The sequence below is a fragment of the Sinorhizobium sp. 7-81 genome (assembly GCF_030124405.1).
Taxonomy (GTDB): domain Bacteria; phylum Pseudomonadota; class Alphaproteobacteria; order Rhizobiales; family Rhizobiaceae; genus Sinorhizobium; species Sinorhizobium psoraleae.
The window spans coordinates 339,453-397,123 of sequence record NZ_JASKLT010000005.1; the positions used below are offsets into that span (position 1 = coordinate 339,453).

The 57,671-nt window shown below is 62.1% G+C and carries 54 protein-coding genes (2 of these 54 cut by a window edge); 33 read left to right on the forward strand and 21 right to left on the reverse strand.

All coding sequences use genetic code 11. The features are described from left to right. The 15 genes from msrA to QN224_RS19590 form a co-directional block, all read left to right on the forward strand. Positions 1-296 carry the end of a peptide-methionine (S)-S-oxide reductase MsrA gene (gene msrA / locus QN224_RS19520; protein ID WP_173508821.1) on the forward strand. It extends 301 nt beyond the left edge of the window, so the window shows 296 of its 597 coding nt (coding positions 302-597); its start codon lies beyond the left edge, outside the window; it ends in the stop codon at positions 294-296. A 185-nt stretch (positions 297-481) separates the two neighbouring features. Further along, the gene (locus tag QN224_RS19525; protein WP_173508822.1) at positions 482-1,021 is read left to right on the forward strand and encodes a protease inhibitor Inh/omp19 family protein; all 540 of its coding nucleotides are present in this window, start codon (positions 482-484) and stop codon (positions 1,019-1,021) included. 116 nt (positions 1,022-1,137) lie between these two features. Next, a complete protein-coding gene (gene zapE / locus QN224_RS19530) occupies positions 1,138-2,289 on the forward strand; it encodes a cell division protein ZapE (protein ID WP_283978002.1) in 1,152 nt (383 codons plus the stop codon). A 185-nt stretch (positions 2,290-2,474) separates the two neighbouring features. Continuing rightward, complete coding sequence (gene mdh, locus QN224_RS19535; RefSeq protein ID WP_269280701.1) at positions 2,475-3,437, forward strand: malate dehydrogenase; 963 nt, start codon at positions 2,475-2,477, stop codon at positions 3,435-3,437. 33 nt (positions 3,438-3,470) lie between these two features. After that, the gene (gene sucC, locus QN224_RS19540; protein WP_225109844.1) at positions 3,471-4,667 is read left to right on the forward strand and encodes an ADP-forming succinate--CoA ligase subunit beta; all 1,197 of its coding nucleotides are present in this window, start codon (positions 3,471-3,473) and stop codon (positions 4,665-4,667) included. A gap of 5 nt (positions 4,668-4,672) precedes the next feature. Next, entirely contained in the window at positions 4,673-5,575 is a 903-nt protein-coding gene (gene sucD, locus QN224_RS19545) for a succinate--CoA ligase subunit alpha (RefSeq protein WP_225109845.1), read from the forward strand. Between the two features lie 163 nt (positions 5,576-5,738). Then, a complete protein-coding gene (locus tag QN224_RS19550; RefSeq protein ID WP_173508827.1) occupies positions 5,739-8,735 on the forward strand; it encodes a 2-oxoglutarate dehydrogenase E1 component in 2,997 nt (998 codons plus the stop codon). 122 nt (positions 8,736-8,857) lie between these two features. After that, a complete protein-coding gene (gene odhB, locus QN224_RS19555; RefSeq protein WP_173508828.1) occupies positions 8,858-10,108 on the forward strand; it encodes a 2-oxoglutarate dehydrogenase complex dihydrolipoyllysine-residue succinyltransferase in 1,251 nt (416 codons plus the stop codon). A 50-nt stretch (positions 10,109-10,158) separates the two neighbouring features. Beyond that, a complete protein-coding gene (locus QN224_RS19560; RefSeq protein ID WP_283978003.1) occupies positions 10,159-10,548 on the forward strand; it encodes an MAPEG family protein in 390 nt (129 codons plus the stop codon). A gap of 15 nt (positions 10,549-10,563) precedes the next feature. Beyond that, positions 10,564-10,989, forward strand: a complete 426-nt coding sequence (locus QN224_RS19565) for a VOC family protein (protein WP_283978004.1) — start codon at positions 10,564-10,566, stop codon at positions 10,987-10,989. Then, complete coding sequence (locus tag QN224_RS19570; RefSeq protein ID WP_283978005.1) at positions 10,986-11,627, forward strand: LysE family transporter; 642 nt, start codon at positions 10,986-10,988, stop codon at positions 11,625-11,627. Before QN224_RS19565 ends, QN224_RS19570 begins: the two co-directional genes overlap by 4 nt. Further along, on the forward strand, positions 11,624-12,130 hold the full coding sequence (locus tag QN224_RS19575) for a hypothetical protein (protein ID WP_283978055.1): 507 nt from the start codon (positions 11,624-11,626) through the stop codon (positions 12,128-12,130). Before QN224_RS19570 ends, QN224_RS19575 begins: the two co-directional genes overlap by 4 nt. Beyond that, complete coding sequence (locus tag QN224_RS19580; RefSeq protein ID WP_283978006.1) at positions 12,127-12,879, forward strand: SDR family oxidoreductase; 753 nt, start codon at positions 12,127-12,129, stop codon at positions 12,877-12,879. Before QN224_RS19575 ends, QN224_RS19580 begins: the two co-directional genes overlap by 4 nt. Before the next feature lie 25 nt (positions 12,880-12,904). Further along, the gene (gene lpdA, locus QN224_RS19585) at positions 12,905-14,311 is read left to right on the forward strand and encodes a dihydrolipoyl dehydrogenase (protein ID WP_283978007.1); all 1,407 of its coding nucleotides are present in this window, start codon (positions 12,905-12,907) and stop codon (positions 14,309-14,311) included. Positions 14,312-14,493: 182 nt separating this feature from the next. After that, on the forward strand, positions 14,494-14,967 hold the full coding sequence (locus QN224_RS19590) for a DUF2867 domain-containing protein (protein WP_283978008.1): 474 nt from the start codon (positions 14,494-14,496) through the stop codon (positions 14,965-14,967). Between the two features lie 62 nt (positions 14,968-15,029). On the opposite strand, the gene QN224_RS19595 is transcribed toward QN224_RS19590, so the two are convergent. Beyond that, positions 15,030-16,115, reverse strand: coding sequence for a TraB/GumN family protein (locus tag QN224_RS19595; protein WP_283978009.1), 1,086 nt, complete (start codon positions 16,113-16,115; stop codon positions 15,030-15,032). Positions 16,116-16,381: 266 nt separating this feature from the next. After that, the gene (locus QN224_RS19600; RefSeq protein ID WP_283978010.1) at positions 16,382-17,317 is read right to left on the reverse strand and encodes a tyrosine recombinase XerC; all 936 of its coding nucleotides are present in this window, start codon (positions 17,315-17,317) and stop codon (positions 16,382-16,384) included. A gap of 135 nt (positions 17,318-17,452) precedes the next feature. Between QN224_RS19600 and QN224_RS19605 the strand changes: the two genes are divergently transcribed. Continuing rightward, complete coding sequence (locus QN224_RS19605) at positions 17,453-18,379, forward strand: GNAT family N-acetyltransferase (protein WP_283978011.1); 927 nt, start codon at positions 17,453-17,455, stop codon at positions 18,377-18,379. Between the two features lie 199 nt (positions 18,380-18,578). Here the strand turns inward: QN224_RS19605 and fsa are convergent, their stop codons facing one another. After that, the gene (gene fsa, locus QN224_RS19610) at positions 18,579-19,232 is read right to left on the reverse strand and encodes a fructose-6-phosphate aldolase (protein ID WP_136508991.1); all 654 of its coding nucleotides are present in this window, start codon (positions 19,230-19,232) and stop codon (positions 18,579-18,581) included. A 181-nt stretch (positions 19,233-19,413) separates the two neighbouring features. Here fsa and QN224_RS19615 point away from each other — a divergent pair, with 181 nt between their 5' ends. From QN224_RS19615 to QN224_RS19645, 7 genes are all read left to right on the forward strand, one after another. Next, positions 19,414-21,618, forward strand: a complete 2,205-nt coding sequence (locus QN224_RS19615; protein WP_283978012.1) for a primosomal protein N' — start codon at positions 19,414-19,416, stop codon at positions 21,616-21,618. A gap of 141 nt (positions 21,619-21,759) precedes the next feature. Continuing rightward, a complete protein-coding gene (locus QN224_RS19620; RefSeq protein WP_173508839.1) occupies positions 21,760-22,146 on the forward strand; it encodes a DUF4345 domain-containing protein in 387 nt (128 codons plus the stop codon). A 250-nt stretch (positions 22,147-22,396) separates the two neighbouring features. Next, positions 22,397-22,963, forward strand: coding sequence for a F0F1 ATP synthase subunit delta (locus QN224_RS19625; RefSeq protein ID WP_283978013.1), 567 nt, complete (start codon positions 22,397-22,399; stop codon positions 22,961-22,963). After that, a complete protein-coding gene (atpA, locus tag QN224_RS19630; protein WP_283978014.1) occupies positions 22,963-24,492 on the forward strand; it encodes a F0F1 ATP synthase subunit alpha in 1,530 nt (509 codons plus the stop codon). The genes QN224_RS19625 and atpA overlap by 1 nt, the downstream gene beginning before the upstream one ends. 27 nt (positions 24,493-24,519) lie before the next feature. Continuing rightward, on the forward strand, positions 24,520-25,404 hold the full coding sequence (locus QN224_RS19635; RefSeq protein WP_283978015.1) for a F0F1 ATP synthase subunit gamma: 885 nt from the start codon (positions 24,520-24,522) through the stop codon (positions 25,402-25,404). A 23-nt stretch (positions 25,405-25,427) separates the two neighbouring features. Then, positions 25,428-26,942, forward strand: a complete 1,515-nt coding sequence (atpD, locus tag QN224_RS19640) for a F0F1 ATP synthase subunit beta (RefSeq protein ID WP_173508843.1) — start codon at positions 25,428-25,430, stop codon at positions 26,940-26,942. A gap of 122 nt (positions 26,943-27,064) precedes the next feature. After that, a complete protein-coding gene (locus QN224_RS19645) occupies positions 27,065-27,469 on the forward strand; it encodes a F0F1 ATP synthase subunit epsilon (RefSeq protein ID WP_173508844.1) in 405 nt (134 codons plus the stop codon). Between the two features lie 469 nt (positions 27,470-27,938). Here QN224_RS19645 and QN224_RS19650 read toward each other — a convergent pair whose 3' ends face one another. Continuing rightward, a complete protein-coding gene (locus QN224_RS19650) occupies positions 27,939-29,042 on the reverse strand; it encodes a saccharopine dehydrogenase family protein (RefSeq protein WP_283978016.1) in 1,104 nt (367 codons plus the stop codon). A gap of 119 nt (positions 29,043-29,161) precedes the next feature. Between QN224_RS19650 and QN224_RS19655 the strand changes: the two genes are divergently transcribed. Continuing rightward, positions 29,162-29,593 carry an Lrp/AsnC family transcriptional regulator gene (locus QN224_RS19655; protein WP_173508846.1) on the forward strand — a complete coding sequence of 144 codons (432 nt, stop codon included), beginning with the start codon at positions 29,162-29,164 and terminating at the stop codon, positions 29,591-29,593. Positions 29,594-29,604: 11 nt separating this feature from the next. Here the strand turns inward: QN224_RS19655 and QN224_RS19660 are convergent, their stop codons facing one another. Together QN224_RS19660 and QN224_RS19665 are read right to left on the reverse strand one after the other, a co-directional pair. Continuing rightward, on the reverse strand, positions 29,605-30,492 hold the full coding sequence (locus QN224_RS19660; protein WP_283978017.1) for a DUF6030 family protein: 888 nt from the start codon (positions 30,490-30,492) through the stop codon (positions 29,605-29,607). A gap of 116 nt (positions 30,493-30,608) precedes the next feature. After that, complete coding sequence (locus QN224_RS19665; protein ID WP_283978018.1) at positions 30,609-31,520, reverse strand: LysR substrate-binding domain-containing protein; 912 nt, start codon at positions 31,518-31,520, stop codon at positions 30,609-30,611. A 101-nt stretch (positions 31,521-31,621) separates the two neighbouring features. Between QN224_RS19665 and QN224_RS19670 the strand changes: the two genes are divergently transcribed. From QN224_RS19670 to QN224_RS19685, 4 genes are all read left to right on the forward strand, one after another. Beyond that, positions 31,622-32,764: an iron-containing alcohol dehydrogenase gene (locus QN224_RS19670; protein WP_283978019.1), complete on the forward strand. Its 1,143-nt coding sequence runs from the start codon at positions 31,622-31,624 to the stop codon at positions 32,762-32,764. 1 nt (position 32,765) lies between these two features. After that, a complete protein-coding gene (locus QN224_RS19675; protein ID WP_283978020.1) occupies positions 32,766-34,271 on the forward strand; it encodes an aldehyde dehydrogenase family protein in 1,506 nt (501 codons plus the stop codon). Between the two features lie 139 nt (positions 34,272-34,410). Next, complete coding sequence (locus QN224_RS19680) at positions 34,411-35,535, forward strand: mandelate racemase/muconate lactonizing enzyme family protein (protein WP_283978021.1); 1,125 nt, start codon at positions 34,411-34,413, stop codon at positions 35,533-35,535. 478 nt (positions 35,536-36,013) lie between these two features. Next, on the forward strand, positions 36,014-37,978 hold the full coding sequence (locus QN224_RS19685) for an acyltransferase family protein (RefSeq protein ID WP_336621119.1): 1,965 nt from the start codon (positions 36,014-36,016) through the stop codon (positions 37,976-37,978). A 95-nt stretch (positions 37,979-38,073) separates the two neighbouring features. Here the strand turns inward: QN224_RS19685 and QN224_RS19690 are convergent, their stop codons facing one another. From QN224_RS19690 to QN224_RS19705, 4 genes are read right to left on the reverse strand one after another with little or no spacing between them, the layout of a single operon-like run. Continuing rightward, a complete protein-coding gene (locus QN224_RS19690; RefSeq protein ID WP_283978023.1) occupies positions 38,074-38,940 on the reverse strand; it encodes a metal ABC transporter permease in 867 nt (288 codons plus the stop codon). Further along, on the reverse strand, positions 38,937-39,797 hold the full coding sequence (locus tag QN224_RS19695; protein ID WP_283978024.1) for a metal ABC transporter permease: 861 nt from the start codon (positions 39,795-39,797) through the stop codon (positions 38,937-38,939). The genes QN224_RS19690 and QN224_RS19695 overlap by 4 nt, the downstream gene beginning before the upstream one ends. Next, positions 39,794-40,729: a manganese/iron ABC transporter ATP-binding protein gene (locus QN224_RS19700; RefSeq protein ID WP_283978025.1), complete on the reverse strand. Its 936-nt coding sequence runs from the start codon at positions 40,727-40,729 to the stop codon at positions 39,794-39,796. Before QN224_RS19700 ends, QN224_RS19695 begins: the two co-directional genes overlap by 4 nt. Then, positions 40,726-41,631 (reverse strand): metal ABC transporter substrate-binding protein, encoded by a 906-nt coding sequence (locus QN224_RS19705; protein WP_283978026.1) that lies wholly within the window; start codon positions 41,629-41,631, stop codon positions 40,726-40,728. Before QN224_RS19705 ends, QN224_RS19700 begins: the two co-directional genes overlap by 4 nt. Positions 41,632-41,752: 121 nt before the next feature. Here QN224_RS19705 and QN224_RS19710 point away from each other — a divergent pair, with 121 nt between their 5' ends. Next, entirely contained in the window at positions 41,753-42,181 is a 429-nt protein-coding gene (locus tag QN224_RS19710; protein WP_173508856.1) for a Fur family transcriptional regulator, read from the forward strand. A 6-nt stretch (positions 42,182-42,187) separates the two neighbouring features. On the opposite strand, the gene QN224_RS19715 is transcribed toward QN224_RS19710, so the two are convergent. From QN224_RS19715 to QN224_RS19765, 11 genes are all read right to left on the reverse strand, one after another. After that, positions 42,188-43,108, reverse strand: coding sequence for a DMT family transporter (locus tag QN224_RS19715; RefSeq protein ID WP_283978027.1), 921 nt, complete (start codon positions 43,106-43,108; stop codon positions 42,188-42,190). Between the two features lie 151 nt (positions 43,109-43,259). Beyond that, complete coding sequence (locus QN224_RS19720) at positions 43,260-43,865, reverse strand: nucleoside deaminase (RefSeq protein ID WP_283978028.1); 606 nt, start codon at positions 43,863-43,865, stop codon at positions 43,260-43,262. A gap of 99 nt (positions 43,866-43,964) precedes the next feature. Further along, entirely contained in the window at positions 43,965-45,437 is a 1,473-nt protein-coding gene (locus QN224_RS19725) for a nucleobase:cation symporter-2 family protein (protein ID WP_283978029.1), read from the reverse strand. 375 nt (positions 45,438-45,812) lie between these two features. After that, positions 45,813-47,537: an ABC transporter substrate-binding protein gene (locus tag QN224_RS19730; RefSeq protein ID WP_283978030.1), complete on the reverse strand. Its 1,725-nt coding sequence runs from the start codon at positions 47,535-47,537 to the stop codon at positions 45,813-45,815. A 78-nt stretch (positions 47,538-47,615) separates the two neighbouring features. Next, positions 47,616-48,035, reverse strand: coding sequence for a DUF2160 domain-containing protein (locus tag QN224_RS19735; protein ID WP_269280806.1), 420 nt, complete (start codon positions 48,033-48,035; stop codon positions 47,616-47,618). Further along, complete coding sequence (locus QN224_RS19740; protein ID WP_173508862.1) at positions 48,035-48,859, reverse strand: carbohydrate ABC transporter permease; 825 nt, start codon at positions 48,857-48,859, stop codon at positions 48,035-48,037. Before QN224_RS19740 ends, QN224_RS19735 begins: the two co-directional genes overlap by 1 nt. Before the next feature lie 18 nt (positions 48,860-48,877). Next, positions 48,878-49,744, reverse strand: a complete 867-nt coding sequence (locus tag QN224_RS19745; protein WP_173508863.1) for a carbohydrate ABC transporter permease — start codon at positions 49,742-49,744, stop codon at positions 48,878-48,880. A 3-nt stretch (positions 49,745-49,747) separates the two neighbouring features. Continuing rightward, positions 49,748-50,818 (reverse strand): ABC transporter ATP-binding protein, encoded by a 1,071-nt coding sequence (locus QN224_RS19750; protein WP_283978031.1) that lies wholly within the window; start codon positions 50,816-50,818, stop codon positions 49,748-49,750. A gap of 20 nt (positions 50,819-50,838) precedes the next feature. Next, positions 50,839-51,909 (reverse strand): ABC transporter ATP-binding protein, encoded by a 1,071-nt coding sequence (locus tag QN224_RS19755; RefSeq protein ID WP_283978032.1) that lies wholly within the window; start codon positions 51,907-51,909, stop codon positions 50,839-50,841. Between the two features lie 128 nt (positions 51,910-52,037). Continuing rightward, a complete protein-coding gene (gene glpD, locus QN224_RS19760; protein ID WP_283978033.1) occupies positions 52,038-53,555 on the reverse strand; it encodes a glycerol-3-phosphate dehydrogenase in 1,518 nt (505 codons plus the stop codon). Between the two features lie 112 nt (positions 53,556-53,667). Further along, positions 53,668-54,450 (reverse strand): DeoR/GlpR family DNA-binding transcription regulator, encoded by a 783-nt coding sequence (locus tag QN224_RS19765; RefSeq protein ID WP_173508867.1) that lies wholly within the window; start codon positions 54,448-54,450, stop codon positions 53,668-53,670. A 278-nt stretch (positions 54,451-54,728) separates the two neighbouring features. Between QN224_RS19765 and QN224_RS19770 the strand changes: the two genes are divergently transcribed. From QN224_RS19770 to QN224_RS19785, 4 genes are all read left to right on the forward strand, one after another. Next, a complete protein-coding gene (locus QN224_RS19770) occupies positions 54,729-55,499 on the forward strand; it encodes an SDR family oxidoreductase (protein WP_283978034.1) in 771 nt (256 codons plus the stop codon). Between the two features lie 165 nt (positions 55,500-55,664). After that, on the forward strand, positions 55,665-56,561 hold the full coding sequence (locus QN224_RS19775) for a LysR family transcriptional regulator (RefSeq protein WP_173508869.1): 897 nt from the start codon (positions 55,665-55,667) through the stop codon (positions 56,559-56,561). A gap of 191 nt (positions 56,562-56,752) precedes the next feature. Then, positions 56,753-57,232 carry a formate dehydrogenase subunit gamma gene (locus tag QN224_RS19780; protein WP_283978035.1) on the forward strand — a complete coding sequence of 160 codons (480 nt, stop codon included), beginning with the start codon at positions 56,753-56,755 and terminating at the stop codon, positions 57,230-57,232. Beyond that, positions 57,229-57,671: the 5' portion of an NADH-quinone oxidoreductase subunit NuoF gene (locus QN224_RS19785; protein ID WP_283978036.1), read on the forward strand. 1,114 nt of this gene lie beyond the right edge of the window; only the first 443 of its 1,557 coding nucleotides appear in the window; its start codon is at positions 57,229-57,231; the stop codon falls past the right edge of the window. The genes QN224_RS19780 and QN224_RS19785 overlap by 4 nt, the downstream gene beginning before the upstream one ends.

Below are 57,671 nucleotides of genomic sequence, written 5' to 3' on the forward strand. Positions count from 1 at the left end.
ATGGCGGGGGTCAGTTCTGCGATCGCGGCTTTGCCTATACGACGGCGATCTACGCGCTCGACGAGAGGCAGGCCATGGACGCGAAGGCCGGAAAGATCAGGGCCGAAGCCGAACTCGGCAAGCCGATCGTCACGCCGGTCGAAGGCACCGCAAAATTCTGGCCGGCCGAGGATTACCATCAGGACTTCGGCGCGCGAAACCCCATTCGCTACTGGTACTACAGGAACGGCTGCGGCAGGAACCGGGCGGTCGAGGCGCTCTGGGGTGACCGCGCCTATGCCGGGGTCAATCACTGATTGTGTTTACGCCGGCTGGAGTTTCGATGCTTCCCGAGTGTGCATTCCTCTTCGGACCAGCGTTTCAATCGTGCAACAGGTACTGCTGAAATGCCTTCCCTTGATTTGACAGGTGGATTTGCTGTAGTTCGGCCATTATTATCGCGTTGCATCATGGTTCGGCGAAGATATCGGGGGTAAGAGATATGCGGGTTTTTCATGCGGCGGCGGGGCTGGCGGTTGTGCTTGCGCTGACCGGATGCCAGCGGACATCCATGGGTGGTTTCGGTTCTCAGGATGTTTCACCTGCTCCCCTGCAGGCCCAGCCCGTTCCGACGGTTTCGTCGAGCCAGCTCCCTGACCCGACGACGAACACTTCGCAGTTCCCCGCGGCACCGACCGGCGGCGCTGCGGCACCCGGCGGCGCGCCGGCCGGCACGCAAGTTGCGGCGGCGCCCAACGCGCTCGACGTAACGAAGGAATCGATGGTCGGCAATTGGCGCGTGTCGAGCGCCGGCAGTTCCTGCGACATGTTCCTGACACTGACGAACCTCGGCAGCGGATCGCGCGGCGGCACACGCGGCTGCGCCGGCGAACTGACGACGATGGGTTCCTGGGAAGTGGCCGGCAAGCAGGTCGTGCTCAAGGATCGGGGCGGCAGCCCGATCGCCCGCCTTTACAAGACGGCGGACGCGCGCTTCGACGGCTCGACCAACAGCGGGCAGCCGGTCAGCCTCAGCCGCTGACGGCCGTTAACGTCCGGCCTGGGCCGGATGCGACGCGGGATGAGGACGTGTGAGCAGGTTTCGCTCGTCCCGCGCCTCTCTCGCCGGAATTGTTCCTTGCTCACCTTGGGTGCCGCGTGCTCAACCCGGACGACAGCATTCTCCACAAACTCGAAACGCTCGTCACCACTGGCGAACGCCAGCGCGACCCGGCGCAATTGCTGATCGCCCGGCGGCTCGACCGCCTGACGGCGGAACTGCTCGCCAGCAGGCCGTCGCGCAAGTCTAACGCGCTTGGCTGGCTTTTCGCCTCGCGCAAGAAGGACCACGCTCCGGTCAAGGGGCTTTACATCCATGGTGGCGTTGGGCGCGGCAAGACGATGCTGATGGACATGTTCTTCGACGCCGTGCCGATCCAGCGCAAGCGTCGAGCGCATTTCCACGAGTTCATGGCGGATGTGCACGAGCGCATCTACAAGCATCGCCAGAAACTCAAGAGCGGCGAGACGAAGCAGGCCGACCCGATCCCGCCGGTCGCCTCCGAGCTCTTCGGCGAGGCACGGCTGCTGTGCTTCGATGAATTCTCGGTCACCGACATTGCCGACGCGATGATCCTGGCGCGCCTCTTCGGCGAACTTTTCGCCAAGGGCTGCGTGCTCGTCGCGACATCGAACGTCGAGCCGAGCGATCTTTACCGCGATGGCCTCAATCGTGGCCTCTTTCTCCCTTTCATCGACCTGCTGAAGGCGAACGCGGAGATCATCTCGCTCGATACCGAGACGGATTACCGGCTGCAGAAGACGGATGGAAATCCGGTCTGGCTTTCGCCGCTCGGTCCGGAGGCGGAAGCCGCGATGGACCGCGCCTGGTATCGCGAGACCGGCGGAGCACCCGAAGCCCCGGCGGACATCAGCCGCAAGGGGCGCAAGATCCACGTGCCATCGGCGTCCGGCCGAAGCGCCCGTTTCGCTTTTGCCGACCTCTGCGCGCAGCCGCTCGGCGCGGCCGACTACCTCGCCATCCTGGCGCAATACAGCACGATCTTTGTCGATCACGTTCCGCATCTGGGGCCCCACCTGCGCAACGAGACCAAGCGGTTCATCATCCTCGTCGATACCCTTTACGATCAGGGCGCGCGCCTCTTTGCCTCCGCCGCGGCCGAACCGCAGCAGCTGCTGACCGCTAGAAAGGGAACGGAAGGCTTCGAATTCGACCGCACCGTATCGCGTCTGATCGAGATGCAAAGCGAGGAATATGCGGCGCAACATCCGGCGAGAACGGCTGTTTGATGACGCAACGGTTACAAAAAGTCTTACGTTTACGTAAGAATTTTATGATCTAACCGATTGAAATTGCTCTGTCAAAAAGTATCAATTGATATTTTATCATTTGCCGTTTATGGGCTTTCGCGAAGGTTTGGCGTTTGCCGCGTTTCAGGCCTCGATCATATTGGGATCACAAAGGAAGCACTTTCATGGCGCGCAACAAGATTGCACTTATCGGCTCAGGGATGATTGGTGGCACGCTGGCGCATCTCGCCGGCCTGAAGGAACTGGGCGATATTGTCCTGTTCGACATCGCCGACGGCATTCCCCAAGGCAAGGGCCTCGATATCGCACAGTCGTCCCCGGTCGAAGGTTTCGATGCATCGCTCACGGGCGCGAGCGATTATTCTGCGATCGAAGGTGCCGACGTCTGCATCGTGACTGCCGGCGTGCCGCGCAAGCCCGGCATGAGCCGCGATGATCTGCTCGGCATCAATCTCAAGGTCATGGAACAGGTCGGCGCCGGCATCAAGAAATATGCCCCGAACGCATTCGTCATCTGCATCACCAACCCGCTCGACGCCATGGTGTGGGCGCTGCAGAAGTTCTCCGGCCTGCCGAAGAACAAGGTCGTCGGTATGGCCGGCGTTCTCGATTCCTCGCGCTTCCGCCTCTTCCTCAGCCAGGAATTCAACGTGTCCGTCCAGGACGTCACGGCCTTCGTGCTTGGCGGCCATGGCGACACGATGGTGCCGCTCGCCCGCTACTCGACCGTTGCCGGCATTCCGTTGACCGATCTCGTCCAGATGGGCTGGGTCACCAAGGACCGCCTCGAGGAAATCATCCAGCGCACCCGTGACGGTGGCGCCGAGATCGTCGGCCTCTTGAAGACCGGCTCGGCCTACTATGCACCGGCTGCTTCCGCGATCGAGATGGCGGAAGCCTATCTCAAGGACAAGAAGCGCGTGCTTCCCTGTGCGGCCCATCTTTCCGGCCAGTACGGCGTCAAGGACATGTATGTCGGCGTGCCGACGATCATCGGTGCCGGCGGCGTCGAGCGCATCATCGAGATCGATCTCAACAAGAGCGAGAAGGAAGCCTTCGACAACTCGGTGGCGGCGGTCGCTGGCCTTTGCGAAGCCTGCATCAACATCGCGCCCAGCCTGAAGTAACCGCCATCCGGCCAATCAGACAGGAATAACCCCATGAACATTCATGAATATCAGGCCAAGGCTCTCTTGAAGAGCTATGGCGCGCCGGTCGCCGAAGGCGTCGCGATCTTCTCCGCCGACGAAGCGGAAGCCGCTGCGAAGAAGCTGCCGGGACCGCTCTACGTCGTGAAGAGCCAGATCCACGCCGGTGGTCGCGGCAAGGGCAAGTTCAAGGAACTCGGCCCCGACGCCAAGGGCGGCGTGCGGCTCGCAAAATCCGTCGACGAGGTTGTGGCGAACGCCAAGGAGATGCTTGGCAACACGCTGGTGACCAAGCAGACCGGTCCGGCCGGCAAGCAGGTCAACCGCCTCTACATCGAGGACGGCGCCGACATCGACCGCGAACTCTACCTCTCGATCCTCGTCGATCGCTCCGTCGGCCAGGTTGCCTTCGTCGTTTCGACAGAGGGCGGCATGGACATCGAAGCGGTTGCCGAGCACACGCCGGAGAAGATCGTCACTGTCGCGATCGACCCGGACAAGGGCGTCACCGCAGAAAATCTGAAGACGCTCGCCGACGCGCTGAAACTCGAAGGCGAAGCGCGTGCCGATGCTGAAAAGCTCTTCCCGATCCTCTACAAGGCCTTCGTCGAGAAGGACATGAGCCTGCTGGAGGTCAATCCGCTGATCGTCATGAAGAACGGCCGCATGCGCGTGCTCGACGCCAAGGTCTCTTTCGACGGTAACGCGCTCTTCCGCCACGAGGACGTGGTCGCCCTGCGCGACACGACGGAAGAGGACGAGAAGGAAATCGAAGCCTCCAAGCATGACCTCGCCTATGTCGCTCTCGACGGCAACATCGGCTGCATGGTCAACGGCGCCGGGCTTGCCATGGCGACCATGGACATCATCAAGCTCTATGGCGCGGAGCCCGCGAACTTCCTCGACGTCGGTGGTGGCGCTTCGAAGGAAAAGGTGACGCACGCCTTCAAGATCATCACTGCCGATCCGGCCGTGAAGGGCATTCTCGTCAACATTTTCGGTGGCATCATGAAGTGCGACGTCATCGCTGAAGGGGTGCTCGCCGCCGTCAAGGAAGTGGGTCTCAAGGTGCCGCTCGTCGTTCGCCTCGAAGGCACGAATGTCGAGCTTGGCAAGAAGATCATCAATGAATCGGGCCTCAACGTCATCTCCGCCGATGATCTGGACGATGCCGCCCAGAAGATCGTTGCAGCCGTGAAGGGAGCCTGAGGCCGATGTCCATCCTGATCAACAAAGACACCAAGGTCCTGGTTCAGGGCCTGACCGGCAAGACCGGTACCTTCCACACCGAGCAGGCGCTCGCCTATAACGGCACGAAGATGGTCGGCGGTATCCACCCGAAGAAGGGTGGTGAGACCTGGACCGGTGCCAAGGGCGAGCAACTCCCGATCTTCGCGTCCGTTGCCGAAGGCCGTGACGCGACCGGCGCCAATGCATCGGTCATCTATGTGCCGCCGGCAGGCGCTGCCGCCGCGATCATCGAGGCGATCGACGCGGAAATTCCGCTGATCGTCTGCATCACCGAAGGCATCCCGGTCGCCGACATGGTCAAGGTCAAGGCGCGGCTCGAGAAGTCGTCCTCGCGCCTCATCGGCCCGAACTGCCCGGGCGTGCTGACCCCGAACGAATGCAAGATCGGCATCATGCCGGGCAATATCTTCCGCAAGGGCTCGGTCGGCGTTCTGTCGCGCTCCGGTACGCTCACCTACGAGGCCGTCTTCCAGACCACCAACGAAGGTCTCGGCCAGACGACCGCTGTCGGCATCGGCGGCGATCCGGTCAAGGGCACCGAATTCATCGACGTGCTCGAAATGTTCCTTGCCGACGACGAGACCAAGTCGATCATCATGATCGGCGAGATCGGCGGCTCGGCTGAAGAGGACGCGGCGCAATTCCTGAAGGACGAGGCCAAGCGCGGCCGCAAGAAGCCGATGGTCGGCTTCATCGCCGGCCGCACGGCTCCCCCCGGTCGCACCATGGGCCATGCCGGCGCGGTCATTTCCGGTGGCAAGGGCGGCGCGGAAGACAAGATCGCGGCGATGGAATCGGCCGGCATCCGCGTCTCGCCGTCGCCGGCACGGCTCGGCAAGACGCTGGTCGAAGTCCTGAAGGGCTGAGGCTCCGATAGCGAGGCTCGGGGCCGGCGCCGAGTGCCGGCCCTCAGCCGAACCAATTTATGACGCAAGCTTGGCGCACTAGAGCGCCGAATAAACGTGAACGACCGGGAAGACCCGGCATCCAACTTTAGTCAGGAGGCGAACCAAGGGTTCGCGAGAGACCATGACAAGGCAAGAGGCCAACGAGCAATTCCAGCTCACATCGTTTCTGGATGGCGCCAACGCTGCTTACATAGAGCAGCTCTATGCACGCTACGAAGCGGATCCGTCCTCCGTTTCGTCCGAATGGCAATCCTTCTTCAAGGCGCTCGCCGACCGGCCGGAAGACGTTGTGAAGGCCGCCAAGGGCGCCTCCTGGAAGAAAAGCAACTGGCCGATCGCGGCCAATGGCGAACTCGTGTCGGCGCTCGACGGCGACTGGGGCGCCGTAGAAAAGGTCATCGAAAAGAAGGTCAAGGCCAAGGTCGAGGAAGCCGCCGCAGTCACGGGCGTCCCGGTCAGCGAAGCGGAGGTCCATCAGTCGACGCGCGATTCCGTCCGCGCCATCATGATGATCCGCGCCTACCGCATGCGCGGCCATCTCCATGCCAAGCTCGATCCGCTCGGCCTTGCCGATCCGGTCGAGGACTACGATGAGCTTTCGCCGAAGTCCTACGGCTTCGAGGAGAAGGATTACGACCGCAAGATCTTCATCGACAACGTGCTCGGCCTCGAATACGCGACCGTGCGCGAAATGGTCGAAATCCTCGAACGCACCTATTGCTCGACGATGGGCGTCGAATTCATGCACATGTCCAACCCCGAGGAAAAGGCCTGGATCCAGGGCCGCATCGAAGGTCCGGACAAGGGCGTCGAATTCACACCCGAGGGCAAGCGCGCGATCCTGCAGAAGCTTATCGAAGCCGAAGGTTTCGAGCAGTTCATCGACGTCAAGTACAAGGGCACGAAACGCTTCGGCCTCGACGGCGGTGAGTCGCTGATCCCGGCGCTGGAGCAGATCATCAAGCGCGGCGGCCAGGAAGGCCTCAAGGAAATCGTCCTCGGCATGGCTCACCGCGGCCGCCTCAACGTGCTTTCCCAGGTGATGGCCAAGCCGCATCGGGCCATCTTCCACGAGTTCAAGGGCGGGTCCTACGCGCCAGATGACGTGGAAGGCTCCGGCGACGTCAAATATCACCTGGGCGCTTCGTCCGACCGCGAATTCGACGGCAACAAGGTGCATCTGTCGCTGACGGCGAATCCGTCGCATCTCGAAATCGTCAACCCGGTCGTCATGGGCAAGGCGCGGGCCAAGCAGGACCAGATGGCGACCGTGTTCGAAGGCGACATCATTCCGCTGCGCGAACGCGTGAAGGTCATGCCGCTTCTGCTGCATGGCGACGCGGCTTTCGCCGGCCAGGGCGTTATCGCCGAAATCCTCGGTCTCTCCGGCCTGCGCGGCCACCGCGTTGCCGGTACCGTGCACTTCATCATCAACAACCAGATCGGCTTCACCACGAACCCGGCCTTCTCGCGCTCCTCGCCCTATCCCTCGGACGTGGCGAAGATGATCGAGGCGCCGATCTTCCATGTGAACGGTGACGATCCGGAAGCCGTCGTCTATGCGGCCAAGGTCGCGACCGAATTCCGGATGAAGTTCCACAAGCCGGTCGTCGTCGACATGTTCTGCTACCGTCGCTTCGGCCACAACGAGGGCGACGAGCCGGCGTTCACGCAGCCAAGGATGTACAAGGCCATCCGCGCCCACAAGACGGTCGTGCAGCTCTATTCCGAACGGCTGATCGCCGAAGGTCTGATGACCGAGGGCGAGGTCGAGAAGATGAAGGCGGACTGGCGCGCCCATCTGGAGCAGGAGTTCGAGGCCGGACAGTCCTACAAGCCGAACAAGGCCGATTGGCTCGACGGCGCCTGGTCGGGCCTGCGCACGGCCGACAATCAGGATGAGCAGCGCCGCGGCCGGACTTCGGTGCCGATGAAACAGCTGAAGGAAGTCGGCCGCAAGATATCCGAGATCCCGGCTGGCTTCAACGCGCACCGGACGATCCAGCGCTTCATGGAAAACCGCGCCAGCATGGTGCAGACCGGCGAGGGCATCGACTGGGCGATGGCGGAAGCGCTCGCCTTCGGCACGCTCGTCACAGAAGGCACGAAGATCCGCCTCTCGGGTCAGGACTGCGAGCGCGGCACCTTCTCGCAGCGCCACTCGGTTCTTTATGATCAGCAGACGGAAGAGCGCTACATCCCGCTCGCCAACCTGTCGCCGACCCAGGCACGCTACGAGGTCATCAACTCGATGCTCTCGGAAGAGGCGGTGCTCGGCTTCGAATACGGTTATTCGCTTGCCCGCCCGAACGCGCTGACGCTGTGGGAAGCCCAGTTCGGCGACTTCGCCAACGGCGCGCAGGTGGTCTTCGACCAGTTCATCTCGTCCGGCGAACGCAAGTGGCTGCGCATGTCCGGCCTCGTCTGCCTGCTGCCGCACGGCTATGAAGGCCAAGGACCGGAGCACTCCTCCGCGCGCCTCGAGCGCTTCCTGCAGCTCTGCGCGGAAGACAACATGCAGGTCGCCAACGTCACGACGCCGGCGAACTACTTCCATATCCTGCGCCGCCAGGTGAAGCGCGATTTCCGCAAGCCGCTGATCCTGATGACGCCGAAGTCGCTTCTGCGTCACAAGCGGGCGGTCTCCAGCCTCTCCGAAATGGCGGGCGAGAGCTCCTTCCACCGGCTGCTCTGGGACGATGCGGAGGTCATCAAGGACGGCCCGATCAAGCTGCAGAAGGATTCGAAGATCCGCCGCGTCGTGCTCTGCACCGGCAAGGTCTACTACGACCTGCTCGAGGAGCGCGAGAAGCGCGGCATCGACGACATCTACCTGCTGCGCGTCGAGCAGCTCTATCCGTTCCCGGCCAAGGCTCTGATCAACGAACTCAGCCGCTTCCGCAATGCGGAGATGGTGTGGTGCCAGGAAGAGCCGAAGAACATGGGCGCCTGGTCGTTCATCGATCCCTATCTCGAATGGGTGCTCGCCCACATTGATGCCAAATACCAGCGGGTGCGTTATACCGGCCGTCCGGCCGCCGCGTCGCCGGCGACGGGCCTGATGTCCAAGCACATGGCCCAGCTTGCCGCCTTCCTCGAGGACGCGCTGGGGGGCTGATCGGCTCCCCACGGTCTGCCAATCGCTGGAGCACTTCCAGGAAAAGTGCGTAGCGGTTTTCCGTCCGGAAGTGCGTAACTCAAAGATCTAGAAACAGATATCTGATCAACGGAACAAAAATCATGGCAACAGAAATCCGCGTTCCCACCCTTGGCGAATCCGTCAGCGAAGCGACCGTCGGCACCTGGTTCAAGAAGGTCGGCGATGCGATCAAGGCCGACGAACCGATCCTCGAACTCGAGACCGACAAGGTGACGATCGAAGTGCCGGCGCCGGCCGCTGGCACGCTTTCCGAAATCGTAGCGCAGGCGGGCGAGACCGTCGGCCTTGGCGCGCTGCTCGGTCAGATCGCCGAAGGCGCCGGTGCGGCGGCTGCTGCTCCGGCTGCTCCGGCTCCGGCAGAGAAGAAGCCTGAACCCGCTGTTGCGGCTCCGGCCGCGCAGCCAGCCGCTGCAGCGCCAGCACCGCAGGCGCCGACGTCGATGCCGCCTGCACCGGCCGCCGCCAAGCTCCTGGCGGAAAACAATCTCTCCGCCGACCAGGTCGACGGTTCGGGCAAGCGTGGCCAGGTGCTGAAGGGTGACGTGATCGCTGCTCTCGCCAAGGGCATTTCGGCCCCCGCCGCCGAACCGGCGAAAGTCCAGGCGCGCGCGCCGGCGCCGGCAGAGGACGCCGTCCGCGAAGAACGGGTCAAGATGACGCGCCTGCGCCAGACGATCGCCAAGCGCCTCAAGGATGCACAGAACACGGCCGCGATGCTCACCACCTACAACGAGGTGGACATGAGCGCGGTGATGAGCCTGCGCAACAAATACAAGGATATTTTCGAGAAGAAGCACGGCGTCAAGCTCGGCTTCATGGGCTTCTTCACGAAGGCCGTCACGCATGCGCTCAAGGAACTGCCGGCGGTCAACGCCGAAATCGACGGCACTGACGTCATCTACAAGAACTTCTGCCACATCGGCGTCGCCGTCGGTACCGACAAGGGTCTCGTCGTTCCGGTCGTCCGCGATGCCGACCAGATGTCGATCGCCGAGATCGAGAAGGAAATCGGCCGCCTCGGCAAGGCCGCTCGCGATGGCGCGCTGTCGATGGCCGACATGCAGGGCGGCACCTTCACCATCTCCAACGGCGGCGTCTATGGTTCGCTGATGTCCTCGCCGATCCTCAACGCGCCACAGTCCGGCATCCTCGGCATGCACAAGATCCAGGACCGGCCGGTTGCGATCGGCGGACAGGTCGTCATCCGTCCGATGATGTATCTCGCGCTCTCCTACGATCACCGCATCGTCGACGGCAAGGAAGCAGTGACCTTCCTCGTGCGCGTCAAGGAGAGCCTCGAAGATCCGGAACGCCTGGTGCTCGATCTCTAAGACAGGCGGGGCGCGACAAGCAGCCCCCGCTTCTTCTTCCGGGTGCGCGGATGTCGCTGGAACTCACCTACCTGCTCGCGAGCGCAGCGCTGGCCTTCGTCTACATGATGACGCAGGCGGGCGCCTACCGCTTGCAGCACGGGCTTGTCGACCGGGACCCAAACCGAGACGTGGAGGAACGGCCGAACATGCTGACGGCGCGCGCCGGGCGCGCGCTTCGCAACTTTCAAGAGACCTATCCGATCTTCATCGTGCTCGTGGTCGTGGTAGAGTTCACCGGCCGCAGCGGGCTGCTGACGCAGTGGGGTGCGATCGTCTGGTTCTGGGCGCGGGCCGTCTATCTGCCGGTCTATGTCGCCGGGCTCGGGCGGTTTCGCTCGGCGATCTGGGCTGTATCGGCGGCGGGGCTGGCGCTGATCCTTGCGGGCATTCTCATCTAGACGGAGGAGAAAAGCATGGCATTCGAACCGAACGTTCCCCCGATCCAGGCGCATATCTGCGTGAAGGACGGCCTTGCCGCCATCGCCTTCTACGAAAAGGCGTTCGGCGCCGTTAACACGTTTCACCAGATGGCCGAAGACGGCAAGCGCGTCATGCATGCCAATCTCGCCCTGTTCGGCGGCGAGATCATGCTGCATGACGAGTTTCCGGAATTCGGAATGAGCATCAGTTCGCCCAAGACCGCCGGCGGCGCCAGCGTCGCGATCAATATCAATCTTCCGAAGCCGGACGATGTCGATGCGGCCTTTGCCAAGGCGATCGCCGCCGGGGCATCGACAGTGATGGAACCGCAGGATACGTTCTGGCAAGCACGCTATGCGCGCATCCAGGATCCCTTCGGTCACATCTGGGCCTTCAACGCACCGGTCGCAAAATCATGAGCAATTATTTGATCGAACTCGCATCATTGATGGCGATCTTCTCGTTCGCCATCATCTCGCCCGGCGCCGATCTCGCCATGGTGATGCGGCAGTCGCTGGTGCATGGGCGCCGTCAGGCGATCATCACCTCCTTCGGCATCGGCACGTCGCTGATGTTTCACGTCAGCTACACCATCCTCGGGCTGGGGCTGATCATTTCCCAGTCGATCTATCTCTTCAACATCGTCAAATGGTGCGGCGTCGCTTACCTGATCTATATCGGCATCAAGGCACTCCGCGCCGGCCAGACGGAAATCACGGCCGAAGCCGGAGAGGATGCCGGTGCGGGCAGGGCACAGTCGGTGCTCAGAGCCTTCGGCCTCGGCTTCGCCGCCAATGCGCTCAACCCGAAAGCGGTCTTCTTCTTTCTGTCGATCTTCTCGACCGTGGTCAGCGCGCATACGCCGATGATGGTCAAGTTTGGGTACGGCCTCGTCATGGCGAGTGCTCTGATTCTCTGGTTCGTCGGCGTCAGCCTGTTCATGACGACGCCGCGGATGCGTGCTGCCTTCACCCGGGCGAGCAAGTGGATCGACCGGGCAAGCGGCCTCGTCTTCATCGCGCTCGGGCTGAAGCTTGCGACGGAGAGGGCCGCCTGATGATCAGCCGCAGCGGTTTACCAGCTTCGCTTGCCATCGCGCTGGTCGCTACGCCTGCGCTTGCCGACGAGTGCCGGCAAGCGCAGGCGATCTATGGCGATGCGGACGGCGGCTACGAGTTGCGCTTCGAGCCGGTCGGCTCGGAAAGCGCTGCCACCAGCAATCACTTCAAGATTAGCGTCGAAAGTTCCGGACTGCTTCTTGATGGCGTCGTCATGTGGTCGGGCGAACCGGAGCGCTCGAACGGGATCGTGATGCACAATTGCCCGACCGGCGACGTGACCGGCGAGGAATTGAGAGCCTGCACCGTCTGGGAAGGCGTGATCTACGCGGCCGACAAGGCGGGCGGGATCGGCCTGCTTCAGGCGGAGGATGCGCCGGCCGCCGAGCAGATCCTGCTTCCGGGTTTCGGCCCGGCACTCAGAGAGTCGAGTGCCTGGGGCAAGGGGAAGGCGAGCGCCGACAGCTCGGATGTCTTTGAATTCAAGGGATGTGCTGCATGAGCGGCGAGCGCGTTCTTCTCGTCACCGGCGGCAGCCGCGGCATAGGCGCCGCCGTCTGCGTCGCAGCCGCCAGGGAAGGCTGGCGCGTGGCGGTCAGTTACGCTTCTAACCGGAAAGCGGCGGAAGACGTGGTGCGTGCGATCGAGGAGGCAGGCAGCGTCGCGATTGCCGTTGAGGGAGACGTCGGTTCAGAAGCCGGTGTGAAGGCGATCTTCTCCGCCGTCGATGCCGGCTTTGGCAGGCTCGACGGCCTCGTCAACAATGCCGGCATTGTCGGTCCGCCGCAGCGCATCGACGAGATTTCGCCGGAACGGCTGGACCGGATGCTCCGCGTGAACGTGACCGGCTCGATCCGCTGTGCCGCCGAAGCGGTGCTGAGGATGTCGACGCGCCACGGCGGACGCGGCGGTTCGATCGTCAATCTGACCTCCATCGCCGCCGTGCTGGGCGCTCCGGGCCAATATGTCGACTACGCCGCCACGAAGGGTGCGATCGACACTTTCACCGTCGGCCTCGCGCGTGAAGTGGCGGCAGAAGGCATTCGCGTGAATGCGGTGCGTCCGGGCATCATCGATACGGAAATTCATGCCTCCGGCGGCCTGCCGGATCGCGCCCGCGACCTGGCGCCTTCGATCCCCATGCAACGTCCCGGCACGGCCGGCGAAGTTGCCGACGCAATTCTCTATCTCCTGTCGGATAAGGCGACCTATGTGACCGGAGCAATTCTCAACGTCAGCGGCGGCCGGTAACCGCCCCTGAAACAAGGATTATCAAATGGCTTATGATCTCATCGTTATCGGAAGCGGCCCCGGCGGCTATGTCTGCGCCATCAAGGCGGCGCAACTGGGCATGAAGGTTGCCGTGGTCGAGAAGCGTAGCACCTATGGCGGCACCTGCCTCAATGTCGGCTGCATCCCCTCCAAGGCGCTGCTGCACGCTTCCGAGATGTATCATCACGCACAGCACGGTCTTGACGCGCTGGGTGTGGAGGTCGCAAGCCCGAAGCTCAATCTCGAAAAGATGATGGCCCACAAGAACGCGACCGTTAAGTCGAATGTCGACGGCGTTGCCTTCCTCTTCAAGAAGAACAAGATCGACGGTTTTCAGGGCACGGGCAAGGTCCTCGGGCAGGGTAAGGTCTCCGTCACCAACGACAAGGGCGAGGAGCAAGTCCTCGAAGCGAAGAACATCGTCATCGCCACGGGCTCGGACGTCGCCGGCATCCCGGGCGTCGAGTTCGAGTTCGACGAGAAGGTCATCGTCTCATCGGATGGTGCGCTCGAGCTGGAAAAGGTTCCAGAGAGCATGATCGTCGTCGGCGGCGGCGTCATCGGTCTCGAGCTCGGCTCGGTCTGGGCGCGCCTCGGCGCCAAGGTGACAGTGGTCGAATTCCTCGACACGATTCTCGGCGGCATGGACGGCGAGGTCGCCAAGCAACTCCACCGGCTGCTGACGAAGCAGGGCATCGACATCAAGCTCGGCGCCAAGGTGACCCGCGTTGCGAAACCCGGGAGTGGCGCGAGGGTCACCTTCGAGCCGGTCAAGGGCGGCGAATCGACCACGCTCGACGCGGACGTCGTGCTCGTCGCGACCGGCCGCAAGCCCTGCACGGAGAACATGGGTCTCGCCAAGGCCGGTGTCGTGCTCGACTCGCGTGGCCGCATCGAGATCGACCACCATTTCCAGACAAGCATCACCGGCATCTATGCGATCGGCGACGTGGTGCGCGGTCCGATGCTGGCACACAAGGCGGAGGACGAAGGCGTTGCGGTGGCGGAGATCATCGCGGGGCAGGCCGGTCACGTGAACTACGACGTCATTCCGGGCGTCGTCTATACCCAACCGGAGGTCGCTTCCGTCGGCAAGACCGAGGAGGAACTCAAGGCCGCCGGCGTTGCCTACAAGGTCGGCAAGTTCCCCTTCACCGCCAATGGCCGCGCGCGCGCGATGCTCCAGACGGATGGTTTCGTCAAAATCCTGGCCGACAAGGAGACCGATCGCGTGCTCGGCGGCCATATTATCGGCTTCGGCGCCGGTGAGATGATCCATGAGATCGCGGTGCTGATGGAATTCGGCGGCTCCTCGGAGGACCTCGGCCGGACCTGCCACGCCCACCCGACCATGTCGGAAGCGGTCAAGGAGGCGGCTCTCGCCACCTTCTTCAAGCCGATCCATATGTGACATTACAGCGCGGCGCATCTTTTCAAATGCGCGAAACGACGCTTTAGCGCTTTGAATCATTGCATGATTCTGTCCTTGATCGATTCCGACCAAGACAGTGGGTGCGGGGGCTGCGACAAGCGGCCCCCTGCCATACGCGGCCGACCGGCGCGAACATGAACGAGCCAATATGAGGATCGTTCATGAGACCGCGAAGCGTCGCCGCTCACCTTCCGAATGCGATACTGCCCGAAGCCGACTGGGCGGACCGCTACGAACTGCTCATTCTGAACGAGCGGCTGACGGCGCGCGAGGCGGCGCGGCGAATGCTCGAGCCGCTGCCGGGTTGGATTCGACTCCTTCTGGCGCTTCGCAATAGGATCGTGTCGTTCGTCGGGCTGAAGACAGCGGCACCCGCCGCAGCCGATAGCCTCATCGGCTTTTTTCCCGTCCTGAGAGATGAAGAGCGCAAGGCGGTTCTCGGCTTCGACGACCGGCATCTGGACTTTCGCATTGTCGTGGAGGTCCGCGACGGGCCTGCGGACAGCCAGGTGATCGGCGTTACGACCCTGGTGCATCGCCGGAATATTCTCGGCCGCATCTATCTCGCGGTTGTCACGCCTTTCCACAAGACGATCGTCCCGACGCTGTTGGCCGGGCTGAACGAGCGGCGGTGAACAGGGATTCTAATGACGCGGGATGCGGGCGGAAAACCCGCGCACGCTTTTCCTCATCCCGCTCAGTTGGTCCGCGTGACGGTGAAGCCGCGCTGGCGCAGGAGTTCGACCAGGCCTTCCGGACCGGAAAGATGCAGCGCGCCAACGGCCATGAATACATTGCCGCCCTTCAGGATCGGCTCGGCCCGCGCCGCCATGATCTTGTTGCGGTCGATGATGATGCGCTGCTCGAAATCGGCAAAACCGAAGTCGCTTGCCGCAGTCTGAGTGGAGACGGACTTCATCATCGGCATGATCATTCCGGTGTCGCCGGAAAGATAGAGATCGGTGGTTGTCTGTATGACATCGTCGATCGTCTTGCCGAGCGCCAGCGTTTCGATCAACGCCTGAAGGTGAAGCTCGACGGGCAGCGAGTCCATTGCCGAAAGCTGCTCGACCAGCGTTTCCAGCCCTTTCAGCGTTTTTCCTTCCTTGACGGCATCCTCCGCAAGCTTTTTGTCGAGGAAGGAAGCGCCGGCAGCCTTGCGCGAAATTTCACATGCCGGGAGGGCCACGAAGCTCGCAATCATCCAGGGCTTCATCTTGGCGACGAGCGGCAGCGGAATGCCACGTTGCTTGAGGCCGCTTTCCAGGCGCACGCGATCCTCCGGCTTGAGAAAGTCGTTGATCGTCTTGTCGCCGGCGAACATGGTGAGGTCGGGACGCATGATGATCGCGGCCGCCGCCTTCTTGTCGTCGACGATCTCGTCCGATTCGACGATCACGATCGCCGCCTTGGTAAAGGCGTCTACCGCGCCCTCCGGCATCGCCAAAACGCGCGGGTCGGTAACGTGCATGGTGCCGAGCAGCCAGGACGGTGCCGACCCCTGGCTTTCGATTTTCCAGAGGAGGCCCTTTCCGTTCGGAACTGCGTCCGCCTCCTGGCGCAGCGCGGCAAGGCGCGCCGGGTCCGACTGTTCCATGCTCGCCAGGATATTGGTGCCGCCGCAGGCGGACTCTTCGGCAGCGCCAGCGTCCGAAATCGAGAGCAGCGCGGCGATGAGGGTCGCGAGCACCAGAAGATGCAGCGACGCGATCAGCCACAGGGCGCCGTCTGTGAGCCTGACAGCGAGATTGCGAACGGGTCTTGAGATCGGAAACGTCGTCATAGGGCACCGAATTCTGGGCAGTTCTACTCGAAACCACACAATTCCGGACGGAAAACCGGGACGGAAAACCGTCATACACTTTCCTGCCGCATGTCTCATGAATCGGAGCCGATACAAGGACAAAAACATGCGGCAATTCAAAATGCTACAGACCTTTGTGCGTCTGAAAAGACGCGCGGGCGCTGCGGAATTGCTCACTCGAACCCTACGCCTTGCCGGTCACGGGTTCCTTAACGAGCTTGGTTAATCCGCCACTTCGCCGAATTTCAGGCGCGCGGATGGGCTCGATCGTAAATTTCGAGGAGGCGCGTCGAATCGACGCCGGTGTAGACCTGCGTCGTCGAGAGGCTCGCATGGCCGAGCAGTTCCTGGATGGTGCGCAGGTCGCCGCCGCCTGCCAGAAGATGTGTGGCGAAGGAATGACGCAGCGCGTGCGGTGTCGCCGAGTCGGGAAGGCCGAGTGCTGCCCGCAGCTTCTGCATCTCGCGTTGGATGATCGCCGGCTGAAGCGTCGCGCCCCGGCTGCCGCGAAACATCGGCGCATCCGCGGCGAGGTGGTAGGGACAAAGCCTTGTGTAGGTCGCCACGGCGTCGGTCGCCGCGGCAATGAGCGGAACGATTCGCGTCTTGCCGCCTTTGCCGGTGATACGCAGCGAGGAACTGGCGCCGGCAAAGTCATTGGGCGTTAGCGCGAGCGCCTCGGATATGCGCAGGCCGCAGCCGTAGAGCAGCGTCAGAACGGCGGCGTTACGGGTCGCGATCCACGGCTCTTCCGCGAGTTGCGCGTCCGCCGTGACGACCGTCAGCGCTTCGCGGTCCGTCAGCGGTTTCGGCAGGGATTTCGGCTGCTTCGGCGAGCGCACCGCCTGGGCACCGGCGGCATTGGCGAGGCCATTTTTCTCCAGATAGCGCAGGAAAGAGCGAAGCCCCGCGAGCCCGCGTCCGAGGGCGCGTGCGCCCGCACCCTGCTTGCGCCGCTGTGCGAGAAAGCCGCGCAGGTCGGCCGGGCGCAGTGTGCGGATGTCCGCCAAGCGCGGCGGCCCGGCGAGATGGCCGGTTAGGAAGGTCAGGAATTGTCGGGTGTCGCGCTCGTAAGCCTCGACCGTTTTTGCGGACAGCCGGCGTTCCCGGCTGAGGCTCGCCAGCCAGCGCTGGCGTTCCGCCATGACTTCGGGGTGACCAATTGCAAGAAGCTCGTTCATTGTCGCTCCGGCGATTCCGTGTGCCGTCCAGAATGTCGCCGGCGTCTTATGTTTTTGCTAACGCCACCTCTTGGAATTTGTCATTGTTCGATCATATTGAACTGCGATGGTCGATCAGCAAACGCGGATGGGACTATGGCGAGACGGGATATGGGGGACGGATTCGCGCACTTTGCTGAGGCCATTGCCCTGGTTTCACAAGGGCAGCCCGGCCATATCGTCGACATGCTGATTGCCGAGCGCGGCAAGAAGATCGTCCGGCATCCGTTGTGGCCGGTAATACGGCCCTTTCTTTACACGCTGCTCAACTACCGCAAGGCGATAGAGTTCGCCGACGCCGTCGCCAACATGCCCGGTTTCCAGGCCTTCGAGCACTTGAGCTCGCTGCTTTCGCTCGACGTTCGCGTCGACAAGGCTGAGCGCATTCCGTCGACCGGCGGCTTTCTCCTCGTCAGCAACCATCCGACCGGCATTGCCGACGGCATCGCCGTCTTCGATCTCTTGAAGTCCCGTCGCCCGGACATGATGTTCTTCGCCAATCGAGATGCGATTCGGGTCAATCCTCGCTTCGTCGAGATGGTCATTCCGGTCGAGTGGCGCGAAGAATACAAGAGCAAGCTCAAGGCTCGCGAAACGCTGCAGGTCACCAATCGCGCTATCGAAGAGGGCAAGGCAACCGTGCTTTTTCCTTCGGGCCGCATCGCCTACTGGGCCGATGGGCGGCTCAACGAACGTCCTTGGAAAAGCTCCGCCGTCGGCTTCGCGCGCAAATACGGCCTCCCGATCCTGCCGGTGCATATGAGCGCGCGCAATTCCGGTCTCTTCTACTGGTTCGCCAAATGGTCGACGGAACTGCGCGACATGACGGTGTTCCATGAGCTTCTGAACAAGAAGGGCGACCTTTTCGATTTCCGCGTCGGCAATCTGATCGCAGCCGAAGCGCTCGACGGCGATCCGGCGGATGTCACGCGTGCGCTTGAAAGGCATACGGTCTACGAACTCGCTGCCGACAGCGATGCTGTGTTCGACCCGCGTCAGGCTCTAGAAAAAATTCGATTCTGACGGTTCTGGTTGTGCGGCGAATGCGCTAAGCCTCGTCCCAGCGTCGGCGGTGCAGGAGCGCTGCGACGTTCGGCCGCGGCGGGTGATCCGCAGGGACGGTGGACCTGGATCGACGGATGCGCCTCACCGGCCTCATGGACGACGAATGAAAAAGGGCCCCGCAATCGCTGCGAGACCCTTTCGGATTTCTGTAGCTTGATCAGCCGATCTTCTGGCCGGTCTTCGCCCAGTCGGCGAGGAACATTTCCAGGCCCTTGTCGGTCAGCGGGTGCTTGACGAGCGCCTTCAGTGTTGCCGGCGGCGCGGTGACGACGTCGGCGCCGATGAGGGCTGCTTCCTTGACATGGTTGACCGTGCGCACCGAGGCGGCAAGGATTTCCGTCTCGTAGCCATAGTTGTCGAAGATGTGGCGGATTTCACGGATGAGATCCATGCCGTCGAAGGCGATGTCATCGAGGCGGCCGATGAAGGGCGAGACGAAGGTCGCGCCGGCCTTGGCGGCAAGCAGCGCCTGGTTGGCGGAGAAGCAGAGGGTGACGTTCGTCTGGTGACCGTCCGAAGTCAGCGCCTTGCAGGCCTTGAGGCCGTCGAGCGTCAGCGGCACCTTGATGCAGATGTTGTCGGCGATCTTCGAAAGGGCGGCCGCCTCCTTCATCATCTCGCTGTATTCGGTTGCCGTCACTTCCGCAGAAACCGGTCCGTCGACGATCGAGCAGATTTCCTTGGTGACTTCGACGATATCACGGCCCGACTTCAGGATCAGCGAGGGGTTGGTGGTGACGCCGTCGAGCAGGCCGAGATCATTCAATTCCCGGATTTCCTTCACATCGGCGGTATCAACGAAAAATTTCATGGAGGTTTCTCCCTTGGGGCATTATTGCCGTTCGGGCGCATGTCTGCCTGACGGAAAATCCGCGGGCAGAAACCGCGCGCGTTGAAACTCTGATGGAACCGTGACAAACCCTGCTATCCACAAGGCAGCGGTTCGCTGCGCAGTTTTCTTTAACTGAAAGCGGTGGCAAGGTCACGGCAAAATGACTCTTGATTCAACCGATTTATTCGGGGCCGTAATTGATCGCCGCGTCGTGCCTGTCCTGGTGCCGATGCCGGCGGCGAAGGCCTATTCCTATGTGGTGCCGGATGGCATGGCGGTCGAGCCGGGATCGATCGTGCAGGTGCCGCTCGGACCGCGCCTGGTCGTGGGCGTCGTCTGGGACGGCGCCGATGACCGCATGGTCGATCCGAGGAAACTGAAGCAGATCGAGAAGGTTTTCGACTGTCCGCCGCTGACGGGCGACATGCGCGCCTTTCTCGACTGGGTGGCGGCCTACACGGTGACACCGCCCGGCCTTGTGGCACGCATGGCGTTGCGCGCGCCTGCGGCTTTCGACCCCGAGCCGATGGTGGAAGCGCTGCGCCTCACGGACATGCGGCCGGAGCGCATGACCTCGGCGCGGGAACGCGTCATCGCGGCGGCGAGCGACGGCTTTTCCTGGACGCGATCCGGGCTCGCGCATGCGGCGGGCGTTTCTTCAGGTGTCGTCGACGGCCTTACCGCACAGGGCGTATTCGAAACCGTCTTCATGCCGCCGCCGCCCGTTGTCGCACTGCCCGATCCGGAGTTCGCAGCTCCCCGGCTGGAGGGCGCGCAGAAGGATGCCGCAGTCGATCTGCTGGCGGCGGTGGAAGAGGAAAAGTTCTCCGTTTCCCTCATCGATGGCATCACCGGCTCCGGCAAGACCGAGGTCTATTTCGAGGCGATCGCCGCGACCTTGCGTGCCGGCAAACAGGTGCTGATCCTGCTGCCGGAAATCGCGCTCACGGCAAGCTTCCTCGAACGCTTCCAGGACCGCTTCGGTTCGAAGCCGGCCGAATGGCATTCCGATCTCGCGCCCAGAACACGCGAGAAGGTATGGCGGCAGGTGACGACGGGCCAGGTGCGTGTCGTCGCGGGCGCCCGCTCGGCCCTGTTCCTGCCCTTCGAGGACCTGGGCCTGATCATCGTCGACGAGGAGCACGATCCCGCCTACAAGCAGGAGGACCGCGTCTTCTACAATGCCCGCGACATGGCGGTCGTGCGCGGCAGGATCAGCAACTTTCCGGTCGTGCTGGTCTCGGCAACGCCATCAGTCGAAAGCCGGGTCAACGGCGAGATGGGCCGTTACAGGCCGATCCACCTGCCGACGCGCTTCGGCGATGCGGCGCTGCCACATCTCGGCGTCGTCGACATGCGCCGCCATCCACCCGAGCGCGGCGGCTTTCTCTCGCCGGTACTCCTCGACCAGGTCGGAAAGGCGATCGGCCGCGGCGAACAGGCGCTCCTGTTCCTGAATCGGCGCGGCTATGCACCGCTGACGCTCTGCCGCGTCTGTGGCCATCGCTTCCAATGCCCGGACTGCTCGAGCTGGCTCGTCGAGCACCGCTTCCGCGGCCAGATCCAGTGCCATCATTGCGGCTATTCGGAGCGGACGCCGGAAGCCTGCCCCGAATGCGGCACGCTCGATCATCTGGTCGCCTGCGGTCCCGGGGTGGAGCGCATCGCCGAGGAGGTCGAGCGGCATTTTCCCGAGGCTCGGACGATCGTGCTCTCGTCCGATCTGATGGGCGTTAAGCGACTGCGGCTGGAACTGGAAGCGATCGCACGCGGCGAAGCGGATATCGTCATTGGCACCCAGCTCGTCGCCAAGGGCCATAATTTTCCGATGATGACGCTGGTCGGGATCGTCGACGCCGACCTCGGCCTCGCCAACGGCGATCCGCGCGCGGCGGAGCGGACGTTCCAGCTTCTCTCGCAGGTCACGGGTCGCGCCGGGCGGACGGGCCTGAAGAGCCTTGGCCTGCTGCAGACCTACCAGCCGCAGCACCCGGTCATGCAGGCGATCGTTTCCGGTGATTCGGACGCCTTCTACGAGCGCGAGATCAATGAACGGGAGCGCGCTGCCCTGCCGCCCTTCGGCCGGCTTGCCTCGATCATCGTTTCGGCCGATTCGCGTAACGACGCCGAGGGCCATGCGCGCGGCTTGCGCATGGCTGCCCCGCGCGTCGACGGCATTGCAATTCTCGGCCCGGCCGAAGCACCGCTCGCGCTCATTCGCGGGCGGCACCGGTTCCGGTTGCTCGTCCACGGGCGGCGCAACAGCGACATGCAAGCCTTTGTCAAAGCGATGATTGCGGGCGGGCCGAAAGAGAGGGGATCGATCAGCGTGCAACTCGACATCGATCCCCAGAGTTTTCTGTGATCCCCAGAGTTTTCTGTGATCGATGGCGTGAACGGCACGGAGCGGATTCACATCGGCGACGACATGCGCTAGACCTCCCCGGCGCGGCGCTTGCAAAGAACCACGCGGCGCAATGAGGATGATTTCATCAGCGGGGACGGCATGGAGCTCTACATTCCGACGGAAACCGGGGAGTTGCTGGCATTTTGCGCGGCGGCGGCCGCCGCACTCATCGGCCTCGTCATGCTCTTTGCGCCGCGCCTTGCCTTTCGTGCGGCCGGGATCGGTATTGCAGAGGGGCGCCGCGGCGGTCTTGCGGAAGCCCGCTCCACGATGGGCGGCATGCATCTCGGCCTCGGCCTCGGTGCCATCCTGCTCGCCCAGCCGATGGTCTATCTCGCCGTCGGTGCCGCCTTCTCGCTCGCCGCCTTCGGGCGGATATTGTCGATGATGAGCGACAATGGCGGGACACTTTTCAACTGGATCGCCCTTGCCATTCAGGCGGTGCTTGCGATCCTGCCGCTTGCTTACGTTTTCGGGCTGATCTGAACGCGCGTCGGCGCGATTTCGACGTTCCGTTCGGGATTTACGGCAAAATTCGCCCCACAGGGTCGACTTATGCCGCATTCCTGCCGTTGGCGTGTTGCGAGTCCAAACATCCTATGCTAGACGAACCGCGAATTGCGGGGGAATTGGGTCGCAACGGCCTCGATATCCTGCGAGTTATTGCAGCAAATTCAAGATGTTAAGTCAGCGGTTCGCCGCAGCTGACGTTCTTGGATGAATTTGAGAGAAGCTTGTGCCCGTGGCAGACACATCCCAGCTTATTTCCGGTGTTGCAGAAAGATATGCGTCCTCGCTCTTCGAACTCGCCCTCGAAGCCGGTTCGATCGAAGCGATCGGCGCCGATCTCGATCGCGTCCAGGCGCTGATCGACGGGAGCGACGATCTCAAGCGGCTGATCGTCAGCCCTGTCTTTTCTGCCGACGACCAGTTCAAGGCTATATCCGCGATCGTGGAGAAGGCCGGTTTTACCGGGCTGGTCGGCAACTTCCTCAAGGTTGTCGCGCGCAATCGCCGCCTCTTTGTGCTGCCAGGCGTCATCAAGGCGTTCCGCCTGTTTGCCGCGCGCCATCGTGGTGAAATCTCTGCCGACGTCACGTCGGCCCATGCGCTTACCCCGGCGCAGGAAACTGAATTGAAGGCGACGCTCAAGGGCGTCACCGGCAAAGACGTGGCGGTCAACGTCACCGTCGACCTGTCTATTCTTGGAGGTCTGATCGTCAAGGTCGGGTCCCGCCAGATTGACACCTCCCTTCGCACCAAACTCTCTACCCTTAAGCTTGCACTGAAAGAGGTCGGCTGATGGATATCCGCGCCGCGGAAATTTCCGCAATTCTCAAAGATCAGATCAAAAATTTCGGCCAGGAAGCAGAAGTCTCCGAAGTCGGCCAGGTGCTTTCCGTCGGTGACGGTATCGCCCGCGTCTACGGCCTGGATAACGTACAGGCAGGCGAGATGGTCGAATTCCCGGGCGGAATTCGCGGCATGGCGCTGAACCTCGAAGCCGACAACGTCGGTGTGGTTATTTTCGGTTCCGACCGTGACATCAAGGAAGGCGACACCGTCAAGCGGACCGGCGCCATCGTGGACGTCCCGGTTGGTCCGGAGCTGCTCGGACGCGTCGTCGACGCGCTCGGCAACCCGATCGACGGCAAGGGCCCGATCAACGCCAAGCAACGCGCCCGCGTTGACGTCAAGGCTCCGGGCATCATTCCGCGCAAGTCGGTTCACGAGCCGATGTCGACCGGTCTCAAGGCGATCGACGCCCTCATCCCGGTCGGCCGCGGACAGCGCGAGCTCGTCATCGGCGACCGCCAGACCGGCAAGACCGCGATCATCCTCGACACCTTCCTGAACCAGAAGCCGATCCACGACAATGGCCCGGAGCAGGACAAGCTCTACTGCGTCTACGTCGCTATCGGCCAGAAGCGTTCGACCGTCGCGCAGTTCGTGAAGGTTCTCGAAGAGCGCGGCGCGCTGCAGTATTCGATCATCGTTGCTGCTACCGCCTCCGATCCGGCTCCGATGCAGTATCTCGCTCCGTTCGCCGGCTGCGCAATGGGTGAATACTTCCGCGACAACGGCAAGCATGCGCTGATCGGCTACGACGACCTTTCCAAGCAGGCCGTCGCCTACCGTCAGATGTCGCTGCTTCTGCGCCGCCCGCCGGGCCGCGAAGCTTACCCGGGCGACGTCTTCTACCTGCATTCCCGCCTCTTGGAGCGCGCTGCAAAGCTCAACGACGACAAGGGCGCCGGCTCGCTGACGGCTCTGCCGGTCATCGAAACGCAGGGCAACGACGTTTCCGCGTTCATCCCGACCAACGTGATCTCGATCACCGACGGCCAGATCTTCCTTGAAACCGACCTGTTCTACCAGGGCATCCGTCCGGCCGTTAACGTCGGTCTGTCGGTTTCGCGCGTCGGCTCCTCGGCGCAGATCAAGGCGATGAAGCAGGTCGCAGGCTCGATCAAGGGCGAACTCGCCCAGTACCGTGAAATGGCGGCCTTCGCCCAGTTCGGCTCGGACCTCGATGCCGCGACGCAGCGCCTCCTCAACCGCGGTGCCCGCCTGACCGAACTCCTGAAGCAGCCGCAGTTCTCGCCGCTGAAGACGGAAGAGCAGGTCGCGGTGATCTTCGCAGGCGTCAACGGCTACCTCGACAAGCTGCCGGTCAATGCGGTCGGCAAGTTCGAGCAAGGCCTGCTTTCCTATCTGCGCTCGGAAGGCAAGGACGTGCTGGAGACGATCCGCACGGAAAAGGCGATTTCCGACGACACCAAGGGCAAGCTGAAGGCTGCAATCGACAGCTTCGCCAAGTCTTTCGCCTGAGCGGGTTTCATTTAGGACGGACAACGGATGCCTTCACTTAAGGATCTGAAAAATCGGATCGCCTCCGTCAAGGCGACGCAGAAGATCACCAAGGCGATGAAGATGGTCGCCGCGGCGAAGCTTCGGCGTGCGCAGGAGGCGGCCGAGGCCGCCCGGCCTTATTCGCAGCGTATGGCTGCCGTTCTCGCCAACATCGCCCAGGCGGTTGGTGCGGACGACAGCGCGCCGCGGCTGATGACGGGAACCGGCAGGGACGATACGCATCTCCTGATCGTCTGCACGGCGGAACGCGGCCTCTGCGGCGGCTTCAACTCGCAGATCGCGCGCTTTGCCCGCGATCATGTGCGCAAGCTGCTTCTGGCCGGCAAGACCGTGAAGATCATCTGCGTCGGCAAGAAGGGCTTCGATATCCTGCGGCGGGAATTCGCGTCGCTGATCATCGACCGCGTCGACCTGCGTGAGGTCAAGAAGATCGGCTTCGAAAACGCCGATCAGATCGGAAACAAGGTCATCGGGCTCTTCGAGAAGGGCGAGTTCGATGTCTGCACGCTGTTCTACTCCGAGTTCAAGTCCGTCATTTCGCAGGTTCCGACCGCGCAGCAGCTCATCCCGGCGTCGGCTGGCGATGTATCCGCTGCCGAGACTGCGGACGCATCGGCGATCTACGAATACGAGCCGGACGCGGGCGCCATCCTGACCGATCTCATCCCGCGCAACATCTCGGTGCAGATCTTCCGGGCTCTGCTCGAGAACGTGGCAGGCGAAATGGGCGCCAAGATGAGCGCCATGGACAATGCGACGCGCAATGCCGGTGAGATGATCAACAAGCTGACGCTCAACTACAACCGTCAGCGGCAGGCGCAGATCACCAAGGAACTCATTGAAATCATCTCTGGCGCGGAAGCGCTCTAAGGTTACGAAAGAGGGTAAGAATTATGGCTAAGGCAGCTACCCCGAAAGAAACCGCAGCGGCGAAGAAGCCCGCTGCACCGCGTAAGGCAGCTTCCGCCAAGACAGTCGTTGCGGCTACCGGCGCTGTCGGTCGCGTCACGCAGGTTATCGGCGCCGTCGTCGACGTCGCTTTCGAGGAAGGTCAACTCCCGCAGATCCTGAACGCGCTGGAAACCGACAACAAGGGCAACCGCCTCGTTCTCGAAGTCGCGCAGCATCTCGGTGAAAACTCCGTCCGCACGATCGCCATGGACTCGACCGAAGGTCTGGTTCGCGGCCAGTCGGTCACCGACACCGGCGGCCCGATCTCGGTTCCGGTCGGCAAGGAAACCCTCGGCCGCATCATGAACGTCATCGGCGAGCCGGTCGACGAAGCCGGTCCGCTGGAAACCTCGGGACGCCGCGCGATCCACCAGGAAGCACCGGCCTACGTCGAGCAGTCGACGGAAGCACAGATCCTCGTCACCGGCATCAAGGTCGTCGACCTGCTCGCTCCCTATGCAAAGGGCGGCAAGATCGGCCTCTTCGGCGGTGCAGGCGTCGGCAAGACCGTTCTGATCATGGAACTGATCAACAACGTCGCCAAAGCGCATGGCGGTTACTCGGTCTTCGCAGGTGTCGGTGAACGTACCCGCGAAGGCAACGACCTTTACCACGAAATGATCGAATCGGGCGTGAACAAGCACGGTGGCGGCGAAGGCTCCAAGGCTGCTCTCGTCTACGGGCAGATGAACGAACCGCCGGGCGCCCGCGCTCGCGTCGCGCTCACCGGTCTTACGGTCGCTGAACAGTTCCGTGACGAAGGCCAGGACGTTCTCTTCTTCGTCGACAACATCTTCCGCTTCACCCAGGCGGGTTCGGAAGTGTCGGCGCTGCTCGGCCGTATTCCTTCGGCCGTGGGTTATCAGCCGACGCTCGCGACCGACATGGGCGCGATGCAGGAACGCATCACCACGACGACCAAGGGCTCGATCACCTCGGTTCAGGCCATCTACGTCCCGGCTGACGACTTGACCGACCCGGCGCCGGCGACCTCGTTCGCCCACCTCGACGCAACGACCGTTCTGTCGCGTTCGATCGCCGAAAAGGGCATCTACCCGGCCGTGGACCCGCTCGACTCGACCTCGCGCATGCTCGACCCGATGATCGTCGGCGAAGAGCACTACGAGGTGTCGCGCAAGGTGCAGTCGACGCTGCAGCGCTACAAGGCGCTTCAGGATATCATCGCCATCCTTGGCATGGACGAGCTTTCCGAAGAAGACAAGCTGGCGGTTGCCCGCGCCCGCAAGATCGAGCGCTTCCTGTCGCAGCCGTTCTTCGTCGCCGAAGTCTTCACCGGTTCGCCGGGCAAGCTGGTTGCGCTTGAAGACACGATCAAGGGCTTCAAGGGCCTTGTCGACGGTGAATACGACCACCTGCCGGAAGCTGCTTTCTACATGGTCGGCTCCATCGACGAAGCGATCGAGAAGGCAAAGAAGCTGGCTGCCGAAGCCGCTTAAACAGCATCGTGAACCGTGGCGCGGGCACTTCGCGCCACGGTTTTCATCCTGCCGCGGCAAGCGGCAGAGAACATGCACAGCCGCAGCCACCTGTGTGGCGCGCGCACCAGAAGTGAATGGTCATGGCCGACAGTTTCAATTTTGAACTTGTTTCCCCCGAGCGCCTGCTGCTTTCGGAAAAGGTGACGGAAGTTGTCATCCCTGCAACCGAGGGCGAGATGACCGTGATGGCCAATCATGCGCCGACGATGACGACCGTCAAGCCGGGCGTGGTCACCGTGAAGACGGCTGACGGCAAGACCGAACGCTTTGCGGTATTCGGCGGCTTCGCCGACATCCTGCCGACTGGTTGCACGCTGCTTGCCGAGTCCGCCGTCCACGTCGACGAACTCGACCCCACGGTGCTGGAGAATCGCATCGAAGCAGTTCGTGCTGAACTGGAGGGTGCGGGCGACGAGAAGAAGACTCGTCTCGAGCAATTCATCGCCGAACTGACGAAGCTCGGGGAGATCGTCATCCCTGCCTGAAAGGGACATCCCGACAAGGGATAATGCCTATCGAACCCCGCCTCGAGCGGGGTTTTTTGTGCTCAATCACCGCTGTCGGCCATGGCGACGTTCGAAGTCTGTCGAGCGCGCGGCAGCTCGGCTTTGCTAACGCGGGGGGAGATTGCTCCTCACCCTGACCCTCTCCCCCCCGCAGGCGGGGGAGGGAAGGCGCTTGCCGCGAGTCATCTCCGCCCCGTTTGCGGGGAGCAGATGGCCGGCAGGCCCGAATTAGGGAAATCGCACCGGCGAGCTCGTCGCGATTGAATGGACTCGGATCGGACCAATCGACAATCATCGATACGCCAGGTTTGGGAGCGCTGCGAGGCGGAGTCCGCACGCTTTCTGACGACCATGTCCAAGATTTTCGCCGTGAACGAAAAACGCCCGGAGGTGATCCGGGCATTTCTGGGTTTCATCCTGAGGACGCGCGTTTCGCGCCGACGAAAGCTCAGCTTGCGGCGCGCTCCGTCTCGTGCTTCTGCGCGTAGTAGTGACCGAAGCGGTTGGCAAGGAAAGTGTCGAGCGCGATGTCTTCCTGGCGGATGAAGCCCTTCGACGCGATCTTGCCGTCAGCGAGCATGTCCAGAACGGCGCAGATGCTGCCTGCCGTGGTGATCTGAATGCCGCTCTGCATCCGTCCGGCGACGACGCCGCTATAGACCTTGTTGGCGTAAGTCTCCTGGACCAGGCGGCCTTCGCGGAAACCGGAGACCGTGACGAAGATGACGACGACGTCCTGCGTGGTGGTCGGCAGGGCATTTTCTAGAATGTCCTTCAGCACCTCGCGGCGGTGGCGCAGGCCGAGGTCGTTCAGGAGCGCCTTGAAGATGGCGGCATGGCCGGGATAGCGGATGGTCTTGTAGTTCAGCGTGCGGACCTTGCCCTTCAGGGTTTCGCAGAGCGTGCCGAGGCCGCCGGAGGTGTTGAAGGCCTCGTAGGTGACGCCGTCGAGCGAAAATTCCTCACGCTCCTCCATCGCCGGGACTTCGATCAGCGAACCTTCGACGATCGCTTCGCAAGGCTCGATATATTCGTTGATGACGCCGTCCGTACTCCAGGTCAGATTGTAGTTGAGGGCGTTCGACGGATATTGCGGCAAGGCGCCGACACGCATGCGTACGCTTTCGAGCGTCTCGAAGCGCTTCGCCAGATCGTTGGCGACGATCGAGATGAAGCCGGGCGCAAGGCCGCATTGCGGGATGAAGGCGGTCTTCGCCTTGGCCGCGATCGCCTTGACCTGGCGGGTCGATTCGACGTCTTCGGTCAGGTCGAGATAATGGATTTCGGCTTCGGAAGCGGCCTCGGCGATGGCGACCGTCAGGTGAAACGGAGCGGCGCTCAGTACCGCAAACTTGCCGGTCAGCAGACTGACGAGCGCCTTCCTGTCGCCGATGTCGATGGTCGCGGTCGAAATCGCGTCGTGCTTTTCGACCTGTTGCAGTTGCTCGGCACTGCGATCGGCAACGCAGACGCGATAGTCGCCGGTATGCGCCAGCATGCGAGCGATGGTGGAGCCGATCTTGCCGGCACCGATGACAACAATGTCTTTCATTCTTTTCCCCAGGGTATGAGCTTCAGACCCATTTTCCCTCGATGATACGTTGATTTGAAGCGTCAATATGGCTAAATCGCCAATCAACTTTCGGCAATTCGCCAAAAGGAGTCGACGATATGCAAGTGACCGGCAAGGACCGCGAACTTCTGGCCATCCTGAGCGAGAATGCACGCATGCCGACGGCGACGATCGCGCGTCGGCTTGGGCTTTCTCGCACGACGGTACAGGCGCGAATCGAGCGACTGGAGCGCGAGGGCGTGATTGCCGGCTATGGCGTGCGGCTTTCGGAAAGCTATGAAAAAGGCCTGGTGAAAGCGCATGTGCTGATCACCATCGCGCCGCGGGCGCTGAGCCGGGTCACTCCCGAACTCGGCGCCATCCGCGAGATCCGCACGCTGCATTCCGTCAGCGGCAGTTTCGATCTCATTGCGATCGTCGCGGCGGCCTCGATCAGCGAACTCGACCTTCTGATCGATCGCATCGGCGAAATCGACGGGGTCGAGAAGACGCTGTCGTCGATCATTCTTTCCACCCGCATCGACCGCTGAGCCGTGGCATTTCAACGCTTCGGCTGTTCGCTCGCGGATTGAGAAGCACCGCTTTGCTCAGGTACTGCGTCCGGCACGTTCCAGGCTGCCGGACCGCGCACGAAGGAAACCGCCGAACCGTCGCCCGGGGTGAGCCACTTGCCGCGATCGAAAAAGCGTTCGGCGATACTTTTCGGCCGTGTTCGCGCCGCCTGGTTGGCGAGGAAATTGTAGCGGGGAACGTCGCCCGATTCCTGCTTGAACTGGATGCGGCTGCCGAAGCGTTTGAGGTCGAATTCCTTGAGCGCCTGGATCCGCAGGGCGATGCCTTCACTGTCCGCCCAGCGGACCTGCGTCAGGAAGACCGAGGCGGCTTTGGCGGCGGCGCTGGTGACGGCCTGCGTGTCATCGGGGCGTTCGATGTTCAGCTTCACGCGGAACGAGGTGATCTCGTCTTCGCCACTGCCTTTGACGAAGATGAAGATCGACGAGGGGGTGTCTTCGCCAGGTCGGGCAAGCGGCACGAGCGACGAGCATTCCCATCGGCCGCTCTCCGCAGATTTCCACTCGAGTTCACGAAAGCCCGCCTCGCGCAAGCCTTCGCAAAGCGCGCGCGGGTCGCTGCGGATCTCGCGCAGAAACTGCTGTTCCGGTGTATGCAGATCCTCAAAGGTCCGGGCCGGCAGCAACATACGCGGCGGTTCCGGCTTCTTGCGGAATTCGCGCACCGGTTCGGCTTGCTTCGTCTCCTGCTTCGCCTCCTCCAGGAATGTCGTCGGCAATCCGGCAACCGCGAGGAGTTGTTTCAGGTTGCGCTGCTCGTTGGCAAGAAGAACGGTCGCGAGGATCGCCGTGAAGACGAGCCCCACGGCGAGGAAGAAAAAGGCGATGCCGGAACGGCCTTTTTGCTTCTTCTCCATCCGGCGTCAGCGCTCCGTCTTGAAAAGCGCCCGGCCGACGTACATCGTGAGCACGGTAGAGCACGCAGCCAAAGTTTCGCTGCGCCGGAGCCGCCCGTCCATGTGAGGCACGCCGTTCATGCCGGCCTGCTCAGTGCTGCATGGAGGCGAAGCACCTCGTCCGTTGACGGCCGGTTGCGCGGCAGCCCGAGATAATAGCCGTAGCCGGAGGCGAGGCTGCGTTGGCCGAGCATCGCCAGACGGCCATCGTCGAGATGTTCCCGCACCAGGCCGAGGCTACCGAGCGCCACGCCGTCGCCGCGCAATGCCGCATCGATCGCCATCACATAGGTCGAAAACGTATATTTCGGGCGCGGCTTCGCGCCGTTCCGAGAGCGCTCGATCCGCTCGAACCATTTCTGGAACGAAATCCAGTGGGCATTGAAGCGGTCGTAATCGATGAGATCGAGCGTCGCGATGGTTTCTGGCCGCAGCTCGGGCGCGTCGAGGCCCCTGGCGGCGAGGTATTCGGGCGAGGCCACCGGCGCCAGCTCTTCGGCCATCAGCAAAGTCAGCGACCAGCGCGGATGGTCCCCGGTCGAATAGAGGATGACCAGATCGTTATTTTCCGAAGCAAGCTCGGACGGGCTGTCGGTCGTCAGGAGACGGATCGATATGCCCGGGTTCTCCTTGCCGAATTCGCGCAGTCGTGTGCCGAGCCAGAGATGGGAGACCGAGCCGCTGGCGGCGATGGAGATCACCTGACCGGCGGCGCCACGGAAAGGTTCAAGGCTTTCCTCCAGATAATCGAGCGAGGCGCGTACCCGCTGGAAAAGCCGTTCCCCCTGCGGTGTCAGTTCCAGGTTCTTGCCGCGGCGGCTGAACAGCGGACTGCCCAGATGATCTTCAAGCGTCTTGATGCGCCGGCTCACGGCCGCCTGGGTGATGTTGAGCTCCCGCCCGGCCCGGGAGAAGTTCATGTGCCGGCTGGCGGCGTCGAAGACGCGGAAGGCTTCCAGCGGGATGCGATCGAGCAGACGGTTTTCCATGACTTCAGGTTATCAAAAAGGCTGAAAATTCACCGGATTTGAAAATATCAGATTGTGTTGCAGGGTAAAGCCGCGACAAAGGCCAGCCAGGAACACGACCCGTGCAGTTCTCCACCTCCTTCATTCCGGAAATCCGCTTCGGAGACAATATTCATCAGGCGATCGGCGAGGCCGCGAAAGCTCTTGGAGCGCGGCGCGCGACCATTGTCATCGATGGCTTCCTCGCACGGTCGGGACTCGCCGAAAACATCATGAGAACCGTCGAGCGGGAGGACATCCCCGCCCGCGTCTTTTCCGATTTCACCGGAGAGCCGAAACTCGCCCACCTTCATGCGGCGCTTGAAACGGTGACGGGGTCCGATCTCGTGATCGGCATCGGCGGCGGCTCGGCGCTCGACATCGCCAAGATCGTTGCCTGTTGCGCCGCCTCGGGCCGGGATCCGATGCACTATGCGCTCGCCGCCAATCCGCTGCCGAAAGATCGTTTGAAGAAGATCCTGGTGCCGACGACCGCCGGCACGGGATCGGAGACCTCCGCCACCAACATCTTCTCCGGGCCGGAAGGCAAGAAGCTCTGGATCTGGGGGGCGGAGACCAAGGCCGATCTCGTGCTTCTCGATCCATCGCTGACGGTGAGCCTGCCCGCCGGTCTCACCGCCTGGTGCGGGCTCGATGCGTTCGTCCACGCTTTCGAGGCGGCGACCAACCGCAACACGCATGCTGGCGCCCAGTTCTATGCTCATGAGGCGCTGCGGCTGATCACCGGCGCTCTGGAAACGGCAATCAGGGAACCCGCCAATCTGGAAGCGCGCGGCAAGGTGCTGCTCGGCTCCTGTTACGCCGGCATTGCCATCGACAATTGCGGCACGGCGATTGCCCACAATATCAGTCATGCGCTGGCCGGGCTCGCTCCGGTGCATCACGGGCTTGCCACAGCGCTTGGCTTCGAAGCGACGATCGGTTGGCTTGTGGAAGCGAACACGGCCGATCTCGACCGTGCGGCCAAGGCCTGTGGCCTTGATCGGCTAGCCGATTTTCCGACCTTCGTCTCCAATCTGATGGACCGCTGCGGCGTTGCCCGCACGCTGCCGAAGGCCTTCGATGCCTTTTCCACGGCCGATCTTGCTCGCGAAATGAGTGCCCCGGAAAACCAGCCTATGCGCCGCTCGACGATCCGTGAGGTGGCCGATGGCGATATAGACCGGTTCGCGGCGAGGATGATGGCGCTGGCGAAAGGACAATGAGATGACCCAAGAATATACACGCGCCTATTGGGAAAACCTTTTGGCGGGACTGAAACCTGAGGGGCGGCACTTCATCGACGGCGCGCACAGGCCCTCGGCGTCCGGCGCGACCTTCACGCGCACCCGGCCGATGGATGGAAAACCGGGCGCGGAACTCGCCCGCGGCGGCGGTGCCGATGTCGATGCGGCTGTCGCGGCCGCCCGCGCCGTGTTCGAGAGCGGCATCTGGCGCAAGAAGGAACCGCGGGAGAAAAAGAAGAACATGCTCAAATGGGCGGATCTCATCCGGCAACACGGCGAGGAGCTTGCGATGCTGGAAACGCTCGACGTCGGCAAGCCGATCATGGCATCGCTCAATGTCGATGTCCGGCTCGCAGCCGACGGCATCCAGTATTACGGCGAGATGATCGACAAGCTCTATGACGAGATCGCGCCGACGGGACCGAATGCCCGGGCTCTGGTGCGGAAAGTGCCGCTCGGCGTCGTCGGAGCGATCACGCCGTGGAACTATCCGCTGATCATCGACGCCTGGAAGCTCGGGCCGGCGATCGCCGCGGGCAATTCGGTCGTGCTGAAGCCTGCCGAACAATCCTCGCTCTCGGCGATCAAGCTCGCGGAGCTCGCGATCGAAGCGGGGCTGCCGGCGGGTGTGTTCAACGTCGTTACCGGCTACGGCGAGGAGGCCGGCAAACCGCTGGCGCTGCACATGGATGTCGACATGATCGCCTTTACCGGCTCGACCGAAGTCGGCAAGCTGATCATGGGCTATGCGGCGCAGTCGAACGTCAAGCGCGTGGCGCTGGAACTCGGCGGCAAGTCGCCGCTGGTCGTCTTCGAGGACGCCGATCTCGATGCCGCCGCGAGTGCGGCGGCCTGGGGCTGCTTCTACAATTCCGGCGAAACCTGCCACGCATCGACGAGGCTGATCGTCCAGCGCTCGGTGCAGGAAGCATTGATCGAAAAGATCCAGGCGGTGACCAGACGCGAGATTACGCTCGGCCATCCGCTCGACCCTTCGGCGCAGATCGGCGCGCTGATCGAGGAGGACCACATGAAAAAGGTGCTTTCGATGATTGCGGCCGGCGAGAAGGAGGGTGGACGCCGTGTCTTTGGTGCCGAACGCGTAATGGACGAAACCGGAGGCTATTATGTTTCGCCGGGCGTCTTCGTCGACGTCACCAATGACATGAAGCTCGCGCGCCAGGAAGTCTTCGGACCGGTGCTCGCCGCCATTCCCTTCGAAACGGAAGAGGAGGCGCTGAGGATCGCCAATGACACGGTCTATGGACTGGCGGGCGCCGTCTTCACCCGCGACATGGATCGGGCGCATCGCTTCTCGGAAGCGATCCACGCGGGCACGGTGTGGATCAACACCTACGACATGTCGAGTTTCGCGACGCCCTTCGGCGGCTTCAAGCAATCCGGCTTTGGTCGCGACCGTTCTGCGCACGCGATCGACAAATACTGCGACTACAAGACCATCTGGCAGCAGTTTGGCTCCGCATGATTCCTTAAATCGAAATCGATTTAAGGACAAAAACATGCAGAAATTTAAAGTTCTACAGCGACCTTTGCGCGTCTGATTGGACGCGCGGCGCTGTAGCCACTTGCAAGACGTAAGAACAAAGAGGCGGATCGGAGGAGCCATGAGCAAGATCGTTTCCATCGAGATCACCCACCACCGTCTGCCGCTCGATCCGCCGTTCAAAGCAAGCTGGGACGGGCGCCCGCGCAAACAGTTCGACGCGACGATCGTCCGGGTGCGCGACGACGAAGGCCGCGAGGGCATCGGCTCGGGTGACCTGATGAAAGGCTTCGAGGGCCACGAAGGCCTCTTCATCGGCGAGGATCCGCGCCATCTCGAGCGGCACTACGAGGTGCTGTCGCATATCAACTTCCACTATGGCCGCTGCTGGCCGATGGATCTGGCGCTCTGGGATCTCGCAGGCAAGGCCGTTGGCGAGCCCGTCTGGCGCATGCTCGGCGGCCGGGCGGACCGGGTGCGCCTTTATGCCTCTTCCGGCGTGCTTCGTGATCCCGGCGCGATGGCGGCCCAGGCCGAAAGCTATCTGGAGGAGGGTTTTCCGGCAATGAAGGTTCGCTTCACCTCCTCCGCCGGCGGGCGCGACGGCTGGCGGGAGGATGTGCGGGCGCTGGAGGCGATCCGAACCCGCGTCGGAAACCAGCTGGAGCTGATGGTCGACTGCAATCAGGGCTGGCGCATGCCCTGGGATACGACGCTTGCCTGGACCTTCAAGGACGCATTGGCGGTCGCGAAGGAACTGGAGCGCCTAGGGATCTACTGGATGGAGGAGCCGCTGCATCGCTCCGACCGCAAGGGCATGCGCCGGTTGAGCGACGCGACTTCCGTGCGCATCGCCGGCGGCGAGATGACACGAGAGCTTTATGAATTCCGCGACATCATCGAGGAGCGCGCCTTCGATGTGATCCAGCCGGACGTGGCGCTGGTCGGCGGTATTACCGGCTGCCGCAGGCTCGCCTGGCAGGCGCGCGAGGCGGGGGTGATGTTCACTCCACACTCCTGGACCAATGGCATCGGCGTTCTGGCGAACGCTCATCTGACCGCAGGGGTGGGTGATGCGCCGTGGCTCGAATACCCTTACGACAATCCGGAGTGGAGCGAGCAGCGGCGCGACTATCCGATGGCGGCTCCGCTGCGGCACAAAAACGGCTGGCTGGAACTTGGCGAAGCGCCCGGCCTCGGCATCGCGCTCGACGAGGAGAGATTGAAGGCGACGCGGAGCGGCTGAAGCATCGCCCGATCTGCACTTTTACTCATACCGAAATCTCACAACGGATTGAGGCGCGAGGGCGGCTAAGCTTCTGGTCTACCGCATGTTTCCTAAATCGCAGCTTTAAGGACAAAACACGCAGCAAATCAAAGTTCTGCGGCGATGTTGTGCGTCTGAAACGATGCACAGATTGCGATCGCAGAGGTTGATCGACAGAAGACCTATCAACCTTTGTGACACTCGACGCCGAAAGTGAACCGTATCTCCGATCCCCGGCCTTGACATTGTTTTGTGCGGTGCAGCATTTTAAGCTGCTGATGCAGGATGGGCTAATTTGATCTCGAGAGAGTGACGCGGATTGGCGACCGGATCTACGAAGCGGTTTCGAGGCTCTGCCGAGGCTGCCCTGGCATCCCGACCTGATCACCACGCCCGACGTAAACCAATAGCCGAGTCGAATATAAGCGCTGCGCCACGGCGCGACGACATTCAGGGCTTGCGGGCAATCGGCGCACTTTTGGTCGCGATATATCATATATGGATCGGCCGGGTTTCTGGTGGTGTCGATGTGTTCTTCATCGTCTCCGGCTATCTGCTCATCGGATCGCTGGCGCGACAGGCCGAAGCCAAGCATCGCGTGGATCTGATCCTCTTTGCCACCAAATTGGCACGTCGACTTCTGCCCGCGTCCTTTTTGGTGCTTGCCGTGATCGCGATGTCGGCGCCGTTTTGGCTGCCGAGAATGCGATGGCAAACCGGCATGCATCAGATTGTGGCCAGTTCGCTATATCTCGAGAACTGGTTTCTGGCGGACGCGGCGATCGACTATCTCGCACGAGACGAGGTGGGAAGTCCGGTCCAGCATTACTGGGCAATGTCCGCCCAGGTCCAATGCCTGCTGATTCTGGCAGCGGCTGTTGCCATATTTACCTCGATATGGCGCCGACCATCGCGCATCGACCTGCTGGTGTTTCTCACAAGTGTGTTCGCCCTGTCGCTTGCCTACTCGATCTACGGCACGTCCCGGAATCAGGCATTCGCCTACTACGACACCTTTGCGCGGATCTGGGAGTTCGCACTTGGTGGGATCAGTCGCCTGCTGCTGCCCGGTATCAATTTGTCGCCAATGCAGCGGACGATCGGCGGGTGGATCGGTTTCGCGGCGATTCTGAGTTGTGGCATCTTGCTTGAGATATCGACTGTCTTTCCCGGCTACGCCGCCCTCTGGCCGACGCTCGCCGCCGCAGCAATTCTTGTTTGTGGCGATGGCCCGCCGTTGCGGTTCGGTGTCGCAAGACTGCTGGCCGCGCGGCCGCTCGTGTGGCTCGGGGGCATATCCTACAGCCTCTATCTCTGGCATTGGCCAATCCTGGTCTTCTATCTCACCTACTCGTATCAAACCTCGGCCGGTCCCATAGCGGGCATTGTCGTCCTGCTCGTCTCCATCGTCCTTTCCTATTTCACAACGCGGATCGTGGAGGCGCGTTTTCGCGGACGGAAGAATGATGACCGCCCGTTGCAGACGGCGTTCGGAACGATCATCGCCCTTACTGTGATCGCTGCGGGCCTGTTCGTCTGGAGAGTGGAGGCCGGTCAAAGCACGACGGAGGAGCAACTGCGTGTCGCCGATGCCGAGCGTTATCCCGGTGCGGCGATCAAAGGTCTCGCGCCGGGTTCGAGCGATATCCCCGTCCACCCTGGGCCCATGACCGTAACATGGGACGATGCAGACGTGTATCGGGACGGCTGCCACCAGTCCCTGCAGGGAGCCGCCTTGCTCAGTTGCAGTTACGGGCCGAGAGAGGCGAGCCACACTCTGGCGCTCGTTGGCGGCTCGCACAGCGTGCATTGGCTACCGGCGCTGCAGGGCGTCTTGCAGCGGTATCCGGACTGGAAAATTGTCACCTACACCAAGAGCAGTTGCGCGCTGGGTTCGCAGGAGACCTCCGAGGCGTCGGCACATCGGGACGCCTGCACCAAGTGGAACGAACTGTTGATGGAAAGATTGTTGTCGACGAAGCCGGATCTGATTTTCACCACGTCCACCCGGGTGGTCGATGGCATCGAAGAAGTTCCCGCTGGTTATCAACGGCAATGGGAGAGGCTGGCGGCGGCGGGAATTCCGGTCGTGGCAATGCGCGACACGCCCTGGTTTGGCTTTGACGTGCCCGAATGCGTGGAAATCAATGGTCGTTTCTCGCCGAAATGCGCTGTTCAGCGGGAATTGGTGCTCGCTCCGATCAGTCCGACACGCGCGGTCTCCTTCAATGAAAACCTGCATTTTCTGGACTTTTCCGATTATTTCTGCACCGCTGAAATGTGCCCTGCGGTCATTGGCAATGTACAGGTCTATTACGACAAGCATCATGTAACAGCCACCTATATGCGCACGTTGAGCGAAGAGCTTGCTCGTCAGCTTGCGCCGATATTCCGCGACGCGAAACCGTTGGCGCTTAAATGAAAGTCACGCTCAAAGACGTGGCAACAAGCATATGAGCGCCTGACTGGAGAGCGACCGGACGAGTATTTCCGCCCCGGCGTGGCCGGGGTGGATACTTACTCATGAGAGCGCTGGGGCTTTGAATCCAATGCGTCGGTGAGGCGCGCCGTTTTCCAGGTGGAATAGGCGAAGGCAGCGAGGAAGATCGCCGTCATCAGCATTACGATGGTCGGCGCCGGCGCGCTGTCGATGAAGAAGGACAGGTAGACGCCGAAGAAGGAGGCGAAGACCGCGACGATCACGGCGGCGATCAGCATGCCGCCGAATGTGCGCGTGAGCAGAAAGGCGATCGCGCCGGGAGCGATCAGCATGGCAATCGCGAGAATGAGGCCGACGGCTTTCAAGGCGCCGACGATCGTCAGCGACAGGATCGCAAGCAGGCCGTAATGCAGCCATCCGACCGGAAGACCAACCGCGCGCGCCTGGGCCGGATCGAAGGCGTGCAGCAACAGGTCGCGCCATTTGAGCCCGAGGATGCCGGCGGCAACGAACGCAATGATCCCCGTTTCCAGGATGTCGCGCCAGCCGATCCCGAGCATGTCGCCGAAGAGGATGTGATCGAGGTGCACGTCGCTCTGGATCTTGGTGTAGAGCACCAGGCCGAAACCGAACATGCCGGAAAAGACGATGCCCATTACGGTATCCTGTTTGATGCGGCTGTTTTCCTTGAGGTAGCCGGTGAGCAGCGCGCAGCACATGCCGGCGGCAAAGGCACCGACGGCGAGCGGCAGGCCGACGATGTAGGAGATGACAACGCCCGGAAAGACCGCATGCGAGATCGCGTCGCCCATCAGCGACCAGCCCTTGAGGACGAGGAAGCAGGAGAGCATGGCCGTCGGGATCGCGACCAGGACCGAGATCAGCAGCGCGTTGCGCATGAACTCGAATTCGAAGACGGCGAGAAGCATGTCGAGCGAGATCATCGTACCGCCTCCAGCGCCTCGGACACGCGACGACGGGCGGCGATGAGCCCGTGCTTCGGGGCAAAGACGAAAGCGAGCATGAAGATCAGCGTCTGCAGTACGATGATGATGCCGCCGGTCGCGCCATCGAGAAAATAACTCGCATAGGCGCCGACAAAACTTGTCAGCGCACCGATCGCCACGCTGATCGCGATCAGCTTCGGGAAGCGGTCGGTGAGCAGATAGGCCGTTGCCCCGGGGGTCACGACCATCGCGATGACGAGAAACGCGCCGACGGTCTGAAGGGCTGCGACCGTGCAGGCCGAAAGCAGGGTGAAGAACAGGACCTTCAGGAAGGTCGTGTTGATGCCGATCGAACGGGCGTGGCTCTCGTCGAAGAAGGTCACCATCAGGTCCTTCCATTTCGCCCAGAGGATCGCGAGCGAGACAACGCCGATGATGGCAAGCTGCAGCGTGTCGGCCGGCGTGATGGCGAGGATGTTGCCGAGCACGATCGTCTGGATGTTCACCGAGGTTGGCGACAGCGACACCATGAAGAGCCCGAGGCCGAAGAAGGAGGTGAAGATGAGTCCGATGATCGTGTCTTCCTTCAGCCGCGTGCGCTGGTTCAGAAACAGCATGGTGGCCGCGGCGAGCGCGCCGGAAAAGAAGGCGCCGAGCGAGAAGGGGAGACCCAGCATATAGGCGCCCGCGACCCCGGGCACGATCGCGTGGGAGAGGGCGTCGCCGATCAGCGACCAACCCTTGAGCATGAGGTAGGCCGAGAGGAAGGCGCAGACGGCGCCGACCAGCGCGCTCACCCACATGGCGTTCAGCATGTAGCTGTAGGTGAAGGGTTCGATGAGCGCCGTAATCATTTGTCGTCCGGTTCAGGGTCGGTTTCCGGCTTTGCGGGCTGCGCGACCATCCGGTCCCGAGCGCCGTACATGACGAGCGGGCGCTCGTCGTCGCTGATGACGGCAAGCTGGCGCGGATCGGCATCGTCGTGCAGGCTTTCGCCGCCGAGTACGAAATGCCGCAGCACGCCGCCGAAGGCGAGTTCGAGGTTGTCGCGGGTGAAGGTGGTTGCCGTCGGACCGTAGGCGAGCACCGTGTTCTTCAGAAGCACGGTGCGGTCGCAGAATTCCGGCACGCTGCCGAGATTGTGGGTGGAGACGAGCATCACGCGGCCCTCGTCGCGCAAGGCGATGAGCAGACGGATGATCGCATCCTCGGTCTTGACGTCGACGCCGGTGAAGGGCTCGTCGAGCAGGATGACGCGGCCGTCCTGCGCCAGCGCGCGGGCGAGGAAGACGCGTTTCTTCTGGCCGCCGGAAAGCTCACCGATCTGGCGTTTGCGGAAGTCGCTCATGCCGACGCGCGCAAGGGCGGCCTCGACCGCGTCATGATCGACTTTCTTAGGGATTCGCAGCATGTTCATGTGGCCGTAACGGCCCATCATCACGACGTCCTCGACGAGAACCGGAAAGTTCCAGTCGACTTCCTCGGCCTGGGGCACATAGGCGACGAGGTTTTTCCTCAGTGCGGCCGGCACCGAAAGCCCGAGGATCGAGATCTCGCCTTTCGCCAGCTTGACGAAGCCCATGATCGCCTTGAACAGGGTCGACTTGCCGCTGCCGTTGACGCCTACGAGCCCGGTGATCGTGCCGGTCGGGATCTCGAAGGAGGCGTCGCGCAACGCCCGGTGGCCATTGCGATAGGTCACCGTCGCGCCACGGACGCGGATGCCGCTACCCTCGTCCGTTGATGCCGGCGCCGGTTTGGCGCGCTCCTGCACCTCAAGGTTCATTGCGAAAGACCTTTCGCGATCGTTTCGGAGGTAACGCGCAGCAGGTCTATATAGGTCGGCACCGGACCGTCGGCCTCGCTCAAGGAATCGACGTAAAGCACGCCACCATATTTCGCACCGGTCTCCCGCGCCACCTGTTCAGCCGGGTCCGGCGAGATCGTGCTCTCGGAAAAGACCACCGGAATATTATTGGCGCGCACGGCGTCGATCACCTTGCGCACCTGCTGCGGGGTGCCCTGCTGATCGGCGTTGATTGGCCAGAGATAGAGCTCCTTCATGCCGAAGTCGCGGATCAGGTAGCTGAAGGCGCCCTCGCTCGAGACGAGCCAGCGCTTTTCCGCCGGGATCTTATCGAGTTCCGCCCGGATCGGAGCGATGGTCGCCTCGATCTTTCGCTTGTAGGCGTCGGCATTCGCCTTGTAGGTCTCGGCGTTCCGGGGGTCGAATTTCACGAACGCGTCGCGGATATTGTCGACATAGATCAGCGCTGCCGAGGGCGACATCCAGGCATGCGGATTCGGCTTGCCGGTGTACGGACCCTCCGCAATCCCCATCGGCTCGACGCCTTCCGAGACAACGACGCCGGGAATGTCGTCGAAGTTCTGGAAGAACTTTTCGAACCAGAGTTCCAGGTTCAGCCCGTTCCAGAGAATGAGCTTGGCGTCGTGCGCTTTCAGGATGTCGCGTGGCGTGGGTTGATAGTTGTGGATCTCCGCGCCGGGCTTGGTGATCGATTCGACGATTGCCGCGTCGCCGGCGACATTCTGCGCCATGTCGGCAATCACCGTGAAGGTGGTGACGGCCTTGAATTTTTCCTGGGCCAGCGCTGCGCCGGGAATGAAGGAAAAGGCGGCCGCCGCCGCTGCTGCCGCCAGAAACATACGCCTCGTGCAATCGATCATCCGTCACTCCTCGAGTTAACCCAACCTATGCCTATGCGAATGATTTGCATAAGTCAATGCAAATGAGAACCATTTGCAACTAGCTATTTTCAAACAGATCGCCCTTGGCTAGTGTCGCCAGATGAAACAGAACAAGAATCGCATCGAGGAGCTGGAAGGAATCCTCAGGGACGGCGGCGTGCGTGTCACGCGCCAACGCGCTGCAATCCTGAAGATTTTGGCCGAAGCCGAGGACCATCCCGACGCCAGCGAACTGCATCGGCGCGCAAAGGAAATCGACGCAACGGTCTCGCTGTCGACGGTCTACCGGACCTTGTCGGCGCTCGAACAGCAGGGGGTCGTGCAGCGCCATGCCTTCGAGAGTGCAACGGCCCGATTCGAGACGGCGGATGCGCCGCATCACGACCATCTGATCGACATCGAAACCGGCGCGGTGATCGAATTCCGTTCCGACAAGATCGAACAGCTGCAGGCAGAGATCGCCGCCGAACTCGGCTACGACTTGGTGCGCCACCGGCTGGAGCTTTATTGCCGGAAGCGCAAGGACTGACAGGGATTACCCCTTGGCTGCGGCCGCCGCTGCGCGTTGACGCGCCGGCATGGTCATTGCAGCGACGCCGGCGATAACGCAGCAGAGGCCGATCCACGCCGTCGCCGAAAGAGCTTCTCCGAGGAACAGGACTCCGATGGCAACGCCGATCGGGACGCGAACATAGGCCTGTGCCGTCGTGCCGACGGATCCGAGTGTGTGGATCAGCCGGAAATAGATGACGAAGGCGAGTGCCGTCGAGAAGGCTGACAGGCAGATAAGCGCGATCAGCGATTCCGGCGAGGGGTTGAGTGTCCAGGGCCGATCGACGATCAGGCTCGTCGGGACGAGCAAGACCGCGCCGGCGAGAAGCGACCCCGCGGCGGGTATGATCGGATCATGCCCCTTGAAATTCTTCCCGAAGATCGCTGCGCCTGCATAGCAAATGGTTGCAAGGATAACGGCAAGCTGCGGGACGAGCTGATCGCCGATGCCGTGAAAGGCTTCGAGCCCAATGATCAGGCTGATGCCGGTGAGGCCCGCAATGACGCCCACGAATTTGCGGGCGGTAACGGGCTCGTGCCGGGTGATCAGGGCCGTCAAAAGGAAGGCGAAGATGGGCGTGGTGGAATTGAGGATCACCGCCACGCCGGCGTCGATCGTCCGCTCGGCCCAGGCGATCAGCGTGAAGGGAAAGACGCTGTTGAGGCAGGCTTGGAACAGAAAACGCCCCAGGATGGCCGTATCACGGGGCAACGAAAGGCCGCGCCATCCGATTACTGCCAGAAGAATTGCGCCGGCGAGCAGGGTGCGCGCGGCAATCAGCGTCACCGGCGGAATGGTTTCAACGCCGATCTTGATGAAGGTGTAGGAGGCGCCCCACAGAGTCGCAAGCGCGAGAAGAAGCAAGAGTTCGAAGGCGACGTTTGTCTTGGCGGCAGCGGTCATCGGGTCCATCCCTGAAGCGAATCCATGCCGCTCTTCTAACATCGTCGGACAGATAGATGCTTCGGTCCCGATCGAAATGTGATGCATCCGCGGGAGATGTCTCGAGACCGGGAGATCCGCGGCCGCGCTGGGGCCTGATTGCGGGAGCCGCTTAGTTCAGCGGAATGGCGTTGTTCTCCTTGCTGGCCTGATACGTGGCGGACAACTCGGCGTATTTCCGGCCGATCGCCTGGGCGCGCTCTTCGAGCGACGCGCGATCGGACTCGGGAAGACCGGCGATCAGGCCGGGGATCGACCGGCCTTTCCAGAAGGCGTTCGTCCTGTTGTAGCCGCCGGGCTCGAGCGTGAAGACCTCTTTCAGGATCCTGAGGTCGTGCGGGATCGCAAACGCGTCTCGCGAATCCTCGTGGCTGAAGAAATAGTAGAAATTATCGAAGCCTGCCCAGGTGATCGCGGAGAGGCACATGGAGCAGGGCTCGTGCGTCGACAGGAATATGAGGTCGCCCGAGTCGGGACGGTCGGATCCCGCCATTTCGTAGAACCGCTTCAAGGTGTGGACTTCGCCGTGCCAGAGGGGATTCTCGGTTTCGTTATTCGTTTCGACGAGAACGATCGACAAATCCGACTTCTTGAGCAGAGCGGCGCCGAAGACCTTGTTACCGGCCGCTACTCCGGCCTCCGTCGCGGGAATGATGCCGCGCTCCATCGTGGTCAGCAGGGCGTCGAGCAAGGGGAGCGCTTCGCTTTCTTGTGTCATGGAGTTCTTCCTTGATTGGTGCGTGTCCGGCATCTCCGTCGGCGACGGGTTTCAGCCGTCGCCGACCAGAATGTAATGCGCCGGCGAAGGCGCGAACGGTCAGTGGGCTTCCGAGGCGATTACGGGCACTTCGATGCCCTTCGCGTCATAAAGCTTGCCGTTCAGGAAATGGTCGCCGTCGTGCAGCCGCGCGATGTCCTGATAGCGGAGCGTCCGCTCCATTCCGGCGACGAACACCGATTGCTGGTCGGAGTTGCCGGCGGAGAGGTGATTGAAGAGCAGATTGAGGCTGATCGCCATCAGTGCGGCGGAGCTGATGCCGGAATGGAAGATCGTCGCAACCCAGGCCGGGAAGTGCTCGTAGAAGCCGGGAGAGGCGATCGGGATCATGCCGAAGCCGATGGAAGTGGCGACGATGACCAGGTTCATGTTGTTGTTGTAGTCGACCTTGGACAGGGTGCGGATGCCGCTGGCGGCGACCGTGCCGAAGAGCACGATGCCGGCGCCGCCGAGCACGGCGCTTGGAACCGCAGCGACAATGCGGCCCATGACCGGCAGCAGGCCGAGCGTCACGAGGAACATGCCTCCCGTCGCCACCACATAGCGGCTTTTGACGCCGGTGACCGCCACCAGCCCGACATTCTGTGCAAAGGCACTCTGGGTGAAGGAACCGAAGACCGGTGCGATGAGGCTGGACAGCATGTCCGCCCTGAGGCCATCGCCGAGACGGCGCGAATCCACTTTCGTTTCGATGATTTCGCCGACGGCGAGGATGTCCGCCGAAGTCTCGACCAGGGTCACCATGATGACGATGAACATCGAGACGACCGCTGCGATCTCGAAGGTCGGGTAGCCGAAATGGAACACCGTCGGTAGCGAGAAGAGCGGTCCCTCGGCCACCTTCGAGAAATCGGTCATGCCGGCGAAATAGGCGATGACGGTGCCGATGATCAGTGCGATCAGGATTGACAGCCTTGAGATCGATGCGCTGCCGAGCTTGCTCAGCAGGAGCACGATCACGAGCGTGGCCGCCGCGAGCTGGATGTTGGCCTGGCTGCCGAAGTCCGGCGTTGCGCTGTTGCCTCCCATGGCCCAGCGCGCGGCGACGGGCATCAGGGTCAAGCCGATGGTGGTGATCACGATACCCGTGACGAGCGGCGGGAAGAAGCGGGTGATCCGCGAGAAGACGGGCGTGATCAGAAGGCCGATCAGCGACGCGGCCATGACGGCCCCGAGCACGGACTCGATGCCTCCGCTGCCGGAAATGGCAATCATCGTCGCGACACCCGAGAAGGAAACGCCTTGGACCAGCGGCAACCGGCTGCCGAAAAACGGCAGGCCGATGGTCTGCAGGATGGTGGCGAGACCACCGGCAAAAAGGGAGGCAGTGATCAGCAGGCCGACATCGCTGGAACCCAGGCCGGCCGCCTGGCCCAGGATCAATGGAACCGCGACGATGCCGCCATACATCGTCAGGACGTGTTGCAGGCCGTAGGCCAGGTTGGCTCCGATACCGAGATTCTCGTCTTCCGGCCGCGTATGCGAAACAGTTTCCTCAATATTGTTTGCCAAGGTAATCTCCTCCAATACCTTTGCATGTATTCCCACGTCTAAAGGCGTGGGGTGGCAAACTATGGCAGTGATGCCCAATCATTTCTTTATTGAAAAAGGGGAAACAGTTTTCGCTTGATCGGCGGTAATACTGTCGAATCGCGACAGTCCGTCGGTGCTGTCCTTGTTTCAAATCCTCCTACGCCGCGATCGCATTGCCGCACAAGCGCGATTTCCACCGCAGCGCCGATCCGTGACGGTTTCCTGGCCGCTCACATTCCGCTTTCGTGCGTTGGCGAGCACTGAAAAAGAAAACCGGGGCCGTTTCCAGCCCCGGCGCCGCATCTCCGGTAATTTGACGCCGCCCAAACTCGGGCGGCGCTGTTGCCGTCAGGCTTAGTTTGTCTGCCAGCTCTTGACCAACTCGTCGTAATTGACGGTGATCGGCTTTTCCTTTTCGTTCTCGACCTTCAGCTGCGGAGCGAGGTTGCCGGCCTTGACGGCCTCCGCGTTCCAGTACTCGAGGTCATGCTCTTCAGCGAGCTTCGGACCGATGTCGCCCTGGATGCCGGCGCGTTCGAGGCGCTGCAGCACCTTTTCCTGCTCGGCGCAAAGCGAGTCCATGGCTTCCTGCGCCGTCTTGGCGCCGGAAGAAGCGTCACCGATCGCCTGCCACCAGAGCTGAGCCAGCTTCGGATAGTCAGGAACGTTCGTGCCGGTCGGCGACCACTGCAGGCGGGCCGGCGAACGGTAGAACTCGATCAGGCCGCCGAGCTTCGGTGCGCGCTCGGTGAAGCTTGGATGATCGAGTGTCGACTGGCGGATGAAGGTGAGGCCGACATGGCTCTTCTTCACGTCCACGGTCTTGGAGGTGACGAACTGCGCGTAGAGCCACGCGGCCTTGGCGCGGTCGTCCGGAGTGGACTTCAGAAGCGTCCATGAGCCGGCGTCCTGATAGCCGAGCTTCATGCCGTCCTTCCAGTAGACGCCGTGCGGGCTCGGGGCAAAACGCCACTTCGGCGTGCCGTCCTCGTTCACCACCGGCAGGCCTTGCTTCACGAAGTCGGCGGTGAACGCCGTATAGGTGAACATCTGCTGCGCGATCTCACCCTGCGATGGGACCGGACCGGATTCCGAGAAGGTCATGCCCTGGGAGGCAGCCGGAGCATAGGCCTTCATCCAATCGAGATACTTCTGGATCGCATAGACCGAGGCCGGGCCGTTGGTGTCACCACCGCGTGCAACGCAGGATCCGACGGGACGCGAGTTCTCATCGACCCTGATGCCCCATTCGTCGACCGGCTTGCCGTTCGGGATGCCCTTGTCGCCGTTGCCGGCCATCGACAGCCAGGCGTCGGTGAAGCGCCAGCCGAGCGACGGGTCCTTCTTGCCGTAGTCCATGTGGCCATAGACCTTCTTGCCGTCGATCTCGCGGCCGGTGAAGAACTCGGCAATATCCTCATAGGCCGACCAGTTGACCGGAACGCCGAGGTCGTAGCCGTACTTGGCCTTGAACTCCTCCTGGATCTTCGGATCGTTGAACCAGTCGTAGCGGAACCAGTAGAGGTTCGCGAACTGCTGGTCGGGAAGCTGGTAGAGCTTGCCGTCCGGGGCCGTGGTGAAGGACTTGCCGATGAAGTCGTCGATGTCGAGGTTCGGGTTGGTGACGTCCTTGCCCTCGTTCGCCATGAAATCGGTCAGGCTGCGGGCCTGCTGGTAGCGCCAGTGCGTACCGATCAGGTCGCTATCGTTGATGTAGGCGTCATAGACGTTTTCGCCCGACTGCATCTGCGTCTGCAGCTTTTCGACGACGTCGCCTTCGCCGATCAGGTCGTGGGTGATCTTGATGCCGGTGATGTCGGAGAACGCCTTGGCGAGCGTTTTCGCTTCGTATTCATGGGTGGTGATCGTTTCGGAGACGACCTTGATTTCCATGCCGGCAAAGGGCTTCGCCGCATCGACGAACCACTGCATTTCCGCTTCCTGGGCCGCGCGATCGAGCGACGAGAGGTCGCCGATTTCCGTGTCCAGGAATGCCTTTGCCTCATCCATGCCGGCATAGGCCGAGCCGGTGAGAGCCAGCAGCATTGCTGCCGTCGTCGTTAGAAGATGCCGTCGCATAATTTCCTCCCTTGGGTTTTGCGATTGCAGTTCATTGCAGTTTCGAGGGGCGCCGTCGATGCGCCCCTCATTTCGTTCTCAGACGTAGCGGAAGACGCCGATGGCATAGACCACCGAGAGCGCGACCGCCCACCAGAGGTTTGTGCCGACGAGCCCCAGCCAGCCGAGATGAATGAAGGCGGATCCGAGCAGCGACACGAAGAGCCGGTCGCCGCGCGTCGTCTCGAAGCGCAGGATGCCGACGCGCGGATTGCCGCCGGGCCGGGCATATTCCCAGACGGCCATCAGCGACAGCAGCGCGAAGATCGTCAGAAAGAACATGGCGGTCGGGAAAGACCAAGCCATCCAGCCGCCGGGGAACAGCGGGGCGAACCAGTCGCGCTGGCCGTCCTTGAGCGGCAGGGCGGAAACGAGCAGGCCCGCAACTACGGCATAGACGACGAGCACGGCGACAAGTGCGACGGGCCAGCGGTTCTTGCGAGTGGCGACGGTTTCCATCAGACCCTCCCCAGGGCGAAGCCCTTGGCGATATAGTTGCGAACGAAATAGATCACGAGTGCGCCGGGGATGATCGTCAGCACACCGGCGGCGGCAAGCACACCCCAGTCGAGACCGGACGCCGAGACGGTGCGGGTCATGGTGGCGGCGATCGGCTTGGCGTCGGTCGTCGTCAGGGTGCGGGCGATCAGCAGTTCGACCCAGGAGAACATGAAGCAGAAGAAGGCGGCGACACCGATGCCGGAGGCAATCAGCGGTACGAAGATCTTCATGAAGAAGCGCGGGAAGGAATATCCGTCGATATAGGCCGTCTCGTCGATCTCCTTCGGCACGCCCGACATGAAGCCTTCGAGGATCCAGACCGCCAGCGGCACGTTGAAGAGGCAGTGCGCGATCGCGACCGCAATGTGCGTGTCGATGAGGCCGAAGGCGGAATAGAGCTGGAAGAAGGGCAGCGCGAAGACGGCCGGTGGCGCCATCCGGTTCGTCAGCAGCCAGAAGAACAGATGCTTGTCGCCGAGGAAGCGGTAGCGTGAAAAGGCGTAGGCCGCCGGCAGCGCCACGGCGACCGAAATCACCGTGTTCATTACCACGTAGGTGATCGAGTTGATGTAGCCGTTGTACCAGGAGGGATCGGTGAAGATCACCGTGTAATTGCGAAGCGTAGGATTCTGCGGCCACAGCGAGAAGGTGCTGAGAATCTCGCTTGTCTCCTTGAAACTCATATTGACCAGCCAGTAGATCGGCAGGAGCAGGAAGACGATGTAGATCGTCGGGATTAGCCAGGAGAGGCGTTGTGACATCGGTTGCGTTTGAGTCTTCATAATGTCCTCCCTCCTTTCTCAGCCCTGAGCGTCGCTGGTTGTCATCACGGTGTAGAAGATCCACGAGAGCAGCAGGATGATAAGGAAGTAGATGATCGAGAGGGCTGCGGCCGGGCCGAGGTCGAACTGGCCGATCGCCGTCTTGACGAGATCGATCGACAGGAAGGTCGTCGAGTTGCCCGGACCGCCGCCGGTGACGACGAAAGGTTCGGTATAGATCATGAAACTATCCATGAAGCGCAGCAGGAAGGCGATCAAGAGGACGCGCTTCATCTTCGGAAGCTGGATATAACGGAAGACGGACCAGCGCGAGGCGCCGTCGATCTTGGCCGCCTGGTAATAGGCGTCCGGTATCGAGACGAGGCCGGCATAGCAGAGCAGCACGACGAGGCTCGTCCAGTGCCAGACGTCCATGATGATCAGCGTCACCCAGGCGTCGAGCGGGTTCTGCACGTAGTTGTAGTTGATGCCGAGCGATGCGAGGGTGCGTCCGAGGAGGCCGATGTCGACGCGGCCGAAGACCTGCCAGATGGTGCCGACGACGTTCCACGGAATGAGCAGGGGCAGCGCCATGAGAACCAGGCAGATCGGAACGCCGATGCCCTTCTTTGGCATGTTGAGCGCAATCACGATGCCGAGTGGGATCTCGATCGCGAGAATGATCGCGGAGAAGATCAGGTTGCGGGTGAGCGCATCCCAAAAGCGGTCGGATTCGAGCACATCCAGGAACCAGTCGGTGCCGGCCCAGAAGAATTCGTTGTTGCCGAAAGTGTCCTGCACCGAATAGTTGACGACCGTCATCAGCGGGATCACCGCGGAGAAGGCGACGAGCACCAGCACCGGCAGGACCATGAACCAGGCCTTGTTGTTCCAGGTTTTTTCCATCGGTCAGGCCTCCTCTCCGACGCGCCAGGAATCGGCGTAGATATTGATAGCCTTTGGATCGAAGGCGACACGCGGCTCGGCAGGGATTTCGTCGTCCTCGTCGAGGACGATCGAGATCGGCAGGTCGGCGAAACGCGCCCGGACGATCTTGCGGCGGCCGATGTCTTCGACCTTGGTGATTGCGACCGGCATGCCTTCGCGTCCGAGCGAGACGAATTCCGGACGGATGCCGAGTTCGGTCTTGGCGCCGGACTTGATCTTCGGCAGGAAATTCAGCGCGATGTTCTCGCTGCCGATCGCGGCCGTGTTGCCGGCGATCTTCGCCGGCAGCACGTTCATGCCCGGCGAGCCGATGAAATAGCCGACGAAGGTGTGCCGCGGCCGTTCGAAAAGTTCAGCTGGCGTGCCGATCTGGACGATCTGGCCGTCATACATGACGACGACCTTGTCGGCGAAGGTGAGCGCCTCGGTCTGGTCATGGGTCACATAGACCATGGTGAAGCCGAACTGCTTGTGCAGCCGCTTGATCTGCGAGCGCAGCACCCACTTCATTTCGGGATCGATGACGGTCAGCGGTTCGTCGAAGAGGATGGCGCTGACATCGGAACGAACGAGGCCGCGGCCGAGCGAGATTTTTTGCTTCTGGTCGGCGGTCAAGCCGCGGGCGGTCTTCTTCGCCCAGCCGCCGAGACCGGTCATCTCGATGATTTCCTTGACGCGGCGGTCGACTTCGGCTTCCGGGACGTGCCGGTTGCGAAGCGGGAATGCGAGATTGTCGTAGACCGTCATCGTGTCGTAGATCACCGGGAACTGGAACACCTGGGCGATGTTGCGTTCCTGGGTGGAAAAATGCGTCACGTCCCGGCCATCGAAGAGGATGCGGCCTTCCGACGGGTTGATGAGGCCGGAAATGATGTTGAGCAGCGTGGTCTTGCCGCAGCCGGAAGGGCCGAGCAGCGCATAGGCGCCGCCGTCGTTCCATTCGTGATGCACTTCCCTCAGCGCGTAGTCGGCTTCCGACTTCGGCTTGGCGCCGTAGGCGTGGCGGATATGTTCCAGATTGATGCGTGCCATGGTTTCCTCCCAGCGCCTCCTCAGGCCGTTCCGCCGATCGCCCGCCCGTCCGGCCCGAAGGCCATCAGGTGACGGGTATCGACAAAGACCTCGAGGATTGCGTCCGGCTCGATGTCGTGAACGCCGGGCGCGAGCATGACCCAGCGTGCGCCGGCGAAACCGACGTGAATGAAGCTCTCCGACCCCGCGATCTCGGAAATCGCCGTCTTGACGGTAAGCGCGTTGCCGCCTCCGTTCGGCGCATCGAACGAAATGTGGTGCGGCTGGAAGGCAACCGTGCAGGGACCATCGGGAACGGCTGAAAGATGGGCTGGAACGGTAAGCACGGGCTTGCCGTCCAGTGAAAAACTCGCCCCGGTTTTCACAAGCTCGATCGTATTCAGCGGCGGGTCGGCAAAAGTGCGCGCGGTGACGATATCGACCGGTCGGCGGTAGACATCGATGGTGCGGCCGAACTGGGTGATGCGCCCCTCGCTCAAGGTCGCGGTGTTGCCGCCGAGCAGCAGCGCCTCGGACGGCTCCGTCGTCGCATAGACGAAAATCGCACCGGAGGCCGCGAAAATCTTCGGCAGCTCCTCGCGCAGTTCCTCGCGCAGCTTGTAGTCGAGATTGGCGAGCGGCTCGTCGAGCAGCACCAGATCGGCATTCTTGACGATCGCGCGCGCAAGCGCGGTGCGCTGCTGCTGCCCGCCCGAGAGGTTCAAGGGCGTGCGGTCGAGATAGGGGGTGAGCTTCAGGAGTTCGGCGGCCTTGCGCACTTCCTGATCGACGGTGGCGTTATCGGCGCCCTTGATGCGCATCGGCGAGGCGATGTTGTCGTAGACCGTCATCGCCGGATAGTTGATGAACTGCTGATAGACCATTGCAACCGAGCGCTGCTGCACCGGCAGACCGGTGACGTCGGCACCATCGAGGCGGAGCGAACCGGAGGCAGGCTTGTCGAGACCGGCCATCAGCCGCATCAGCGACGTCTTGCCGGAGAGCGTGGGGCCGAGCAGCACATTAAGCGACCCCCTCTCCAGCACAAGGTCGGTCGGGTGGATGTGCGTCTCCCCGCCCACGACCTTGGATATGTTCTTCATTTCAAGCATTGAATTCTCCGGTGTTCCACCCAGCCATCGGCAGTGTCAATTGCAGGATATCAGAGCGGGATAAGGAAAGTGTCTTCGGTTTTCCGCCCGCGTCCCGCTTGGGCCGCTCCAACCAAAATCACCATGATCTAGGCTGCAGCGTTTGCAGCGCCCTGCATATATTCCTCCAGTTCCGCGGCTTCCGCCGGCGAAAGCTTCAGTCCCAGCTTCGTGCGGCGCCAGAGCACGTCCTCCGCGCGCCGCGCCCATTCCTGCTCGATCAGCCAATTGACTTCGGCTTCGTAAAGGTCTGCTCCGAAGCGCCGCCCGAGATCGGCCTCGCTCGCGGCCTTGCCGAGAAGCCTGGCCGCCCGCGTGCCGTAGAGCCGGACGAGCCGGCGCGCATGTGAGCCGGCAAGAAAAGGATAGCGCGCCTTGAGGCTGGCGACCTCGGCATCGTAGCCGGTGGCCGGGAAGTCGCCACCCGGCAGGCTCGACCCGGCCGTCCATTTGCTGCCCTTGACGCCGATTGCCTCGCCGATCTTCTCGAGCGCCGACTCGCCAAGGCGCCTGTAGGTCGTGAGCTTGCCGCCGAAGACGTTCAGCAGCGGCGCCTGGCCGGTTTCTCCGTCAAGGCGAAGCACGTAGTCGCGCGTTGCCTCCTGCGCCTTGCTGGCGCCGTCGTCGAACAATGGGCGCACCGCGGAATAGGTCCAGACGATGTCGTCGCGCGTTACAGGATCGGTGAAATATTCGCTCGCCGCCTTGCAGAGATAGTCGATCTCGGCGTCGTTGATGCGCGCGCCGGCGGGATCACCAATGAAGTCGTGGTCGGTCGTTCCGATCAGCGTGAAATCGTTCTCGTAAGGAATGGCGAAGATGATCCGCCCGTCCGGGTTCTGGAAGAAATAGGCGCGCGGATCGTCGAACTTCTTCCTCACGACGATATGGCTGCCCTGGACGAGGCGGACATTGTGCACGTCCTTCTTGCCGATCGTGTCGGCAAGCACCCGGTCCACCCAGGGGCCGGTGGCGTTGACGAGCATGCGGGCGCGAAAGCTCTGGCGACCGCCCGTCACCATATTTTCCGTCTCGATCGTCCAGTGACCGTCCTTCCGGCGCGCCGAGACGACCCGCGTGCGCGGCATGACCTGCGCGCCACGATCGGCCGCATCGCGCGCGTTCAGCACGACCAGGCGGGCATCGTTGACCCAGCCGTCGGAATATTCGAATGCCTTCGTGAACAGCCGCTTCAGCGGCGCCCCCGCCGGGTCGCGGGTCATGTCCAGCGTGCGGGTCGCGGGCAGAAGCTTGCGGCCGCCGATGTGGTCATAAAGGAACAGGCCGAGGCGGATGAGCCAGGCGGGCCGCAAGCCGCCCTTTTGGAAGGGCAGTACGAAGCGCATCGGCCAGATGACGTGCGGCGCCATCGCCCACAATACCTCGCGCTCCATCAGCGCTTCGCGAACAAGGCGGAACTCGTAATATTCGAGATAGCGCAGCCCGCCGTGGATAAGCTTGGTGGAGCCGGAGGACGTGCCGGAGGCGAAGTCTTTCATTTCGGCCAGTGCGACGGAATAGCCACGACCGACCGCATCACGTGCAATGCCGCATCCATTGATGCCGCCGCCTATGACGAAGACGTCGAAGATTGCCTGCTCTAACACTGTATTTCCCCTCCGCATTCCGCAACGCACAAATTGATGCAACTGCGAAAGTGAAATCAGTTAAAACGAAAACATTTCGAATGTCAAACGAATGTTTCCCGAATCCCACGCGTCAGAAACGCGCCCCGGATGAAGCGTCCGTCTCGATCAGCCGGACGTCCTGTTCGGCACATATTTGCCGAACGTTTTCAATGATGCATCGGTCGGTGATGAAAGTCTGGACCTGGGAGATGTGGCCGATGCGCACCGGTGCGGTTCGCTCGAATTTCGTGGAGTCCGAAACGAGGATGACGTGGCGCGCATTGGCAATAATCGCCTGGGCGACTTTCACCTCGCGAAAGTCGAAATCGAGAAGCGCCCCGTCGTGGTCGATCGCGGAGGCTCCGATGACGGCGAAATCGACCTTGAACTGCTTGATGAAATCGACGGCGGCCTCGCCGACGATGCCGCCGTCGGAGCCGCGCACGACGCCGCCGGCGATCACCACCTCGATCGAGGGGAATACACGCAACCTATTGGCAACATTGATGTTGTTGGTAATGACCATCAACTCCCTATGGTCGAGCAGCGCTTCCCCAACCGCTTCGGTGGTGGTGCCGATATTGATGAAGAGCGAGGCGTTGTCGGGGATGAGGGCGGCGGCGGCGCGGCCGATCGCCTGTTTTTCCCCCGCTGCGATCTGGCGTCGCGCGTCGTATTTCACGTTCTCCTTGCCGCTCGGGAAGATGGCGCCGCCGTGAATGCGGTTCAGCACCCTCGCATCGCAGAGGTCGTTGAGATCCTTGCGGATCGTTTGCGGGGTCACCGAAAAACGCTGGGCGAGTTCCTCGACGAGCACGCGCCCCTCTGTTTTTGCCAGTTCCAGAATTTCCGCTTGCCGCCCGCTGAGATACATTTCGGCTCCCCTGGTTTTCGTTTTTTTTCATAATATGCAAAAACGAAAGCCATGCAATTTCAGAAGTCAGCGTTTTTTTAGGACATTGATTTCGCGGCAATCGCCGTCGTGCCGTGTTGCATTCCGGCGACGGATAGACGAGCTTGTTGATCTGTCAGAGCGAGAGAAGGACGTTCAGGCGCTTTTTTCTCCTGCATTCTGCTCCAACTTTATAAATGTTGATCGCGCTGATGATCCGGACTGCTCCTGTCGGGGATCGTGGGTCAGAGGGGGAAGGCATGTTTCATCCGGCCTTGTTCAAGGGCACGAACGTGGTGGTGACCGGCGGCGGCCGGGGTATTGGGCTGGAGGTCGCGCGGCAATTCCTCGATTGCGGCGCGCGCGTCCTCGTCCACATGGGCAGGACAATTGCCCGCGAACATCACGATTTTCTCGAACTCGCCGCGACGGAGGGCAGGGCATTTCTTTACGCCGCCGATTTTCTCGCCGTCGGTGGTGTCGAAAGCCTCGCCGATGCCGTCCGGGAGCGGTTCGACAGCATCGATGTCCTCGTCAACAATGCCGGTACGATGGTCGGGCGCTTCCCCGCGGCCGACCTGACCGACGATGACTATCGCACTGTCGTTCAGCTCAATCAGACGTCGGTCGTCGAGATGACGCGGGCAATGCTGCCGCTCTTGCGTAAGGGCACGCATCCCGCGATCGTGAACACCGTGTCGATCTCGGCGTCGACAGGCGGCAGCTCCGGTTCGTCGATTTATTCCGCCACCAAGGCCTTCGTCGCGACCTATTCGAAGGCGCTGGCGCGTGAACTGGCGCCAGAGGGCATTCGCGTCAATTGCGTCTCCCCCGGCACGATCGCGACGGATTTCCACGAGCGCTATTCGTCGCCAGAGAAGCTGGAGGCGACACGTAAATCGATCCCGCTGGCGCGGCTCGGCACCGCCGAGGATTGCGCCCCCGCCTATCTCTTCCTCGCCTCGCATGCGCTTTCGGGCTACATCACCGGTCAGGTGCTTGAGGTGAACGGCGGACAGTTGATCTGCTAGAGTGGGGTGATGGAAAATATGCGCGGTTTCCAGCCCACGTGCCCTCATCCGCCTGCCGGCACCTTTTCCGCGGGGAAAAGGCACTAGCCGCGTGCCCCTCTCACTAGGTGCGGGGAGAGGCCAGGCTAAGGGCGACTTCAATCATCGCGATTCAAAGGCCCAGGAATGATCGACAAGTTGGAGTTCTTTCTCGCGCTCGCCCGCGAACGACACTTCGGAAGGGCGGCGGAGGAATGTGGCGTGACGCAACCGACGCTGTCGGCGGCGATCCGCCAGCTCGAGGATCAGCTCGGCGTCATGCTCGTCAATCGCGGGTCGCGTTACCAGGGCTTGACGCCCGAAGGCCAGCGGGTGCTCGAATGGGCGCGCCGCATCGTCAGCGATAGCCGCACAATGCGCGAGGAGATGCGGGCGGCGCGCAAGGGGCTGTCGGGACATATCCGGCTTGCAGCAATCCCGACGACGCTCTCCATGGTGCCGATGATCACGGCGCCATTCCAGGAGAAACATCCGGACGTCACATTTTCGGTGCTTTCAACCACTTCGCTCCAAATCCTGGCGCTTCTCGAAAATCTCGAGATCGATGCCGGATTGACCTATCTCGAGAACGAGCCGCTTGGTCGCGTCACCAGCGTGCCGCTGCAAATCGAGCAATATCACCTCGTTACCGCCGCCGGTACGCCCCTGTCGGATCGCGAAAGCGTGACCTGGAAGGAAGTTAGCAACATTCGGCTTTGTCTATTGACGGCCGATATGCAGAACCGGCGCATCATCAATCAACACTTTGCCGAGGCCGGTGCCGTTGCTGCTCCGACGCTCGAATCGAACTCGATGATCGTGCTTTTCTCGCATGTCCGCACAGGGCGATGGGCCAGCATCATGCCTTTCAACGTCGCGAAATCATTCGGTTTTCATGAAGATATCCGGATGGTTCCAATCGTCGAGCCGGATGTCCGCCACACGGTCGGTCTGGTTGCCACCTACCGGGAACCCTTCACGCCGCTGGTGTCGGCGCTGCTGCATGAGGCACGCATTCTCGGCGAGCGCAACGTCGATCGATAGATTTTTTCTATCGATCGACGGGACAGCCTTATTGACCCTCCCGGCCTTAAGCGCGAAGCTTAGGGACTGTGGGCGAGGAGCGAAGAGGCTCCGATCCTCGTCCAAACCGTTTTTGAGACATTCGGTGCGCCTGCTGCCGTGGGTCGAAGGCCCCCTTGGGAAGCGCGCCGCGAGCCGGGAGGGCTCCCCTAGTGAATATCCATCTGCCGCGTGCAGACGTGACCGAGCGAACGCTGAAGATTGTCGGCGAACTCAAGGCGCTCGAAGGCCCACTTCTTCCGATCCTGCATGAAATCCAGGAAGAGTTCGGCTATGTGCCTGAGGAGTGCCTGCCGGTGATTGCCCGCGAACTCAACCTGTCGCGCGCCGAAGTCTATGGTGTCGTCACCTTCTACCATGACTTCCGCAATCATCCCGCCGGGCGCCATGTGCTGAAACTCTGTCGCGCCGAAGCCTGCCAGTCCATGGGCGGAGATCGGCTTGCCGAACGCGCCAAGGCGCTGCTCGGGATCGATTTCCATGAGACGACGCCGGACGGCGCCGTGACGCTTGAGCCTGTCTACTGTCTCGGGCTCTGTTCCTGCTCGCCGTCGGCGATGCTCGACGGCGAAGTACATGGCCGGGTCGATGACGCCGGGCTCGACGCGCTGGTCGCGGAGGCACGCCGATGACCGTGAAGATTTACGTTCCGCGAGATGCCGCAGCGCTTGCGCTTGGCGCCGATCGGGTGGCCAGGGCAATGGCGGACGAGATCGCTGCGCGCGGGCTCGATGCCGTCATCGTCCGCAACGGTTCGCGCGGCATGCACTGGCTGGAGCCGCTGGTAGAAGTCGAGACCGCCGGAGGCCGTGTGGCCTACGGGCCGGTAAAGGCAGGTGACGTCGCCTCGCTTCTCGATGCCGGTCTTGTGTCAGGCGGCGAACACCCCCTTTCGCTCGGGAAGACCGAGGACATCCCGTTCCTGAAACAGCAGACCCGGCTGACCTTTGCCCGCTGCGGCATCGTCGACCCGCTGTCGCTCGACGACTATCGCGCCCATGGCGGTCTGCGTGGTCTCGAAAAAGCGGTCGCCATGCAGCCGTCGGCGATCGTCGCGGAAGTCACCGAGAG

Coding starts and splice junctions, on each gene's coding strand:
- QN224_RS19675 (WP_283978020.1), top strand. CDS start 32,766: ATGACCCAAGAATATACACGCGCCTATTGGGAAAACCTTTTGGCGGGA.
- QN224_RS19565 (WP_283978004.1), top strand. CDS start 10,564: ATGGCATTCGAACCGAACGTTCCCCCGATCCAGGCGCATATCTGCGTG.
- QN224_RS19590 (WP_283978008.1), top strand. CDS start 14,494: ATGAGACCGCGAAGCGTCGCCGCTCACCTTCCGAATGCGATACTGCCC.
- QN224_RS19635 (WP_283978015.1), top strand. CDS start 24,520: ATGCCTTCACTTAAGGATCTGAAAAATCGGATCGCCTCCGTCAAGGCG.
- QN224_RS19770 (WP_283978034.1), top strand. CDS start 54,729: ATGTTTCATCCGGCCTTGTTCAAGGGCACGAACGTGGTGGTGACCGGC.
- QN224_RS19690 (WP_283978023.1), bottom strand. CDS start 38,940: ATGATCTCGCTCGACATGCTTCTCGCCGTCTTCGAATTCGAGTTCATG.
- lpdA (WP_283978007.1), top strand. CDS start 12,905: ATGGCTTATGATCTCATCGTTATCGGAAGCGGCCCCGGCGGCTATGTC.
- QN224_RS19620 (WP_173508839.1), top strand. CDS start 21,760: ATGGAGCTCTACATTCCGACGGAAACCGGGGAGTTGCTGGCATTTTGC.
- QN224_RS19765 (WP_173508867.1), bottom strand. CDS start 54,450: ATGTATCTCAGCGGGCGGCAAGCGGAAATTCTGGAACTGGCAAAAACA.
- QN224_RS19710 (WP_173508856.1), top strand. CDS start 41,753: ATGAAACAGAACAAGAATCGCATCGAGGAGCTGGAAGGAATCCTCAGG.
- QN224_RS19705 (WP_283978026.1), bottom strand. CDS start 41,631: ATGATCGATTGCACGAGGCGTATGTTTCTGGCGGCAGCAGCGGCGGCG.
- QN224_RS19650 (WP_283978016.1), bottom strand. CDS start 29,042: ATGAAAGACATTGTTGTCATCGGTGCCGGCAAGATCGGCTCCACCATC.
- QN224_RS19775 (WP_173508869.1), top strand. CDS start 55,665: ATGATCGACAAGTTGGAGTTCTTTCTCGCGCTCGCCCGCGAACGACAC.
- QN224_RS19720 (WP_283978028.1), bottom strand. CDS start 43,865: ATGACACAAGAAAGCGAAGCGCTCCCCTTGCTCGACGCCCTGCTGACC.
- atpA (WP_283978014.1), top strand. CDS start 22,963: ATGGATATCCGCGCCGCGGAAATTTCCGCAATTCTCAAAGATCAGATC.
- QN224_RS19580 (WP_283978006.1), top strand. CDS start 12,127: ATGAGCGGCGAGCGCGTTCTTCTCGTCACCGGCGGCAGCCGCGGCATA.
- QN224_RS19730 (WP_283978030.1), bottom strand. CDS start 47,537: ATGCGACGGCATCTTCTAACGACGACGGCAGCAATGCTGCTGGCTCTC.
- QN224_RS19600 (WP_283978010.1), bottom strand. CDS start 17,317: ATGAACGAGCTTCTTGCAATTGGTCACCCCGAAGTCATGGCGGAACGC.
- QN224_RS19745 (WP_173508863.1), bottom strand. CDS start 49,744: ATGGAAAAAACCTGGAACAACAAGGCCTGGTTCATGGTCCTGCCGGTG.
- QN224_RS19715 (WP_283978027.1), bottom strand. CDS start 43,108: ATGACCGCTGCCGCCAAGACAAACGTCGCCTTCGAACTCTTGCTTCTT.
- QN224_RS19605 (WP_283978011.1), top strand. CDS start 17,453: ATGGCGAGACGGGATATGGGGGACGGATTCGCGCACTTTGCTGAGGCC.
- odhB (WP_173508828.1), top strand. CDS start 8,858: ATGGCAACAGAAATCCGCGTTCCCACCCTTGGCGAATCCGTCAGCGAA.
- QN224_RS19755 (WP_283978032.1), bottom strand. CDS start 51,909: ATGCTTGAAATGAAGAACATATCCAAGGTCGTGGGCGGGGAGACGCAC.
- QN224_RS19740 (WP_173508862.1), bottom strand. CDS start 48,859: ATGAAGACTCAAACGCAACCGATGTCACAACGCCTCTCCTGGCTAATC.
- QN224_RS19660 (WP_283978017.1), bottom strand. CDS start 30,492: ATGGAGAAGAAGCAAAAAGGCCGTTCCGGCATCGCCTTTTTCTTCCTC.
- sucC (WP_225109844.1), top strand. CDS start 3,471: ATGAACATTCATGAATATCAGGCCAAGGCTCTCTTGAAGAGCTATGGC.
- QN224_RS19550 (WP_173508827.1), top strand. CDS start 5,739: ATGACAAGGCAAGAGGCCAACGAGCAATTCCAGCTCACATCGTTTCTG.
- mdh (WP_269280701.1), top strand. CDS start 2,475: ATGGCGCGCAACAAGATTGCACTTATCGGCTCAGGGATGATTGGTGGC.
- fsa (WP_136508991.1), bottom strand. CDS start 19,232: ATGAAATTTTTCGTTGATACCGCCGATGTGAAGGAAATCCGGGAATTG.
- QN224_RS19695 (WP_283978024.1), bottom strand. CDS start 39,797: ATGATTACGGCGCTCATCGAACCCTTCACCTACAGCTACATGCTGAAC.
- QN224_RS19570 (WP_283978005.1), top strand. CDS start 10,986: ATGAGCAATTATTTGATCGAACTCGCATCATTGATGGCGATCTTCTCG.
- QN224_RS19680 (WP_283978021.1), top strand. CDS start 34,411: ATGAGCAAGATCGTTTCCATCGAGATCACCCACCACCGTCTGCCGCTC.
- QN224_RS19645 (WP_173508844.1), top strand. CDS start 27,065: ATGGCCGACAGTTTCAATTTTGAACTTGTTTCCCCCGAGCGCCTGCTG.
- atpD (WP_173508843.1), top strand. CDS start 25,428: ATGGCTAAGGCAGCTACCCCGAAAGAAACCGCAGCGGCGAAGAAGCCC.
- QN224_RS19560 (WP_283978003.1), top strand. CDS start 10,159: ATGTCGCTGGAACTCACCTACCTGCTCGCGAGCGCAGCGCTGGCCTTC.
- QN224_RS19615 (WP_283978012.1), top strand. CDS start 19,414: ATGACTCTTGATTCAACCGATTTATTCGGGGCCGTAATTGATCGCCGC.
- QN224_RS19665 (WP_283978018.1), bottom strand. CDS start 31,520: ATGGAAAACCGTCTGCTCGATCGCATCCCGCTGGAAGCCTTCCGCGTC.
- QN224_RS19595 (WP_283978009.1), bottom strand. CDS start 16,115: ATGACGACGTTTCCGATCTCAAGACCCGTTCGCAATCTCGCTGTCAGG.
- QN224_RS19735 (WP_269280806.1), bottom strand. CDS start 48,035: ATGGAAACCGTCGCCACTCGCAAGAACCGCTGGCCCGTCGCACTTGTC.
- QN224_RS19525 (WP_173508822.1), top strand. CDS start 482: ATGCGGGTTTTTCATGCGGCGGCGGGGCTGGCGGTTGTGCTTGCGCTG.
- sucD (WP_225109845.1), top strand. CDS start 4,673: ATGTCCATCCTGATCAACAAAGACACCAAGGTCCTGGTTCAGGGCCTG.
- QN224_RS19700 (WP_283978025.1), bottom strand. CDS start 40,729: ATGAACCTTGAGGTGCAGGAGCGCGCCAAACCGGCGCCGGCATCAACG.
- QN224_RS19655 (WP_173508846.1), top strand. CDS start 29,162: ATGCAAGTGACCGGCAAGGACCGCGAACTTCTGGCCATCCTGAGCGAG.
- QN224_RS19750 (WP_283978031.1), bottom strand. CDS start 50,818: ATGGCACGCATCAATCTGGAACATATCCGCCACGCCTACGGCGCCAAG.